Genomic DNA, 57,671 nt, shown 5'->3' with positions numbered 1-57,671 from the left:
AGGCAATTTTAACACCAACGAAAAGCGGTTATACAGCACAAATGATTTCAAAATACCGTCCGCGCACTCCGATTATCGCAACAACATCTGAACAATGTGTTATGCAGCAACTCGCACTCGTATGGGGCGTATATCCATTTTCCACTGCACCAAAACAAACGACAGATGAAGTAATTGAACAAGCATTATGTAACGCTAAAGAACAACAGCTTATCACTGCGCAAGATATCGTCATTGTAACAGCAGGTGTCCCTGTTAACGAACGTGGAACAACAAATCTGCTGAAAATTGAGGTTGTTAAATAAAGAAAAACTTGTATAAGTTAAAAAGCTGATAAACCACTCTTCTTTTTAGGGGAGATGAGAGCATCTGGCCGCGCATAGAAGCGGTCAGGGTCTTTTGCAAGACTTTAAAACAAAGAGAGAAAGCAAGAGCGGGTCATGTTGTATTTTTCATAACCGTGATTCCTATGACAAAAAATTAAAATGAATTTATATATAAATAGGTATTGCAATGCCCGCTATCAGAGTAAAAAAGGCAGATACACTATGTCATCTGCCCTTCTTTACTTTACCATAATTTAAAAGATATCTAACTATTTTTCAATGTCAGTATTGCAGCTACCGCATAATATAAAGCCTTCTCGTACTTTGCGGTTTCCACAATTGATAAATTAACAAGCGATCCACCACTAGCCGAAAAATATTCAATCGCTTCTACTGGAATTGCATCTTCCTTTACTTCAATATAACTCCCATCTTTCCATTGTCCCTTTTGGATATTCGCATACAAATCCCCATTAATTTCGCCAATTTCTTCATCATGCTCAGTCAGTAAGAGCCACTTTAACTTTTTTAAGCTTAATGTTTGTTCCAACTCACAAATCTTATTCCCTGCTAAGTCATGAAACGTATAAGAAAGTGGGATGCCTGCTCTTTGCTTTACAATCAGCATCTCTTCTCCCAGTTCGTTATACAAAACAAAGCGCTTTTCATTTAATGATTTCAAAATAAACGATATGGAAATCTTCCATAGTTTTTGTAGTTTTGTTTCATATTCTTCTCTTAATATCCCCATTGTATTTCCATCCATCGAAAAGTATGTAACTGTAATCACTAAAGATACTTCTCTTCGTACAACGAATCGATGTTGATGCAAGAGCGACGCTGCCCCTTCGATACAAATTGTTGTACCAATTTTCTTCGCCCTCTCTCTTTCTACAAAACTATAAATCATAAAAAGAAAGGCCATTATAATCATACTAATAAAGGTCATCGTATCTTTGTTCCATTGGAAATGTGGCGTTCGAACATAATCAAGGATAAACGCTATAATAGCAATTAAAAATATAAAAATAGAAAAAAGAAATAACCTTTTTCCATTCCGGGCATGGTGCTCATGGATCCCCATTTTTACCTCCTTATTTTTTACATATTTTTATTATTATCTCATTCCCAAACACTTTTTCCAAATGTATACATCCACTTTAATGTTTCACCATATAAGTAGCGGCTAGGCAAAATACAACATGACCTACTCTCGCTTTCTCCTTTTGTTTTAAATCTCGCACCTGGCAGGAACAGGCACTGACCGCTTCTATCCATGGCCAGATCCTCTCGCCCACCTAAAAAGAAAAGGTTTTTAAGTTTTTATTTTTCACAAAAATCCCCATATAAAACTACAAAAAAGCTATCTCGTAAGATAGCTTTCTAACCTTCTACATGCCGTACCTTCGTATAAATATCATTACTTACGGTACCAAACGATTTAATATTATTTTGAATGTTAGATAATAACACAACATACGTATTTCCATCTTTACTAAAACTATTTAAACAATTCCATCCTGGCATAACGCCATGATTTGAATAACTACCAGGGTCCACATACCAGCCGAAACCATAATCCTTTTTAAATGCTGTAAACATTTGATGATAACTTTCATTTGAAATAAGCTTTCCTGTAAATAAAGCTTGATCAAATAAATATAAATCATATGCAGTCGTATATATATCACCACAGCCAAATAATTGCGACATACTTGGTAAAGCTGGTGTTGTCATTTTATTATCTACAATTTTATAACCAGTAGATGGATATTTTCCTTGTTGAAACTTATCACCGAACCCTGAATGTTTCATACCGACTACTTCAAAGATATTCTTTTGAATATAATCTTCAAGGGATTGTCCACTCACTTTCTCAGCGATATACGCAAGCACAGAATAATTAGAATCGGAGTATTTCCATTTTAATCCAGGCGAGAATGTCAATTTTTGCTTTCCTATTCTTTTGATTAGTTCCTCATGGGTGATGTTCTCTGATCCCTCACTGTACTCCGGAATCCCTGATGTATGCGTAAGAAGATGTACTAATTTAATTTCTCCTCCCCTTGGAAAGTCAGGAATGTATTTTGCGACAGTATCTTCTATGTTTAATTTATTTTGTTCTTTCAATTGCATAATAGAAGTTGCGACGAAAGCTTTTGTAATTGAACCAATATAATAGGATGTCTCTGAATTATTAGCGACATTTTTTTCTTGATTGGCAAGTCCATACCCTTTGTTCAAAAGAACCTTTCCGTTTTTTACAACAACCGCTGTACCACTAAAGTTTTTACTCTTTACATACTCATCTAATTCGGCATTATTATTTATTTCTTGCGGAGGTTGCTCAGCTATCAATTCTTCTTTTGGTTTCTCTACAACTTCTTGCTTTACTTCTTGCTTTACTTCTTTTTTCACTTCTTTTTTTACTTCTTTTATTGCTTGTAGCGTTGCCTTTTCTTTATTATTAGAAGTAACTTTCGTATACCCCCAATATACAAGGGCAAACAACAGACTGAGAATAATCGTGCGTTTGATATATACAATCGGTCTGCGAGATTTCATAACAATAAAACCTGCCTTTTCACATAGTGGCTCATTTCACATCTTACTTTATCACGCTACCAGTATTTTACCAACGTTATGCGTAAAAAAATAAAAAAGAGCACCCAAAATGCAAGATAGCCGTTACATTCGTAATAAAAAATCCCTCATTTATCAATGAGAGATTTTTTTCATATTCCTTATACATGCTTCTTCATATCATCAGCAACAGACTCAACATTTGTCCCAACGATAACTTGTATGCTTGTATCACTTAATTTCATAACACCTTTTGCACCAGCACGTTTTAATGCTTGTTCATTTACTAAGTTTGCATCTTTGACTTGCAGACGAAGACGAGTGGCACAGTTGTCGATAACAGTTAAATTTTCTTTTCCGCCTAACGATGCTACATAAATTTCACCGATGGAGCCAGCTTCACCTGCTGCAATTGTTCCTTCTTCTAATAACTCATCATCTTCACGACCAGGCGTTTTTAAGTTTAATTTCTTAATTAAGAAATAGAATACAAAGAAGTAAATTGCTGCGTAAACTAAGCCTACACCTGCTAATAATACTGGTTTTGTTGCAATACCGAAGTTAATACCGTAGTCAATTGCACCAGCACTAAATGAGAAACCATCGTGAATACCAAGCTTTGTTGTTACAAACAAAGAAAGACCTGTCAATACAGCATGAATCCCATATAATACTGGTGATAAGAACATAAATGAGAATTCAATTGGTTCTGTAATACCAGTTAAAAATGAAGTTAATGCAAGACCAATTAACATACCCGTAACTGCTTTACGCTTTTCTGGTTTTGCTGCTGCGATCATCGCAAAACATGCTGCTGGTAAACCAAACATCATAATTGGGAAGAAGCCTGTCATAAACATACCTGCACTTGGATCTCCTGCAAAGAAACGAGCAATTTCGCCATTTACAACAGCTCCTGCTGAGTTTGTAAACTCACCAAATACAAACCAGAAGTACGTGTTCATTACATGGTGTAAACCAATTGGAATTAATAAACGGTTTAATAAACCGAAAAGTCCTGCACCAATCGCTCCTAAGTTAACGATACTATGTGCTACCGAATCGATACCGCTTTGAATTGTTGGCCAAATTTGTCCAAATACTAAACCTAACAGAAGCGTCACCACAGATGTAATAATTGGAACGAAACGTTTACCAGCAAAGAATCCTAACCATTCTGGTAATTTAATTTTATAGAATTTGTTATATAGTAATCCAGCAACGATACCAGCAATAATACCGCCTAAAATGGCCATGTTAATTTTTGGTGTTAACGTTGCCGCTTTGGAAATCTTTCCTAAAGTATCTGCTACTTTAGTTGGATCTACAGAACCAACTAAATCTTGAACACTTTTCAATTTATCGTTTAACTCTGCCGCTGAATACCCTTTACTTAAAGCATCAGTCGTATTTTTCAAAACAAGATAGCCAATCGCACCTGCAAGACCTGCGGCACCGCTGCCATCAATAGACAACCCAACAGCAACACCAATTGCAAAAATAAGTGCTAAATTATCAAAGATTGCTGCACCGGCTTGTGCCATAACAGGAATATTAAATACGTCAGGCTGCCCTAAGCGAAGTAATAGACCCGCTGCTGGTAATACTGCAATTGGGAGCATTAACGCTTTACCAATACGTTGTAAAAACTGCAACATCTGAATTCCCCCTATCTAAGATTATGAAATCGTTACCATTTGTAAACAAGTTTTAGAAAACGCTTTCTATTACAAAATCATAATAACATATAGTTGTATAGATGTGTAGTTATTATAATCGATTTTTTTATAAATTTATGTTCCTTTATTTAATTCTATTATATATATCCATTTTAATTTTCTGGCATATAAGTCTCTGCTATGCAGAATAAAAGATGACCGCTTCTATGCATAGCCAGACGCTCTCGACCGCCTAAAAAGAGGGTTTTCTATTCATTTCCTATATATATAAAGGAAATGAATAGAAGTTGCATTTTATCATTCCTCAATTTCATGTTATTATTTATTTCCACGCTTGTCGGGAAAGTTAAATTTAATAACTAATACAACTAGGGGTGTTTATTATGCAGTGTATCGAGACTAACAACTTACAACAATTATTAGATCAAGTTCAGCCCTATACGAAACAAGGTAAGCTTGCAACGTATATTCCTGAGTTAGGAAACGCAAATCCTGATGATTTAGGAATCGCCATTTATCATAAAGACGGCCATTACGTTCATGCCGGAAAATCCCAGACACTCTTTACACTCCAAAGTATTTCAAAAGTAATTACCCTTGCACTCGCACTTTTAGATTGCGGTGAAGAGTATGTATTTTCTAAAGTTGGCATGGAACCAACTGGTGATCCTTTTAATTCTATTATTAAGCTAGAGACAACAAGCCCATCTAAACCATTAAATCCAATGATTAATGCCGGGGCATTAGCTATTACAAGTATGATTGCAGGAAATTCTAATGAAGAAAAAATGGAACGTATCCTTCACTTTGTTCGTGATATAACAGATAATCCTTCCATTAATTACTCTTCTAAAGTTGCCATCTCTGAATTAGAAACGGCTTTTTTAAATCGTTCTCTTTGTTACTATATGAAACAAAACAACATTATTGATGGGGATATCGAAGAGTTAATGGACCTATACACACGTCAATGTGCAATCGAAGTAAGTTGCATCGACTTAGCTCGTATTGGACTCATTTTTGCAATGGATGGTTATGATCCATATTATAATAAACAAATTATCCCAAAACATATTACAAAAATTTGTAAAACATTTATGGTGACATGTGGTATGTACAACGAATCTGGAGAATTTGCAATTCGCGTTGGGATCCCAGCGAAAAGTGGTGTAGCTGGCGGAATCTTAGGCTGCGTCAAAGGTGAAATGGGTATTGGAATTTTCGGCCCTGCACTAGATGAAAACGGAAATAGCCTTGCTGGATTTAAAATATTAGAATTGCTTTCTGAACAAGAAGGCTGGAGTATTTTCTAAAAAGCGTCTAAAAAGGCGCTTTTTTCTTTATAATTGTGCATATTCTTTGTACAGGTTTGAATAGTATAGTACAACCTAATGTTTTATAACATGAAACTCCCATGCAAGGAATATCTTTAAACTAATCAGCTCTTACGGAAAGTATTCGGTGAACAAACTGGATAAAACGGAGGTACCCATGAAACTCATCCTTCAAACAGAAGATCAGGCAGTTCTTGAGAAGACCATCCTTCTTTTTGTATTAAGTATCGTTGAAAGTTTAAAATTAAAAGTTGTTTCCCTTGATGAAGCCTATCGATACATATTTAATCTAGATGTGCTGGAATTGTTAATGGATCGAAGTATTGATGATAAAGTACTAGAAATTATCCATTTTGGCATTGAATTAGAAGACATTCAAAATTTAATCCCCGAAGATTTAGAACAAAATATCGAAGAGTTAAAATGGCGCTGTATTCAAGTACTAAGTTACTATGAAATGTATGAAGAAATGGAACAATTATTTGAAGATATTCGGTAAGATGAAGCTTCCATTACATGTAGAAAAAGCACCTTTTTAGGTGCTTTTTAATGTTTTTTCAAACTATTTTTATACGTTTCAATATTCACTGGTAATTCTTCCTCTTCTAACGTATGTTCATTTACATCTTTATGAATATACGCACCTTTTGGAGGTTGATGATCGTGTCCTTTTTTCTTATGATCAAAGGATTTACCGCGTCCCATACTAACACCTTCCTTTACCTAAAGTCTATGTTAGTATAAATAAAAGGGCGTCGACATATGCAATAGTTTGTTGTATTTCCGAGGAAATGGTAGAAAATTGTTTTATTCGTTACTTAACGAGCAGTAGAATCGCTTTACTCTATACTTGCTGCTATGCAAAACACGCCATGACTCCTGCTCGCTTAATCCTTTTGTTTTTAAACCTCGCATGTGGCAGGAAAAGGCACTGACCGTTTCTATGCACGGCCAGATGCTCTCGTCCCTCCTAAAAAAGGGGTTTTATGTCGTTCTTTAACTTATATAGCTTTCACAAAAGCTGCTTAACTGCAATGATAATAAGCAAAGCTCCAGCAATGATAGTTGCCCATTTCCCTAGATATAGCGCTAAGTATTTTTTACCGATATACGAACAGAACCTAACACATAAGAAGCTAAAACAACCTGAAATTATAGCCGTTATCCACAAATTCAAATTTGTCACACCTGCATCAAAACCACCTGCAATGTTATTAATGGATAATGCAACGCCAAGTACAATTGCTTCTGAAAAGCCAATTATTTTAGACTCATCAAAATCAGCTGCTTCTGGATTACGTAAAATACGCATCAACACATTGCTTTGCTTTCTTTCTCCTTCCTCTTTACTAAGCAGCGGCTGACATAATACCAATACGCCAATACTTCCAAGTACGATAGCGCCTATCGTATTAGCGGCAGCACTTGAAATAAACAAGGAAAGCCAATTCCCGAAAAAACCTGCCAAGAGTGTAAAGAAAAAGCCAAAGAAAGCTATGATAAAATTGTTGAACCATGAGATATGAATCTTCCGAATTCCATAAGCAATGCCTACACCCGCATTATCTAAATTTGAAGCAATCCCAATAAAAAGAATGGAAAGCAAACTTGTTATATACACCAATAAGCACTCCTTTATTGCACTTTTTATTGCATCGTATGCAAATATTGAGCAATTGTGCCTGTCTGTTTCATATACTTTTAATAAAATCTCAACATTTCAGAAACAAAAAGGAGCGCCTAAAACTATGTCTACTCAAAATATAAACCATCAACTCGGTACGGTATTAAAAGAATTGTTACAAGAGCGTTCATTATCGATGCGGCAGTTTGGAACGCTAACCGCTATTGATCCTTCCACCATTTCACGAATTATTAATGGAAAGCAACAAGTGAAGAAAAAGCATCTTCAAAAATTTGCAGAATGTCTACAAATCCCTATACAGTTCTTATATGATGCAACGTATGCCAAACAGCCTCAACAAACTACTGAACCCCAGACTGAAATGTATACATCAATTGATGCCATTCAAAACACATTACAATCCTCCAACTTATTTGATTACAAGTACACAACAACTCGTGTAAAACAAGAGCTTGAAAATTACGAACGCTATGCACAAACAACAGAAGGCACACGCCTTATTCATGAAGGTTTCTCAACAAAATTGCAACAACTTGATAGTACAGGTCCTTTCATTGATCAATTAACAGATATGTATCATCAATTTTGCAAAGAAACGATTACATCGCAAGAACGAACAATTATCGGAAGTGCCTTGCTCTATTTCGTTTTATCAACAGATATTATTCCAGATTACGTATTTCCCATTGGATACTTAGATGATGCAATTGCAGTAGAATTAGCAAAGGAAAAATTAATTGAGATTAAAAACAAATCGGAGAAAGAAGAATAACTGATTCCACATAAAAAACAAAGAAAATCGGGGCAACATGCTCCGATTTTCTTTGTTTTTATTATAAACTATGTACTTCTTTTGTATTCGTTTCTTCAACCTGTTTCATTTTTTTATTCTTAGAAAAATGATAAAACAGTAAGCAAACTAACATAAACGGAATGCCACAATACAATGCCATACGTTGATCTGGAATAACAGCCATGCTCACAATTACGGCCATATTTAATACGAAAGAAAGAAGCGGCACAAACGGATACAACGGCGTTTTAAATTTCAGATCCTTAATATCCCCGCCTTGCTTTACGTACCTTCTTCTACCTAAAAGATTTGATAAAGCAATAGATGCCCAGACTAGTATTGCACCGAATCCTGCAATTGAAAGAAGCCATAAATAAACTGTATCTTCTGCATATATACCACATAATAAGGAAAGACAACCAACAATCGTACTTGTAATTAATGCATAAATTGGAACACCCTTTTTAGATAACTTCCCAAAAATCGGGCTAATCATCCCTTGGTTCGACATAGACCAAAGCATACGAGAAGTTGCATATAAGCCAGAATTTGCTACTGATAACACCGCTGTAATAATAACGAAGTTCATAATATCTGCAGCATATGGAATCCCAATTTTATCAAATACAACTACAAACGGACTTTCTACTAATCCTGCTTGTTGCCATGGGAATAAGCCAGCAAGTATAAACATCGAAAGTATAAAGAAAACGAATATACGCCAAACCGTGTTATTAATTGCTTTCGGAACGGTTTTCTCCGGATTTTCACTCTCTCCAGCCGCAATACCAACAATTTCAGTTCCCTGAAAGGAGAAATTGACGGCAATCATTGTAACTAGAATCGCTTTCAGTCCATTCGGGAACAGTCCCCCGTGATCCGTAAAGTTTGAAAGCATCGGTGCTGCTTCATTTCCTTTCATATGTAAAAAACCAAACATCGCTGCACCGCCTAAAATAATAAACGCAATAATCGTAATGACTTTAATACTTGCAAACCAAAACTCAACCTCTGCAAAACTCCGTGATGATAATGCATTAATAGCAAAAAGAAGTACTGCAAAAGCGACGCACCAAATCCAAGATGGAACATGTGGAAACCAGCGCTTCATTAAAATGCTCACTGCGATTAGTTCAATACCTATCGTAACAGACCAGTTTAGCCATGACATCCAACCGACTACATAACCTACCGCAGGCGAAATATTCTTTGTAGCATACATTTGATAAGATCCTGCATTCGGCATGGCAACTGCTAATTCGCCAAGGCAGAGCATCGTTAAATACATAACAAAGCCCCCAACAAGATACGCGACAAGTGCACCGCCTGGTCCGGCTTCATGAATTGTATAGCCAGATCCTAAGAAAAGCCCTGTACCAATAACCCCTCCAAGTGCAATCATAAATATGTGTCGACTTTTTAGCTCTCGCTTTAACTCCTGGTTTTGCTTTTCCATATGAATCCCCCCTACCCAAAGATGTAAACGCTTTAAAAATAATATAAAAAGAATAAAGTGCATTCTCATTATTAATATAGATTTGTAACAGGAGGGAGATGTTTCAAAAGAAAATCTCCCAATCCAATGAAATACCGATAACCCGATAGATAGTTGCTACGAAAATTTTTTTATCATTTACCATAATTGTTTAAAAGATTAACAGAAAACAGTACATTATCCAGAGGGACTTTATAAATCTATTTCATTTGGCAACACGTAAGTCGCTGCTATGCACAATACAACATAACCGCTACTTGCTTTCTCCCTTTGTTTCAAACCTCGCATGTGGCAGGAAAAGGCCCTGACCGCTTCTATACATGGCCAGATGCTCTCGCCCTCCCTTAAAAAAAAAGGAAGTTTTTATGTCGCTTTTTTTAATTTATATATATTAATCACTTCCTGTGATCAATAAATCGTCCCTAACTGCTATTAATAATGTTTCACTCGTGATAGCTTGTCCTTCTTCTACTTCTAGCAATTCCACATAGCCGCTAATTCCCACTTTAACTTCTACTTTTTGTTTATCCATTGTTTCAATTAAAGCCAATTTCTCCCACTCATAAACATAGGAGCTTTCATCAATAAATAATTTTGCAACTCTGCCATAACAAGGACTGTACACGTTTTCTACTACTGTTTTCATCTTTTAAACCTCTCTTCCTTATTAAGTGCGCTTGTAAACCTTTTAACCCACCTCCAAATTGCTAGAATTCAATTATTATTTATGCAAGATATGTACCAACCTAATTTCTGACTTGAGATTAAGAGTTCATACTGAAAAAACCTTCATTCTACGCAAAATCTTTCTTCTCTCTTAAAGGTTTTTAACCTTAAAAACGCAAATTTTTTTTGCATACTCGCAAAAATTTTATTAAAATTAAGAAAAATCAGTCTTCATAGGGTATAACAAGGAGAAGATGAAACATGTATACAGAAGAAATCAATTTCAAAAAATTAATTGAAATGAATATGCTATATGAGACTTTACTTAATGAAATTGATATTGGGATTCACATGATTAATGAAGAAGGCAAAACAATCATCTATAATCGCAAAATGATGGAAATTGAATCGATGGATCGTAAAGATGTACTATATAAAAATCTTTTAGAAGTATTTGCATTTGAAGAAAACCAGAATAGTACTCTTATCGAGGCGTTAACAGTTGGAAAAGCGAAGAAAAATATAAAACAAACTTATTTTAATAATAAAGGACAAGAGATTACAACGATTAATGATACCTTTCCTATAGTGAAGCATGGAAAAATCAAGGGCGCTATTGAAATAGTAAAGGAGATTCTTCCATTAAAACAAATTAGTAAAGGAAACGCCATTCGAGGGCATCATACTAAATTTACCTTCGATCATATAATAGGTCATTCTAGCGCCATTCAATCGGTTATTACAGAAGCAAAAAGAGTAACACGTACCTCTTCCTCTGTACTGATCGTGGGAGAAACAGGAACTGGAAAAGAACTATTTGCACAAAGTATTCATAATGAAAGCCATCGTGCTGGAAAGCCTTTTATTTCGCAAAATTGCGCGGCCATTCCCGAAACTTTAATGGAAAGCTTATTATTCGGTACAAATAAAGGAGCTTTTACAGGGGCAATCGATAAACCAGGTTTATTTGAGGAAGCACATGGAGGAACTTTATTATTAGATGAAATTAACTCATTAAGTCCATCACTGCAAGCTAAATTGTTGCGTGCCATCCAAGATAAAACAATCCGAAGAATCGGAGGAACACAAGAAAAAGAAGTAGACGTTCGTATCATAGCTACAATTAATGAAGATCCAATTGAAGCTATCACGCATAATCGTCTGCGAAAAGATTTATATTACAGATTAAGCGTCGTTACTTTATTTCTCCCACCTTTAAGACAGCGTAAAGAAGACATCTTACCGCTTCTTCATCGTTTTATTGAAAAATATAATATGCAGTTTGGCTTACAAGTACAAAGTGTAGATGACAGCGTAATAAATTTTTTCTATCAACACGACTGGCCCGGTAATATACGTGAGTTAGAGCACATCATTGAAGGCTCTATGAACTTAATTGAAGATGAGGACGTTATTACAACATCCCATATCCCAACCCGTTTTTATGAGCTAACAAAAAACGAAATTCCCATTCATCCGCCTCTAGCCAAACGGGAAAACAATCAATCGAAAACTTTAAAGAACACAATAAAAGAAATGGAAAAAGAATATATCATCGAAATTCTTAGCGAACATAATGGAAATATCTCGCAAGCCGCAAAATACTTAGGATTAAGTAGGCAAAATCTACAATATCGCTTAAAAAAGTATGGGTTGAATACGTAATCTTAGAGGTTTCTAGAAGCGCAAAAAAATAAACAAGAAAATTAGTTCATAATCTGAAACGAAAATAAAACAAAAACCACAAAGAATTATTTCTTTTGTGGTTTTTGTTTTATTTAACTTGCTATTTTATGTGTTAATTATAGCGCTATTTTATCTATTTTTACGATTTCCCCATAGTATCAGAACTACTTATCCGAAAAAACGTCTTTTATTTCCCCCTAAAAATCAACTTTCTCCAAATACAATCCACTTGCATCAGCAAGACAATTGATTTGATTTCGTTGTTTTTCCTCTAAAATTTGCGGTATTGCTTCAGCGTCTAACTGACCTAATCCAACTTCTATTAACGCTCCAACAATTTTTCTCACCATATTATGAAGAAATCCGTTTCCGCTTACTCTAATTTGAACGAAGCCATCCTTTTCCGTTACATCTAATGAATAGATTTCACGAACCATAGATTTTTTCTTCGACTTCGCATTAGAGAAAGCTGTAAAATCATGCGAACCGATAAAATATTGAGCTGCTTTTTTCATACTTTCAATATTTAACTTTTTCCCAACATGCATGCTGTATTTACGCATGAATGGATTCGTATGTTCTTCATTCCAAATCTTATATAAATACGTTTTCGCTTTCGAATTGTAACGGGCATGGAAACGCTCCGAAACTAATTCCACATCAGTAATACTAATATCATTTGGTAAGTATTGATTTAAATACTTTTTCACTTTAGGTTCCGTCAAATTCTCATCAATCTTAAAGTTAGCTACTTGATTAAGAGCATGTACACCCGCGTCTGTTCTGCTGCATCCAATGATTTCAATTTCTCTTCCTAACATTTCAGATAATACATTTTCTATTTTTCCTTGAATGGTATTTTCACTATTGCCAAGCCGCTGCCAGCCTTTATAGCGACTGCCATCATATTGAATTGTTAATTTGTAGTTGTTCATTGTTTTCTGCTACTAAGCCCATTCTGTTTTTAGTAACAGACTCACCGCCTTTCTTTTACCTGTACCTAAATATACACCTTCATGTGAAAAAATACCACGCTACAGAGCACCGTGGTAGATAATGAATACAAAAAGACCGATTTTACTCGGTCTCTTGTATACACGCTTAATTATTAAATTTAATCCCCAAAACTTAACCACAACTCCATCGCCGAATCTAGTTCATGATTTAATTCAAGTTTCCTACCATATAGCTGATTAAGCTCCTCATACTCGATACGATCGGCAGCCATGGCTATATCGAGCTGTCTTATTTCATCTTCAAGCCTTTCAATCTTTGCTAACGCCTTAGTCTTTACTGCTTCCTCTACTTCACTAAGCTTCGTACATCCTCTCTCATGCCAGTCCCGTAAAATGCCCTTCACATAAGCAAGCTTATGTGAAGGGCATTCTGGAGTGCTTTCAATACAAGTTCATCTGACAGGTCATCCATCCACGCATTCAGTTCATCCTTTGTATATGCTGACAAGCCGCCAAAGTTTTGTTCATAAAACGTGAATAAATTGCCGTTTCCATAATAGATATAAAGACGAGTGAGGAAATTTGGTAATTTGCTTTTATAAAAAATAACTACTATAATTTTATTTCTTTCGGGATGATTCTTGTAGTAGTAGTTTTTTTATTTTGTTTTTGTAATGATTTATTACTTGTAAGGGGCTATTCAATGTGAATCGAAAGAATTTGGCTATCATTTTTATGTGTCATTCTATTCAAAAATCCAAATTCGACCAATTAAATACAATAAAATTTAGTCAAAAATAATGAAAATTTAAGAATAATAAGGTAAACTAATCAATGGTTTTAGTTTAAAATCGGTTGACGTTGATGTATGTGGAGGAATAGCTTATGAACAACAATACAGTAAATGATTCAGTTGAAGAAGTTGATAAAAAACGAGTAAGATCAAGCAAACGTTTTACAAATTGGAAGTTTATCACAGCGGGTGGCATCGGTATAATTGCACTTCTCATTGGGGGAATGAGTTATTATCAGACAACTCGTTTCAATTCACAGGTTACGATTAATGACACAAAAGTCGGCGGTCTGACTGCTGATCAGGCAATACAGAAATTAAAAATATCTGGATTAGAAAACAAAGTCTATATCGGCCAACAACAAATTTTAGATGAAAAAAATACGCAAACGGAACTTACGGATAAAGATTTGCCTAAAGTTAAGAAACTATTAAAAAGCCAGTGGACATTTTTCCCTTCCTCAAAAGAAAAAAATTATTCGCTGCTACCGGAAAAGGCGGATCAGTATCGAAGCGAAACGATGAAAAAACTTGTAGAAGAAAAGCTCTTATCTATGAATAAAAATTTAAAAGCGCCTCAAGATGCTATGGCGAAGCTCGAACAGGGCAAAGTTGTTATCTCAAAAGGCATTGACGGAAAACAGTATGATGTTGCTAGTCTATTGAAGGATTACGACAAGCAGAAGTATAAAAGTGAAATCCATCTGAAGCCTGTATACATACAGCCTATTAAAGAAAACAATCCGGTTGTCAAAGAAGAGGAGAAAAGACTACAGGATCTCCTGCAACAGTCTGTTGATTATAAGGTACAAAATGAAGTGTACTCTTTAAAAGCTAAAGATCTAATTAAAAATGCCTCTATGTCAAAGGATATGAAAGTTACAATCGACGCGAGCGGCATTAAGAACAAGATTGCTGAAATTAATAATTCTAAATCAACATTAAATAAAGACTTCACATTTAAAACCCATTCTGGTTCGGTCATATCAGTAAAAGGACAAGGCTATGGCTGGGCACTAGATATTGAAAAAGAAACAAGGCAAGTCCAACAAGCCTTTGAAAAAGGCGAAAAATCGCTTTCCGCTTCTAATATTCACGGAAATGGCTGGAATAATGAAGGCATCGGTTATGAAACAACATCGAATAACGGCATTGGAGACACGTATGCGGAAGTGTCAATTGCAGAACAGCAAATTTGGATTTACAAAGATGGAAAATTGGCAGTCACAACGAATGTAGTGACAGGTAAACATAGCACGAGTGAAGATACATCACCGGGAGTGTGGTATATCCTCTATAAACGCTCACCGTACACACTCAAAGGCAGCGCAGTAGGTAAACCTGATTATTCCGTTAAAGTAGATTACTGGGCTCCATTCACAAACAGCGGACAAGGGTTCCACGATGCCGGCTGGCGGACAGACTGGGCAAATACTGCCTATTTAACGGGAGGTTCAGGCGGATGTGTCAATCTCTCTCCTAGTATTGCGAAAACCGTGTATGATAATCTCAGTACTTATGAACCGGTTGTCGTGTACTAGTAAATAACAGTCTCTCAAGTATTTTCTTTATAAAAATAAAGAAGCAGGAAATCCTAAGTGATTTTCTGCTTCTTTTTTATTATTTATGTTCCGTACTTCTCCTGTGCGGGGTGGAAGAACAGTTATATGCTTATATTCAACTACAACAAAAATCTACCTAATTTGACATATCAAACAATTTACTTCCCATATCTGCTATCAAATCTTTTAACTCAAGATTGTTGATCCATTCCTTTGGCAAAGCGGCTATGCCATAAGCTGCACCGAGAATGTTACCACAAATTGCTCCTGTAGAATCACTATCACCATCATGATTGACGGACATAATGAGAGCTTCTTTAACAGTAGATGTCTTTAACGCGCAATATAAAGCAATGGCTAATGCTTCTTCTGCAATCCAGCCTTCACCTAATTTTTGAATGGCTCGTTGGGGGTCTTCATCACCTTTGGTAAGCTCTATGGCCTTTTCTATTGCATTTAAAGTTTCCTCACAGCCTTTATGCGTTTTAAGTATATCAATTGCAGTCATTATACTTTCAATAACGCTTTTTCCATTTATAAGTTCCGCAATAATAACGGCAAGTGCTCCTGCTGCAAGATATCCTGTAGGATGCCCATGAGTGATTGCCGCAACTTCAGCTCCAGTTCGAAATGCATATTCCGGTTCTCTATGAAGAAACAAACCCACTGGTGCAATACGCATTACTCCTCCACAGCCTTTACTATTATTGATTGGCTGTTTCACTGTTCCCATTTTCCCACTTCCAAGAGCCATTAAGCAGCTATGTCCTGGTGCCCTTTTAGAGAACAATTCCTTATAATCTAAAATACTATTTCTTTCTTCATGTGGCTGTGGTTCCAACCAAAACTTATCATCATCAGTCGGCGTTTTTCCAGTCTGTGTATAGTACCAACGAAGGTAGGATTGATAAATGCCGCTCCCAGCAAAAGATCCAATGCCTCTCTCGCTACAACGCTGGTATGCCCATATCATTCCGTCTGCGGTAAATAAGGTCATCTGTGTATCATCAGATATAAGAGCTCTACCAGTCACTTTATCTGACTTTAACCCTGTTATTCCATGCTCCCCAAACTTGGATTTAATTTTATCTAGTGTCATAAACTCCACAGTATAACCAAGAGCATCACCGATAGCACCACCGAGCAAGGAAGCTATAAATAAATCTTTTATATTTCTCATAGTAACTCCTTTTCTAGTTTTTGAATTTCTCACTCATGTGATGGTCGAGAAGAAATTGATTCATTGTTCAAATAGGGAATTTAGCATATCTAGAGGAAAAAGCCAATCTTCTACATATAATAGATGATTAGCTTCTTTCTCTGTAAATATTTAAGTTCCTAACAGCCCTTTTAATTAAATTCATTGCACCGACAGAGCGCCAGTTTGATGGAAAAAACAGAAGGAATTATCCTTTTTTACTTCAACGAAAAGAGCAAAAAATTTATTTTAGTTAGCTACTTTTTCTAACAAGCTTCACAACATTCTCCACATGCGCCGTATGCGGGAACATATCAACTGGCTGTACATACTCCACTTCATAACTCTTCATTAATGTTTTCACATCGCGTGCTAATGATGACGGGTTACAAGACACATATACAACCTTTTCCGGTTTTACTTTTAAAATCGTTTCGAGTAATTTATCATCACAACCTGTACGCGGCGGGTCAACAACGATGACATCTGGACGCCAGCCTTCTTTTACCCATTTTGGTAGCCATTGTTCCGCTTTTCCAGCCTCGTACTTTGTATTTGTGAAACCGTGACGCTTCGCATTTTTCTTCGCATCTTCAATCGCTTCTGGGATCACATCCATACCCCGTACTTCTGCTGCATCTTTTGCAAGCCAAAGTCCGATTGTACCAACGCCGCAATAAGCATCTACGACTTTTTCTTTTCCTGTTAAAGCAGCTGCTTTTTTCGCCTCGTTATATAAAACAACTGTTTGCTCAGGATTTAACTGGAAGAATGCGCGTGCAGATAATTCAAATGATAAATCACCAAGCGTTTCTTGAATCACTTCTTTTCCAGCTAAGCGGAATGTTTTATCACCGAAGATAACAGATGTTTTACGACCATTAACGTTTTGCATAATCGATTTTACAGATGGCATTTGTTTTTGCATTTCTGTAATAAATTGCTCTTTATTTGGAAATTCGTCTTTTGTTGTAATTAATGTAACCTGTACTTCCCCTGTTTGAACAGCTGCACGTGTCACAATTGTACGTACAAGACCTTTTCCTTTACGTTCGTTATAAATTGAAATATTTAGCTTTTCTAAAATACGTTTGACAACTTTTGTAGCTTCGTTCGTTGCTTTATGTTGAATCATACAATGAGCAATATCAATTAAGCGGTGTGAGTTTTGCTCATATAGTCCCGCAATAACCTTTTCGTCTTTCCGCCCCACTTGTAATTGACTTTTATTACGATAATGCCATGGGTCTTCCATTCCAAGTGTTGGATGAATCACAGCTTCCATACTTCCATTCATATACTTCTCAAATGCCTGTACAACAATATCACGTTTTTGATTTAATTGTTCTTGGTAACCTAAATGCTGAAGCTGGCAACCACCGCATTTATCATATACAGGGCATGGCGGTTTTATACGATGCGGCGAAGCTTTACGAATTTTTTTCACTTTTGCTTCTGCAAAACCACGCCCAATTTTCGTTGTTTCTGCAACAACTTCTTCTCCTGGAAGCGCCCCTGGAATGAAGACAACTTGCCTTTTAAAGTAACCTACGCCTTCTCCGTTAATCCCAAGACGTTTAATTGTCAAAGGAAACGTTTGACCAACTTCTAACTTACTCTCATGTTGTTTTTGTATCATTGTTACACCTCTACTCTATACTTTTCCATAAATATAATGATGCATAGCTGCAATATGGTTCACACTCTTGTTTCATTCGTTCTAAAAATATGTCATCTGGCTTTTGTTCTAACTGAAATAACTGTTGAAGCGCACGTTGAATCCCGATATCTGCTTTTGGAAACATATTTTGACGTCCAAGAGCAAACAGTAAGAAGTTTTGTACAGTCCACGCTCCAATACCTCGTATTGGTAATAGCATTGCTGCAACTTCTTCGTCTGTTTTTCCCTCTAACTCTTCTAAGTTTAACTTACCATCCACAATATGTTTCGCAAGCCCAATCATATATTCTGCTTTCCGCTGACTAAATTTTTGATTTCTCAATTCTTCTACTGTAATATTCGCTACTTGTTCAGGTATCGGAAAAAAGAATACTCCTTTTCTTTCTGTGCCATATGTTTTCACAAATTGTTCTGTAAGTTTTGTCGCAAATTTCAAATGAACTTGTTGATGAATAATACAACGAAGAAGGCAAGCAAAATAATCGAACTCTAAAATAATTGGAGTATATGCAAATGTTTCAAAAAGCGGCCGTAATGATGTGTTTAAAAAATGATGCCCGATCTCATGAAAAGGTTGATTCCATTGAAAAATAGAAGAAATACGCTTCATAATTTCGTCTTGTTTATCGCTTTGACTAGAAATCCAAAATTGCGGCTTTTCGGTTGTCCCCTTCCCTTGTACACGGACAACAATTTGTTCTCCATCTATGGTAAGCGGAACATGAATTGTTTTATCTTCTAAATGAATTATATTTAACGGGTCAAAAGATAAACGTTTTAATACTTCTTCAAAACGATATGGATAGTCTAACGTAATTTGTTCGCTCCACATACATTCCTCATCCTTTTTACACATCATTATAGCATGAGAAAACCGCAAGCATACATGCTTACGGTTGATTGCTTTTTACTAAATCATCCAAGCTTTTAAAATGATACCCCTTCGCGCGCAAATCATCAATAATTTTCGCAAGTGCTTCTGTGTTATCCTTCGAAACAGAATGCAATAAAATAATCGCTCCAGGGTGAATCATATTCATTACGTTATTATGAGCATACTGCCATCCTCTTTGCTGATCCACTTTCCAATCGAGAAAAGCAAGTGACCAAAAGACATTATAATAGCCCATATCTTTTGCCAGTGCTAATGTACGTTCACTAAAAATTCCGCGCGGCGGCCGAACATATAGTACTTCTTTTTGTCCTGTTACCTTTTTAATTTCATCTGTTACAACTTGCAATTCTTCACGAAGCTTTGCGTCGTTTACCGTTGTAAAATCTGGATGAGTCTGTGAATGGTTTCCAACAATATGTCCTTCGTTTACCATTCGTTTTAATAAATCTTCTTGAGTTTTAATATAGTGTCCTGTCACAAAAAACGTTGCCGGTACTTTCTTTTCTTTTAACACATCGAGAATTTTTCCCGTAAAGCCATTTTCATATCCATTATCAAACGTTAAATAAATATCTTTTTTCTTTGTATCCCCTAAATAAAATCCTCCATTTTTCTGCAGTAGCCCTGTAAATTTCTGACCAGCATCCGGAGGAGTTTCATTCTTCGCACGTGGAATTCCCCAATGATTTGGTGTATTTACATAAGCAAGCACAGAAGCTGGAACAAGTACCATCATAATTGAAAAGAGAATGCCAATATATAACCAATTACGCTTCATTTATAAGCTCCTTTTCACATAGAATCGTACTTGTAGTTTCTGTGTCTCTAATTTGTTTCATGCCGAACACGTTTTTCCATTTATGCCAATACAAAGCAAGTAGCTGAATCAATATATCGACCATTCTTTGCAATATATCGGCGATTTTCATAATATATCGACCGTTTTTTTAAATTTATCGGCGGTTCGACACAAAATAAAGACTCTTCGACAACCTTCGGCATGCAGAACGCACAAAAAAGAGCTGACAAACGTCAGCTCCTCATTCTTATTTAAAAACTGGTCCTTTAAACGTTGCTAACTTCTCTAAAGATGATTTATCTACATCAGCATGTAAGCTATTACCATGAGAATCCATTGTTACAACTGCTTTAAATCCTTCTACACGTAAATGCCACATTGCTTCTGGAATACCGAATTGTAAGAAATCAACATCTTTTACTTCTTTAATGCACTCTGCGTAGTACTGCGCCGCACCGCCAATTGCATTTAAATATACACCGCCATGTTCATTTAGTGCTGCCAATGTTTTCGCACCCATACCGCCTTTACCAATAACAGCGCGAATACCAAATTTCTTCATAATATCGCCTTGGTACGGTTCTTCACGAATACTTGTTGTTGGTCCTGCCGCTTTAATGTTCCAATTGTCATTCTCATCTTTTACAACAACTGGTCCACAGTGATAAATAACTTGCCCATTTAAATCAACTGGACAGTCGTTATCCATTAAATGTTTATGAATTGCATCGCGGCCCGTATACATCATACCGTTAATCGTTACAACGTCACCAACGCGAAGCTCACGAATTTGTTCCTCTGTAATTGGAGCCTGTAAGACGATTTCACGTTGCGTATTTGCTTCTTCGTTTGTTTCCTCATGTTTTAGCGTATCTTCACCTTCTTGGTATAACCAATCAATAATTTCACCTGATTCTGGGTGAATCGTTACACCTAGGCGGCGATATGCCCAGCAGTTATACGCAACAGAAACATAGAAGCTAGCTGGAAGACGGTTATATACGCCAATTTTACAGCCAAGTAATGATGTTTCGCCGCCAAATCCCATCGTTCCAATACCAAGCTTATTCGCATTTTCCATAATATAATCTTCAAGTTGCTTCAATTCTGTAATTGGATTTTCATCATCTAACGCACGGAACAATTGGTTTTTCGCAAGCTCATAGCCTGACGTGCGATCTCCTCCGATACCGACGCCAATTACGCCAGCACTACATCCTTGACCTTGTGCTTGATATACCGCATGAAGAAGGCATTTACGGATTCCTTCTAAATCGCGACCAGCTCGTCCTAGCCCTTCAAGTTCACAAGGTAAGCTGTATTGAATATTTTTATTTTCACAGCCACCGCCTTTTAAAATAAGACGTGCATCGATATAATCTTTTTCCCATTGTTCAAACTTAATAACAGGTGTTCCTGGTCCTAAGTTATTTCCGCTGTTATCACCAAACAGAGAATCTACAGAGTTCGGACGAAGCTTCCCATCTTTCGTCGCCTGTTCAATCGCTTTGTAAATTGCTTCTTTAATGTGTAATTGGTTTACACCAACTGGTGTGTACACTTTAAAAGTTGGCATCCCTGTATCTTGGCAAATTGGCGAAATATTATCATCTGCCATTTTAATATTATTTGTAATTGTGCCAAGCGCCATCGCTGAACGAGTTCCTGCACTTTCTCGTTCTTTCGCTTGTTGAATCACACGTCGAACATCTTTCGGTAAATTTGTTGACGTTTCAACAATTAGTTTATACATGCTTTCTTGAAGCTTTTTCATAATTACTTCCCCCTCAATTGTGAACGCTACCAAAACGCATTTCAAAATTTCACAATATGATTATACTCTTTTTTTTCTATTCCTTCTATTTTCAATAGCGTCTTAATGGGATTATATTTTTTTGTATTTTCTTAAATATGCTTGTACATCATCATACGCCCCGCTTTCATTTGCATATTTAATGTAATTTTTAATTGTACGGAACCACTCTAACGTAGATGGCTTTGTTTCTACTATGGCATCTGTTAAATCCTTCATTGTAATGGTTCGCTCTATGCCAGTTGTCATAATTTCTTCTAAAACATTTTCTAAAGCTAGCTCCACTACATTCTCAATATCAGCACCAGAATAGAGTTCTGTTTCTTTCGCTAGCAAATCGTAATCTATTGTTGAAATCGGTTTTCCCGCCAACTTAATCTTAAAAATACTACTCCGTGCTTCTAAATCGGGCGGTGAAACAAAAATCATTTTGTCAAAGCGACCTGGTCTTTTAAATGCAGGATCAATATCCCACGGCATATTTGTCGCACCAATTAACAATAGTTTATCTGTATTCGTATCAATACCTTCGATTTCTGTTAACAATTGATCTATAACTGTTCTTAGTGTCGGATGCCCTGATGCTTTGCTCCGGTTAAACCCAAGCGCATCCATTTCATCTAGAAATAAAATACATGGCTTTTTAGAACGAGCATATCGGAAAATTTCCCGTACATTTTGTTCACTTACACCAACATATGGGTCAAGAATATCGGTAATGCTCATCGTCGCAAAATGCGCTCCACATTCTCCTGCAGTTGCTTTTGCAATATATGTTTTACCGCAGCCAGGAGGACCGTATAATAAAATACCGCCGCCTACTTTTTTCTTAAACCGTTCAAATAATCCCGGTGAAGTAAACGGTTTAATAATTTTCATTTGGATCGCTTTTTTCACATCATGCAAACCGCCGACATCTTTAAATGTAATCTGATCTTGTTCATGTTTTTGTTTGCTTCTCCCGCCTTGAAGCACGTTCATCGGAATCACATTTTCTTCCGCGTTTTCATTTACATAAGCTGTATGTAACTGTTTTTCTTTTTCCGGAGATGGCTCTACTACGTAATGCTCGTTTTTTTCAAAATGGCTAGCCTCTTCTGTTACATGTATTGCTTCTTTCGGATTTGTAAGCGCCTGTGATAAAGCTGCAAGTTCAGCAGCAACTTTATCCTTCCATTCTTGATCGCCATACTGAAGGGCTTTCGATAAAGCTTGCAGCGCATTCGCTATCTCGCCCTGTTCTTTAAACTCTACTCCTAACAAATACCAAATTAATCCATTCTCTTTATCTTGTTCTACCACTTGTTTTAACACATCTATTTTATTCATCATACGCTCTCCCGTCATGATCTTTTTATTTTTTTATATAACTTGTACATCGGTGTAGATAACCAACTCCATATACAAATGATAATATAAAATAAAAGTCCAGCTCTCAGTATAACGTCCGAATGTAACGTAGCTAATAAGAACATCGTTCCAAAACCTATTGCCCAAAAGATAAGCGGACCACCTATTTTATCGATGAGAACATTTGGAAAGAAAATTGGATGAATCAGCTCTTCTGCTTCTTCTAAAATTTCAAGTAAATCTTTATTATTTGGCGCCAACAAGAACGCTTGTCGGTAATATTTGTATGCTTCTCTATACCTTTTCCTTGATGCTGCATGGAGTCCTAACTTCACTAAAAAATTTACCTCGTTATCTGATACATAATAATTATCTTTTAAAGATTCCTCTATTTCTTGTTTCGTTCCTATTGCGAGTAATAAAATAAATTGATAATGGCGAACGGTAGGATGGTTCGGATTAACTTCTACTGCTTCTTGTATAAGTTGCTTAGCTTTTTCAATATGACCTGTTTTTAATAAAATAAATGCATATTTTGCCATCGCTTGCGCATCGGAAGGGTCTGAATACAGGACATTCAAAAAACTTTGCTCCGCTTTTTCAAGTTCATTCGTATTTGTATATATATGTCCAAGTGTATAGTACACTTCTTCTGGATTATAACCATGTTGCAAAGCTGATAAGCAAAGCTCTTTTGCTTCATCATATTGTTCTAAATCTGCATAGCAACATCCCAAAAAGTACAATCCTTCCGCATGCTGCGGATTATGAGAAAGCAATTTTTCCAATTTCTGCTGCGCTGTTTCAATATGACCAATCTCGTAATAATGCAACGCTTCTTGCCACAACATCGTTTCACTTTGTGAAGTTGACATGGAGCATCTCCCCTCCTGCTATCAATGCCGCTTGGGCAATGATACCAACTATTCCAATGATTAAACCTATCCGACGTAACGACTCTACATTTTCATTTACTAAATTATGAATTCGAAACCGTTCCCGCAGCGCATATACATACACACCTGTTACGACTACAGCAGCTATTCGAGAAGCAATCTTTAGCACATATATATCGCCAATTAGAGCCGCACAGATGAACATTGCTAATAAAGTCATTATTCCTATCATAAGAAGTATGTATATTTTCTTTTTGGACTCTTTTAACCAAATCGCATTGCAAGTTCCTAAAATCATAATCGGAATAATCCCAAAAATAAATCCAATAACAAAAAAGTTATAAATATTATACGTTTTTGTTTCTCTTGCTTGTTTTCCTTGTAATATAGGTTCCATCAAATGATATGACATATAATTCCTCCTTTTCCATATTCACATTATAAAGTATATTTTCATCCTATTTACAGTGAAAATAAAAAAGTCGACAACCTTTGTTGTCGACTTCTGATTACTCACTCTTTTTAAATTGCTCACACTTAAACTCAATATCATCTAACATTTCAAGAAGGCGATCTACATCTTCTAGTTCCACGTCTTCTGGTTCAATTGTATCAATAACCTCTATAAACATATTTAAACGTTCTTTCAAATATACTAATTGTGAATCCTTATCGTAAGTAGCATTTCCCATAGGTGCTCTCTCCTTTTTATTCGAGTTATCCTAATTTCCTATCTAGCATACTCATTTGTGTACTTGTTGAATCTTTATTTCATTATACAGCAAAAGCGATTATCGCGGTCATGAAATTTTAGTAAAATGGTTTATCCGGCCATTTAATGACAGTAAACTCCATCATCTTATGATGAAGAAAGAACAAAAAAGATAGACGAGGGATGAAAAAACTTCCCACTGCTGGAAGTTTCACTTTATTAAAAAGCAATCTTCTTCTATCATAGAGGATGGACAAATTGTTATTTCAATAGTCAAAGGAGTATTTCATAAATGGATACATCACAAAAAATGAAGCCGATTACTCCTTCTTATGATCCATGGGAAGCTTATATGGACCTTGAAGAGTATGGCAAATTATTATTAACAAACGTTGAATTTACAACGACAACATTATGCAATATGCGCTGCGAACATTGTGCTGTTGGTTATACATTACAGCCAAAAGATCCAAATCCACTTCCGCTTGATTTATTATTACAACGATTAGATGAAGTTCCACATCTACGTTCTTTAAGCATTACAGGCGGCGAACCGATGCTTTCCAAAAAATCTGTTGATAACTATGTAACACCGCTCTTAAAATATGCTCACGAACGAGGCGTTCGTACCCAAATTAACTCTAACCTAACTATAGATTTAGCCCGTTACGAACAAATTATTCCTTATCTCGATGTTTTACATATTTCTCATAACTGGGGAACGATTGATGATTTTGTTGAGGGCGGATTTGCGATGATGGAGCGCAAACCGTCATATGAACAACGTGCCAAATTATTTGAACGGATGATTTCAAATAGTAAAGCCTTATCAGAAGCAGGTGTTCTTGTTTCTGCTGAAACAATGCTCAATAAACGTACACTTCCGCATATTGAACATATTCACCGTCAAATCGTTGAAGAGATGGGCTGTAAACGTCATGAAGTACATCCAATGTATCCAAGTGATTTTGCTAGCAATCTTGAAATTTTAACGAAAGATGAAATTTTGAATGCCATTTCACACCTTCTTGATATTCGCGATGAAAATGTATGGATGCTATTTGGAACATTGCCATTCTATGCATGTAGCAACGACGAACGCGATTTAGAAATATTCAAAAAGCTGCATACAAGTAAAAATGTAACAGTACGTAATGACCCCGACGGTCGTTCTCGTTTAAATGTAAATATTTTTGACGGCAGTATTATCGTTACAGATTTCGGTGACGTTCCAATGCTTGGAAATGTTCAAACAAATACACTGCAAGAAGCTTATGAAAAATGGAGCTCCTCACAAACAGCAAAAGAATTAAGCTGTCATTGTCCAGCTGTAAAATGCCTTGGACCAAACATTCTTGTGAAAAATAGTTATTATCCAACAGAAAATTTCTTAACGAAACAAGCAAGCATCACGTTATAAGAAAAAACGTCAGCGTACTATCATGCTGACGTTTTTTGTATGAACCTTTACCTTGGATCAGGAGACGAAATAAACTTAAAGGAAAGATGATCTTGAATTGGTATGGATGCTCCAATTCCTTGTGATGTGATATTTTTAATCATCAATTTTCGCTGATTCCCTTTTAAGACAAGATATACTTCGCCAAATGTTACTTTTCCTTTTTCGTTAACTGCTGGCGTATACGCATATAAATATCCAAGTTGTTTCGAACTAATATTATATACTCGTTCATGCTGGGTTCCATAACCAATGATTGTTTTAAACGAAAGAGGTAAACGTACTTTTTCCATCGCTTTTAACAGCATCATCTTCTTCACATCTTCTGCATCCTTAATGTAAGAAGTAAGCCCACCTTCTACTAATTTTTGTGCTTCTTGTTTATAGCGAAGTGGATAAAATCCCTGTCCACCGCGATTATCATGAACATTCCGATTGACTTGCCTGTATTCCCAGTTCATTGTTGTTTCAATCGATTCATAATTTAAAGGCCATTGTCCTAAATAAATTTTCGCGCGATATCCAACTGCAAGTGGTGCATTTGAAATAGATGTTTCATTAAACATTCGAATTAAATCCGGATTTTCAATCTTTATCGGCGATGTCTCAAGCAACGTTTTTGCTAATTCACTCGGTTGTAAGCGCGGCAGGTCCTCTGTTGGATTTGGATACGTATTTTCTTTGGAAACGTTTAAAACAGATGGCGGAACTTTCACATTCAATTCTGTCTTCGCAAAACTACTACAAGGAAATAAAAAGATAAACGAGAACATAATGGTGATATAAATATTGCACACTCGTTTCATCCGTAAAGCTCCTTCCTAATGGGACTATACGGTTATATTCTTTTCCCTGCTCTCTATTGTTATCCAAACTTTTTATAATAAGTAGAAACCGATTCCCATAATGAGATAAGCGGCAAGTAATGTTAAACCTTCAAACCAGTTTGTATCGCCATCATTTGATATGGCAATTGTCAAAAATACAGCCGTAATCATTGCTACCAATTCTGGAATCGTGAATACAAGAGGCATATTTACCGCAAAGAACATAGAAATAATGACGAGTACAGGCGCAACAAACATGGCAATTTGTAATGTTGAACCAACTGCAATTTCAACAGCAATATTAACTTTATTTTTATAAGCCATAACTATAGCCGATGCATGCTCTGCTGCATTTCCGACAATCGCCACAATGATAATCCCGATAAATAATTCACTCCAGCCAAATGTCTTAGCAACTGTTTCAATTGTATGTACAAGTGCCTCTGATACATAGGCAACTGCTACTGTTGCAATCGCTAAAATAAGTAACGCTTTTCCTTTTGACCATTCCGGCTCTTCATCATGCTCTACTTCTTCTTCTTTATGCTGATATACGCCGCGGTGCGTAACAAGTTTGAAAAACAATGCCGCTAAATATAAAACAATCATAATAATAGCAATGCCGACGCTAAGTTGGAACGTTTTTTCTACGTTCATGTTCATTGAAAATATTTCTGGAATGACAAAAGCAACGACAACCGCAAAAATTAATAAAGACGAATTATGCCTCGCGTCATATACATTAAAGGTTTGACGTTTATACTTCAGACCACCTACAAAAAAGGAAAGTCCACCAACTAACAATAAATTCCCGAGAACAGAACCTGTTAGCGAAGCGAGTACTACTTCCGTTAACCCAGCTTGCAATGCAAAAATAGAAATAATAAGTTCAACTGCGTTACCAAATGTTGCGTTTAACAATCCGCCTATACGGGGGCCTGACACAACCGCCAAACTTTCCGTTGCTCTCCCCATAAAACCGGCCAGTGCAATAATTGTAACGCAATATACAGCAAACATAATTGTTTGTGGCCAATGCATTGTGTTACCAAGAACAGAAAGAGGCACACCGATTACCGCAACAATTAAAAAAATCTTATTGAACATCCTTTTCATCCTTCCATTTCTTTATCAATCAATCATTTTTTATTCTATCATTATTCTTCTTCTAATTTACCCAATTTTTATCATTATTACGTTTAAAAAAGAGCATTGAAGAAAAAAGTAAGAACGAGCAAAAAATATGAATGTTAAGTATGAGACACTCGAAAGGAGCATAAACAAATGCATCTAAAAGAAAAAATAGCAAATATTATCCAAAATCAACAAATTGGTGTCCTCGCAACCATTCGTGACAACAAACCGTATAGCTGCTTTATGATGTTTTTTCATGAAGATTTCGTATTGTACGCTGCAACAGATCGGCAATCAAAAAAAATAACAGATATCGAACAAAATGCAAATGTTCATGTTTTACTTGGTCGCGAGGGAAAACACTGGGAAGAAGAATATCTTGAAATAGAAGGCATTGCTTCTATTGAAGAAGACAGTACGTTAAAAAATAAATTTTGGACAAATAGTTTAAAACGTTGGTTGCTTGGTCCTGAAGATCCAAATTACGTGTTAATAAAAATCAATCCTGATACCATTTATTACATTGATAGTGCTGGTACAACACAACCAGAATTTTTACGTCTATAAAGTGAAACTTCCATCAGTGACGCTTTTCTCGCTGATGGAAAGCCCGCCCAATCGGGCTTTTACGGGCAGTTTTTCCCCGTGCTTCCCCACCCTTTACTGCCCACGAATAGCGGGATAACGAACAAAACAAGACTTCGTTAGATTTTAAATATAGTTTGAAGGATATGGTCAATAATAAGAAATAGAAAAAGCCTTGAGAAAGGAAATTCTCAAGGCCTTTTCTACTTTTTTAGTAACAAATACATAAAATAAGGAGCACCAATAAAAGCAACCATAATACCTGCAGGAATTCCACTTGGTTCTACAATATGCCGACCAATTGTATCTGCAAGTAATAATAGCCATCCACCGATCAGAATGGCTACAGGGACAAACATTTGATGTCTTGGCCCAACTAAAGATTTTGCAATGTGCGAGGCCATAAGCCCGATAAAGGCGATTCCCCCTGTAACTGAAACTGCAGCGGCAGCTAATGCAACGGCTGCTAGTAATAGGGAGCGGCGTTCTTTTTCAATTTCGATCCCAACGCCAATCGCTACAGGTTCGTTTAAGGCAAGAATGTTTAGACGGTTTACCTTATATAATGTGAACGGGATCAGTATAGCTAACCATGGAAGGATAGCTAATACAAAGACCCAATCATCTCCCCAAATATTTCCGGCAATCCATTTTGCGATAAAATCTACTTTGGTACGTTCAGCAGAGGAGATAATTACAATCATTGTTCCTGAGAGTGCGAATGAGAATCCAATCCCCGTTAATGTTAAATTTATCGGCTGAAGTCCCGTAGCTTTTTTATATGAAAAGACATAAATCAGGCAAACCGTAATAAAAGCCCCCATAAATCCAACAACTGGTAGTAAGTATACAAATGAACCTGCATCAATTGGAAAATACAAAAAGAAAATCGCAATCGCTACACCTGCTCCTGAATTAATACCGATAATTCCAGGTTCAGCTAAATCGTTTCGAGTAATCCCTTGTAATATAGCCCCTGATAAGGCAAGTGCCATGCCAGCTAATAGTGTAATTGTAATTCTAGGCAATCTAAGAGAGAATAAAACAAATTCTTCTTTAAATGTTCCTTGTCCAAATAATGTTGGAAGCAGCCTATCGTAGGAGAGTGAAGCAGCTCCTAATCCCATACTGACTGTGATTGTTGCGATAATAAGTATAAGTAAAGCCATTATAATGAGTCGTTGTTTTTTTAAAATTGATTGTTGAATCATGAAAATGTTCTTCCTCCTTTACGTACAATAAATAGGAAGAATGGTAGACCTACAATGGCAACAATGGCAACAAGTGGTGTTTCATATGGAGCATTCATTGTACGTCCGATTGTGTCAGCCAATAGCATAAAAGAAGCGCCAACAATGGCAGACATCGGGATAACAAAGCGATAGTCTGGCCCGACGATTGGTCGTACCATATGGGGCACCATTAAACCTACGAATGCCATGTTTCCAACAAGTGCAACAGAGGCACCTGCAAGCAAAATGATAACAATAAAAAGAACGGTTTTAATGACGATGATTTTTTGACCAAGTCCAATTGCAACTTCTTCGCTTAGACTTAGAATCGTCAATTTCTTTGAAAATAAAATGGCAATGAATATACTTACTGAAATAACTGGAATAATGATTTGTAACTGGCTCCATGTTGTTCCAATTACACCTCCTGCTGTCCACATAGATACGTCTTGCGAAATCTTGAAGTAAATCCCAATGCCTTCTGAAACCGCAACTAAGAATGCTGAAACTGCCGATCCAGCAAGGACGATTCGAAAGGGAGAAAGCCCTCCCTTTCGAATCAACCCAATGCCCAAAACCATAATTGCACCGATTGCTGCTCCAATAAAGCAGGCAATCATCATATAAAAATAATTTACAGAGGGTACAAAAGCAATGGTAATAGCAAGTGCAGCGTTAGCACCACCAGTTAGACCAAGTAGACCTGGATCAGCAAGTGGATTGCGGGTTAGTCCTTGCATAATTGCACCAGAAACAGCGAGACCAGCCCCAACAAAAATAGCTGCAACTTCACGTGGTAAGCGTAGTTCACGGATCAGGGAAGGCTTTTCTCCTTTAGCTGAAGAAGTAAGCGCTAACCATACATCCTTTACAGTTGTATCTGCCGCACCAAACAACATCGCGATTATAAAAATAAGGAAAAACGCAATGATTCCTAAAATAAATTTATACGTAAAGGAGGCTGAACGTAGCTTGTTTTTTGTCATTCGTTTCACATCTTTTCTTTTCATAGAATAAAGGAAGAGGAATTCTTAAAATAAGAATTCCTCATTGTTATATTATTGACCAAGAAAGCTTTTCTTGAAGAAGTCTAGTTGGAAATCTAATGTAAGTGGATCATTAAAGTAGAATTCCATCATGTTTACTTCGAATGCTCTATTATTTTTCACAGCTGGGATGTTTTTGTATGGTTCTGTTTCTTGGAATGAGTTATCAGTATCTTTATTTTTACTTACAATTAAGTAATCCCCAGCATACTCAGGTAGAACCTCAGTAGATAATGCATAATAACCTGGTTCTAATGCTTTTTCTTTTACTTTTTCAGGCATTTTTAATTTCATTTCTTGATAAAGAATTTCTGTTCCACGGCCCCAGTTCTCGCCGTATACATAAATTTGCTTGTTAAAGTTTTCAATAACAGAAACAGTTGCGTCTTCTCCAATTTTTGCTTTAATATCTTTCCCTGCTGCTTGTGCACGTTTCTTGAAATCGTCCACCCAAGTTTTTGCTTCTTTTTCTTTATTTAGTAATTTACCGATTTCTAAATGTTGAGTTAAGTAATCTACTTTTCCGTATGTGAATGTAACAGTTGGAGCAATTTTCTTTAACTTATCAACGTTTTTGATATTAGATAAACCAATAATTAAGTCTGGATTTAATTCAATAATTTTTTCGATATTTTCATCTGACACTTCAGCAACATCTTTTAATTTCTCTTGAAAACGTGGATTTTGTTTGGACCATGAATCTACCCCAACAAGATTTACACCTAAAGACATTACGTTACCTGCGAATGATGATAATACAACGACACGTTTGGGATTTGCAGGGACTTCAACTTTACCATTTTCAGATTGGTATGTAATTGTTTCTGATTTACTTCCCTTTGCACTTGAATCGTTTTTCTTATCTGTTGATCCTTTGCTACAAGCACTCATAACAAGTACAAATAGAACTGTAAGTGAAATGAATAATTTTTTCATTCTTCTTCTCCTTTTTATAAAATGAACGTAATATATAGCTTTCTAACAGGATGATATCTCACAATTCGTTCTACATTGGGCTTACAAATCTTGCTATCGAGATTTATTGCAATAAAAGTAATTGAATGATTTATAAGTCAATGAAACGTTATATTCCCTCCGATTTTGTTAATAGTTTACAAATTGAAAATGATTATCAATTTCAATCACTTAATAATATAATTTTATCTTTTTATATTGTCAATAGTAATTTGGATTGTAAATCTAATCGAAACAGGTTATATTTTATTGAGAATGATAATCAATATACATTAAAAACTGAGGAGTGAGCGCGAATGAATCAAGAGGAATTATTTGATGTAACTGTGATTGGGGGTGGACCTGCAGGGCTTTATTCAGCGTTTTATAGTGGATTAAGAGAAATGAAAACGAAGATTATTGAATTTCAGCCACAATTAGGTGGAAAGATACATGTCTATCCAGAAAAAATGATTTGGGATATTGGAGGATTGCCACCAGTTATGGGGGCTAAGTTAATTAATCAACTTGTAGAGCAAGGATTAACATTCCATCCAGAAGTAGTATTAAATGAAAAAGTAGAATCGATAACTCGCAATGAAGAGGGAATCTTTGTGTTAAAGACATCCTCTGGAGAAAGACATTTTTCAAAGACTGTTATTGTAGCAACAGGGAGCGGAATATTAAAGCCACAAAAATTAGCAATTGCAGGTGCTGAAAGATTCGAAGTATCGAATTTAAATTATACTGTAAAATCTTTAAAACATTTTCAGGATAAAACGGTCATTGTTTCAGGCGGAGGCAATTCTGCAATCGATTGGGCCAATGAACTGGAGCCGATCGCAAAAAAAGTGTATTTAACATATAGAAAAGATACTTTGTCTGGTCATGAAGCACAAGTGACACAACTTATGAATAGCTCTGCAACATGCTTCTTGCATACAACAATTACAAAGTTAATTGCAGGTGATAATCATAAAGCAATTGAGCGTGTGGAATTAACAAATCATGAAACAGGAGAAGTTTCATATTTACCAATTGATGAAGTCATTATTAATCATGGATACGAACGTGATATGACATTATTGAAGAATAGTGAACTAAATATTGAAATAATAGATGATTACTTTATTGCAGGTAATGCAAATAGTGAATCTTCCATAGAAGGGTTATATGCTGCGGGAGATATTTTAAAACACGAGGGTAAATTGCATTTAATCGCTGGTGCTTTTCAAGATGCTGGGAACGCCGTGAATAAAGCAAAACAATTTATTCAGCCGGATGCAAGTGAATATGGCATGGTTTCTTCCCATAATGATGTTTTTAAACAACGTAACCGGGAACTTATTAAGCAAATGATGAGATAAAATGCATTCGTGAAATAACGGATGCTTTTTTATATTTTCTTTGCGCACAAAAATAGATGGAACTGAGATTATGGTATGAGTTTGTTAGGTGTATTTGACTGAAAATAACGATGTTTAGGAAAGAAGAAATGTTTTCAATGTTTCTACAAGTGGAGTTAGGTTATATTGTAAAATACCTTCCTGAGGAAAGAAAAAATCAGCTTAACAATCATGCTGAAGTAAATGATGAGTTTTTATTAAGTAAGCAAGAAAACTATAAAAAAACTGGTATCTCTCGTATTACACCGTATCGTAAGAAACAACGCATTCTTACCTTACTTCTCTAATACATATATACTTAATATTTTGCGAGGTCCTGTTTTGTCGAAAAGTTCTTATCCAAAAAAAATTGAAAATGGTGGAACTTTCTAAAGATTCTGTTATATAATAGTACTAACTTAAATAAACTGTATTAAAACAGATTGGGAGGAGAAATAAAAATGATAAAGAGAGAAGAACGGAAAAATATGATTGAATTTATTGAAAAGAAAAAAGGAATTGAACGAGAAGAACTTATGTATATGACAGATGACGAAGTAGAACATATTTATAATGTGACGTACTTCTTATATGAAGAAATCACAGAGTAGCATATAAAAAAACCGCTATATACATTAGCGGTTTTTCTTATCTTTTTGTATTTTTACATATGTATAAACAATCAAAGCGATAATGATTGAAACAACACCAATCCAAAATCCGTATCGATGTAAATTGTACTCTACATCTCGCCACTTTTCTCCTAATTTCCACCCAAGTCCAATAAAAACGCTCACCCAAATGAACGCACCGCCATACGCATATAAACAAAACTTACCCCATTTTAAGCCCGACATTCCTGCAAAATAAGCAGTTAAATGTCTAACACCAGGTATAAAATAGCCAAACACTAATAAAAAAGGACCATACTTCTCAAATAAAATATGAGTCTTCTCGATTTGAGCTTCTTTAATCCCCACTTTAGAACCATATTTTTTCAATACAGGGAGTCCAAGTTTTAAACCAAGCATATAACTTAATGTAATCCCAATTATAGCCCCAGCCATGCCGCTCGTAAACGCCTCTGTTCCTGACATATATCCCCTTGAAATATTATATCCAACAAATGTAAGTAGAAATTCATCTGGTATTGGTAATCCAACGATTCCTCCAGCAAGCGCAATAATAATTCCATAATAACCGTAGTGTGCGATTAATTCACCAATATGTTGTTCCATTCGCACGACACATCCTATACGTTATCGTTATTCCACATTGTACCCTCTCCATCAATAAAGCAAACATGGTATACATATTCACTATACATTGTTTTTATGCCGAACTCTACATCCAATGTTACAACTTCATGTAGAATATTATAGTCTTATTATGTTATTAGGAAGAGTTAATGTTGTTTCAGAACTGAAAGGAAATTGAAAAAAAACTGAAACTTTATGCATGAAAATTCAATCCTACTCTAAAAATGAAAGGAAAATGAAATTTTTCAAAAGAAAATCTTTGCTAGAATAAAGAGCATCAATGCAAAAAAGTGTTGACATATAAAGGAATATACACTTTTTAAGATATAGTGGGGGAAAAACATGACACTAGAAAAACAATTAATAAAAAAAATATATTATGAAACATTTCTAATGGAAAATGACACACATCCGCCTCTCCAAGTACTGGGAGAAGCTTATTTAGCTGAACAAAAAAATGACTTTTCGGATGGATCTTATATTCGTTTTGCACAAGGTGAGTTTTATTATCACCATCAAGATTTTGAATCCGCTATTTTTAAATGGGAGAAAGTCAATAATGAATTAGAACCATGGGCACAGAAGAATATTGCAGATGCTTACTTCGAACTCAATCAATTATCAGCTGCCGAAACTGTGTATACGTCCATTACTACTGATAATAAAATACTTATGACCGAAATTTCATTGCAATTACTCTCTCTTTACATAGAACAAAACAAACTGGATTTAGCCTTCAAAGTTATTAAAGACGCTGTTTCTGTAAATCCTGATTATCCAAACGTTACAACCATTGCTCGTTCCTTTTATGAAGAACAGCAAGATTGGGATAGTGCGGTGGAACTTGCAATAAATGAAATGATTCGAACAGAGTCCTTCCAATGGTTTGAGATTTTAAAAGAATATATTGATAAAGGATTTACGAAAACCATTTCACCAGATTATTTCTATAAGGTACTAGTTACATTACACAATGTAGACCTAATCCAATTTACACAAATTGTTTCATCACTTTGGCACAGCTATAAGAATGAGCAAACTTATTTGCTTTGGCTTAAAACAATAAATGACTTTTTCTCACATATCGAAGTACATTCAACCGATGAATGGGACAACATTTCTTCTCTTTATGAAGAAACGTATTTTGAATTAATTCAAGGCCAGTATATGCTGAGACAATTACATGATATTGTTCCGAATATTTTAACGAATTGGTTAAAAATGGTCAATCCTTCTCGCTCTGTCTTTCCATCTGCAGCAGTATTGGCATGGGATGAGATTTTCCCTGCTAAAATAGATTCGGCAGACGTGCAACACGCAGAAAAACTATTGTTACATTCCACCAATTACACGGATGATTTAGACTATAGTTTACATCTTTTTGATTCTATTACACAGTGGGCACAAAAAAATGATTTAGAAATGGGACATCGATTTAGATGGTTGGTCTGTGAGCTTGCAGATTTAAGAACAAACCGTCTTTTAGTAACAGGAACTTCTGGAAACGGAAAATCTTCATTTATCAACTCTGTACTAGGAGAAAATATATTAGAAGATTCAAGCACAAATACAGTTATCTTTAAAGATGACGCTCATACAGAAATTAATGCAATAACAGATGCAACAATTTCAACGACTAATAATTTCTCAGATTTCCATAACATGATGTCTATGCACCGACAAACATATAGAGAAAAAACATGTATTGAATTTAAATTACCTTGCAAGTTTTTAAGTAAAAACAAACTAGCATTCGTTGTTACACCTGGCTTTAATAGAAACAACGATATTAGAAATGAAACATTCGGATATTTAAACTCAGTAGACAGTTTGTTATTCGTATTGAATGCAGATTCTCCTTTTACTGATAAAGAACGTGACATTTTATTAAACATTCAAGCGCATGCACCAGATTTACAAATTCATTTCTTATTAAATAAAATTGATAACATTTACAGCGAAGCTGAAGTAAAACGAGTTATACATGATACGCAAACAAGAATACACACATATTTCCCACATGCGAGGATTTTACCTTATTCATCGTTATATACAAACAGCCAACAGCTAAACGAGTTAACTGATTTTGTCAATTTTAACTTTGAGTATAAAAATCTTGAGCAAGAACGTACGAAAAAAATACTATTTTTCATTCGAAAAGCAATTCAATATCTTTTAGATAAACGAGTTGAGATGGAAAACAACTTAGTGGATTCTATTAGTTGGAATGAAGATATTTTAGTGAGACTAAATGGCTTTATTAATAATGTTACTGCTTTTGAAAAGGAAAAAATTCATTTTATTACAGATTCATATCGTACAATGAAACATAAAATTACGAACGATCTTACAGAGCATATTCCGAAGCTACTACAAAGCTGCTCTGATCTAATCAGTGAGGACAGCGATTTTAGACACATTGATATTGAATTAAATGCCGCGATGAATGAGAGAATTCGAAACTATTTAGAACAAACTGTATTACCTAACTTCGCTTCATCCATGCAGAATTGGATTGAAACTTCTAATAACGAGTTCCTTCAAAGTCAATCATACTTAGAAGAAATAAGTGAAGGACTTAACTCGTTATGTGGAGAAAATCGAATCCAGTTAGAATGCGACTTTAAAATACTTGATGATTGGCGCCGAGATACGGATAGAATGACGAATCGAATACAAATGGAAGAAGTAAATATCTTCCGCCGGTTTACGCCCGCGCAATTTTTACTAAAAAGTGCAGGAAAATTATTCGGAGCTCTTCCTAAAAATAAAACAATGCTGTATAACAAATACAAGCAGTATTTAGAAAATGAAGATTTTACTGATGTAACTACTTCTATTATAAACAAGTTTTTCTTACAGTTTGAGTTATTTGAAAATGCACTAGAGCGAGATATTACTATGTTCTTTAGAGATCCATTTAGTTCATTGAAACAAGCTGTAGAACACACGCATTTAGAAATACAAGAACAGCAAAACACACTGCATAAAATGAAATCAAATCCTGAAGTTTATCGTGATCCTGTAACACTCTTTGAACTAAGATTGCGTCAGTATGAAGTAGTCTTAAGTATAGATAAGAAGAATCCTGATGCAGAGTTAATGTTAGAAACAAACATGGAGTCGATTTTTTAATTGTAATAGATAAAACCACCAAAGCAGCCAATATCGGCTGCTTTGTTACTTCTTATATGTATGTAAAAAAATTAATCCTGTTGTATATCCCAAATCACATCATCAACCTTTGCTTCAATACGGATTCGCTGGATAAATTGCTTACGTTCGTTTTCATTACGAGCTAGTTTCTGTACATACCGCCGCTTACTCAACAAGTGTAGATAACGTTTGTCTGTATGAATGACATCTCGGCATTTTACATTTTCATATATAACCTTAAACCAATCATGTCCCTTTAACTTTTCCACATGACGAGCAAATCTTCTTTGTTTTCGCTTTTCTCTTCCTTCTATAGTTTCTAACGCTAACTCTACAAGTTCTTCTGCTAGAGCTTCTCCTATAACTCTTACAACTCCGATTGTTCCTCGAACGATAACTTTAGTAGCATCTACCGCTACTTCCCCGATTGCAACTGCTCCCCGTGCGATTCCAGCTAAAACATGACCGACAATCTCTTCCATAGCTGTCCTCCTTCTAATCTATAATCCGTACCCGGTTAAAAGGGTAGTATATAGAAACTAAACTTCCTAATACATCATCTTTATCAATGAATCCTAAACCATTGCGGCTATCACGACTAACTAATCGATTATCTCCCATTACAAAGATTTTGTTGTTCGGAATTTTCATCGGACCAAAATCCTCCGTTAAATTCATCATAAGTTGCTTTGCATGCTTCTTATTTTTTTCTAAATAAGGTTCCTTTTGCAATTGACTGTTGATATACAACTGATCGTTTTTCATTTCAATCGTATCCCCAGGTAAACCGATAATACGCTTCACATAATAATTATCCGTCTTCACTACAATTACATCACCATAATCATAACTATCAATTTGCTTTGCTAACTTATTTACAATGACTTTATCTCCTTCATGAAGTGTAGGCTGCATAGAAGCTCCTTGTACAGTCGTTGGAAAAAATACAAATACTTTCATGAAAAAAGCAATAACACATGCAATCGCAAATACTTCAATGAATTCCCGCAAACGACTTTTTTTCTTCATACGCCTCTCCCTTATTCCTCTATTACCTATATAACAAAATGTTCTTGTAAATAAATTCTATATTATCAGTAAATTACCTGGACAATTCACCTGAAAAATCTAACATTTTCCATATTAATTTATTTTAATTTTTTGGCATATAAGTTGTTGCTATGCAGAATACAACATGATCGCTACTTGCTTTCTCCCTTTGTTTTAAACATCGCATGTGGCAGGAAAAGGCCCTGACCGCTTCTATGCATGGCCAGATGCTCTCGTCCCCCCCTAAAAAGAAAGGGGGGGTTATGTCGTTTTTTTAACTTATATATAGAAATCACCGCTATGCATATTTATGTCTTTTCATCTGCATTTATTTTTTAACAACAAAAAAGAACCGCTCTCAAGCAGTTCTTCTTTCACATTCTATATACCAACATAAATGATACACATTTGTGCTCCCACATATGTTGCCCAAACTAAAAGAGGATTATATTTTACATTCCGTCCACCAATATCAGTAATTCCAATAATAAAGTCAGAAATGACAAATAGAAAACCACCAAGCGCTGGAATCCACCATATATCTTGATTCAAATAAGCAAGCGCAAATGCAAAACACGCCATTCCACCAACCCAAAGTCCGTATACAAGTGCACCTATTGTAAATAATCGATCCTGCTTATGATTTCGAATAAAAAAGAACCAACCAATAATTAAAAACAAGCCGTATCCCGCTAAACCAATATACAAGCCATTCCACGAAATACCCGTTTCTAAAAAGGCCGTAACATATAAGCAATGCGCAATAGCAAATGTCACCATTCCACCAATGAGACGCTGTCCAAATGGAATTAAGCCGGCCATAAACAAGTCACCAATTGTTGATAAAATCATACCAATTGCAACCCACTGACGATAAGGTGTTGCCGGGTCCTGTATCCACATCCATATCGCAGCTCCAGTTAATGAGAAAGTGAGGAGTAAACGAATGAATAAGGGTAACGGTTCATTTTCCTTTGTTTGTTCTGATTGTCTTATTGCATAAATGGTCCCGAACAAAAATAAAACTACTTGTCCTATTAACAGTACGTACATTTCATTCATATCTTTCTCCTTGATGAATTAATATTTCTGTTATTCGATATAAAATCATCATTTTCCTTTCTTTTATCTATAATTTTTATAAAAAATTGTTCCAAACTTTATCACGCTATTCACGGACACTGATAGAAATTTCGCTTTTCATATGAAAAAGAGGCTCTCCATGAACCTCTTCACATTGCGCTACTTTTTGCATGCGATGCGTTTCTTTCACTACGTGTACGATTCACGATAATAATTCCGGTCGCTACACATGCCAATCCAAACAATACGAAAGAATGAATTGCTTCGCCTAAAATCAAGCTTGATAAGATGACGCCAAATACAGGAATGAAAAACATGTACATCGATACTTTTCCGACTTTGTTATATTTCATCACTGTATTCCAAATACAAAATCCCGCTGCTGATAAGAATGATAAGTATAGCAGCATAAGTAACGTTTGCATATGGAATGTAAATGGCATCAATCCAACTTGTAAAATTCCGATAAACAATAAGCCTAAAGAACCGATAATCATCTGATATGCGGTCATATAGCCTACATCCATCGTTTTACTTCCTTCTTTCGCCAAAATGTTACCGTATGAGTACAACATTGCCGCACTTAATAATAACAGTTCACCAATGCCAAAGTGAAAATCCATGTTTCCTTTTGGAATGTTTACAAGAATGACGCCACAAAAACCAATTGATACACCAACGATTTTTCTCATATTTAAAGAATCATCTTTATATAGAAAATGCGCTAACACAATTTGAAAAAATGACGATGTTCCAGAAATAACTGCTCCTTCAATCCCAGTACTATAGCTCAAGCCGATATAAAAACAAACATATTGTAAAAACGTTTGAAACAAACCAATTTGAACAAGTTGCTTCGTTGTTCCTTTTTGAAAAGATACATTTCTCCCTAACGCTTTAAAGAAGAATAACAGCATCATTCCTGCTAAGAAAAAACGGTAACCTGCAAATAAAATTTGCTCGCCTACTTCATGAGGCTGAATGTCTAACTGGACATAACTTAATTTAATAAATGGAAACGCACTGCCCCATAGAAAAGTTGCACTTAATGCTGCAACAAATACACCGAGCGGATGTGTAAAAAATCTTTCTGCCTTCACTAGATGTCTTCCTTTCCGTGCTTTTTATGAACAATATTCATATATAACAAAGCGAAGTCAAAAAAACAAGTATTTTCACTTCTACTTATAAACTTACCTTCTTCACTTCTCCCCCAATCTTGAGGTGGGTACTTACTCCCCACAAATAGCGGAATAAGTAAAAAACTTTCCGTATAAGGAAACATATGTTACAATTTAGAATAGTAATAATAAAGTAAATAACTACACAGAGTGTGTTTTCTAGGAAATGCTGCTATCCGAATGGATGGCAGCTTTCGTCGTTTTATAAGGCTTTCGATGATGATTCTTTTTCTCAATGAAAGGAGTGAAACGAGATGAATTCACAAGGAAAAATATTTTTAAAACAAAAGAACGTTTCAACTTAACAAAATGCTGCTATCTAGATGGATGGCAGCTTTCGCCAATTTATAAGGCTGTCGATGATGATTCTTTTTCTCAATAGAAAGGAGCAAAAAATCTATGAATTCTGAAGTAAAAACATTATCAAGGCAACAAGGAACTAAGGCTTCTTCACCTTGGCTTGCAACATTTCAAAAACATTATGAACTCATTTTTGCAATTACATCCGGAGTTTTTATTTTGATAGGTTGGTTACTAACAAAGAATGGCATTACAACAACTGCAACCATATTTTACGTATTAGCTTATATAATTGGGGGTTATGCAAAAGCAAAAGAAGGTATTGAAGACACAATTGCCGAAAAAGAGCTGAACGTTGAAATGCTCATGCTTTTTGCAGCTATCGGTTCAGCAATTATCGGCTACTGGACAGAAGGGGCAATATTAATTTTTATCTTTGCTTTAAGCGGAGCTATGGAAGCTTACACGATGAGCAAAAGTCAAAAGGAAATTTCAGCACTGCTCGACTTACAACCTGAGGAAGCATTGCGCATTTCTCGAGGAGGAGAAGAGCGTGTTTCAATCGAACAGCTGCAAATCGGTGACATCATTTTAATTAAACCAGGTGAACGCATTCCTGCTGACGGTATTATTCACACCGGTGAAACAAATATTGACGAAGCGGCCATTTCAGGTGAACCAATTCCAAGTGAAAAAAAATCTGGTGACGAGGTATTCGCAGGAACTGTTAACTTACGCGGTGCCATCGAAGTAAAAATTACAAAACATAGTGATCAAACATTGTTCCAAAAAATTATTCGTCTCGTACAAAACGCACAAAGCGAAAAATCTCCTTCACAGCTTTTCATTGAAAAGTTTGAAGGAACCTATGTCAAAGGTGTACTTCTTGTTGTATCACTCATGATGTTCGTTCCTCATTATGCTCTTGGTTGGAGCTGGAATGAAACATTTTACCGTGCGATGATTCTACTCGTTGTCGCTTCGCCTTGTGCACTTGTTGCAGCTATTACACCTGCTACGTTATCAGCAATTTCAAACGGTGCACGGCATGGCATCTTATTTAAAGGCGGTGTTCATTTAGAAAGATTGGCTTCATTAAAAGCGATTGCCTTTGATAAAACGGGTACATTAACACAAGGAAAACCAACAGTAACAGATGTATATACTCGTGATGGAATATCCGAAAAAGAATTACTACACATTACAGCATCCATTGAAAGTCATTCTACACACCCTCTAGCTGAATCAATTGTGAAATATGCAAAATGGGCACATGACATTACATTAACAAAACCAGAAAACGTAGAAGATGTAACTGGATTCGGATTAAAAGGAACGTTGCAAAATAAAGCGTACCAAATTGGAAAAGCTGATTTTATTGGAGAAGAAACCGGGTCATTCTATAACGGTATTTGGGCGCAATTAGAACAAGAAGGAAAAACGGTTGTATATGTAAGCGATGAAAAAGGTATTCTTGGTCTTATTGCTTTAAAAGATACATTGCGCCAAGAAACAATTGCTGCAATTCATGAGCTTCAAACTCTTGGCGTCAAAGCAATTATGATTACAGGTGATAATGAACAAACAGCAAAAGCAATCGCTGCTGAAAGTAATATTAAAGAGTATTACGCATCTTGCTTACCAGAAACAAAGGTAGAAACAATAAAACAATTGAAAGAGAAATACGGTACAGTAGCAATGGTTGGTGACGGAATTAATGATGCTCCTGCATTAGCAACAGCAAGTATTGGAGTTGCTATGGGAGAAGGAACTGATGTTGCTTTAGAAACGGCTGACGTTGTCTTAATGAAAAATGAACTTTCCCGCTTAGCACAAGCAATTCGCTTATCAAAACGAATGAATCGCATTGTAAAGCAAAATGTTATCTTTTCATTGACTGTCATCATGCTGCTTATTTGTTCAAACTTCCTACAATTTTTAGCACTTCCATTAGGTGTCATCGGTCATGAAGGAAGTACTATTCTCGTTATTTTAAATGGATTACGATTATTAAAAGCAAATAATTAAAAGGGTTCCGATATGGAACCCCTTTTTTTAATGATAACTATTATGTCCGTTTGCACTGCTGCTCGTTTTATGTTTTGGCTGCGAGCTGCTGCGTTGTTTACGTTGATTTTTATCATTTTTGCTATTGCCAGTTTTATTTTGACCCATGAATAATCCCCCCTATTCCCTCTTAGTATGGAACAGAAGATTATTTTTGATTACGGGAATTATTGTCACCCGTTCGATAACAATTTAAAATCGCATTAACTTCTCCACCAAGTAAAATCACCCATGCGGTTAAATAAAACCATAATATTAAAATAATAATACCGCCGAGACTACCGTATGTATTAGAATAATTTCCAAAGTTATCGACATAGTATGCAAATGAATACGATACCACAATCCAGCCAATTGTAGCAAATAATGCCCCGGTCACCACTTCTCTTCTCTTTACATGACGATTTGGAGCGAATTTATACAAAAAACAAAACAAACCAAATAATACGAGAAAACTTAGCAGTAATCGAATAATACTCCAAACAAATGAAAATTCCTCCGATAAACCTAAAACTTTAAAAATCGCTGCTCCAATTAATTGACCGAATACAGGTAGAATTAAAGCAAAGACAATCATAAAAATCATTGCCAATGTTAATACAATTGATAATGCCCTTGTTGTAATAAATGAACGTGTTTCATTAATATCGTAGGCACGGTTGAATGCCTTCATCACCGCATTGACACCATTGGATGCAAACCATAACATGGCAAGTAAACCAAATGATAATAATCCACCATTTTGCTTATTTACTATTGTATGTACATTTACTTCAATCAAACTCATTGCATCTTCAGGAACATAATCTTTTAAAAAGGCTAATACATCTTCCGTCTGAATCGGAATATATCCCAGAAGTGTTATTAAAAAAACGAGCGCTGGAAAAAGGGAAAGCAAGAAAAAATAAGCGAGCTGTGCTGCTAAGCCCGCCACATCATCTCGCAATGTTCGATCATATAAATCTTTTCCAAATGTGAAAACATGATGAGTTCTTGCTTTTTGTAAAAATGTTTTCATCTTTTTTAAACGCTTTTCTTTTCTTCTTTATTTTGTTTTAACTCGATAAACGCTTCTGATTTCTTCTCTTCTGCAATAAATTCCTTCATACCGCCATCTTCTGCGGCAATCAGCTCTTCTTCTGATTTTAACTCTTCAGTTGGCACGATTCCTTGAATTTCAATTGTTTCTGGTTGTTCTTTTACATTGTTCTTCCTCTTACTAAAAATATCTTTCGTTTCTTTTAAAGTTTCAACAACAGCGGGCGTTAACTTTTTAATTTCTGCTACTTTTGCTTTTACAACATTAAAGTCAGCAAGTTCACGACCTTTATCTGTAACTGTTTGCACTTTTTCTTTTAGCTTTGCATTTTCACCAATTTCAATCATTTTTGTTTTCGCTTTTCCTGCTGTATACTTCACCTTTTCACGATTTTCCTTCTTTAACATAGAAACTGCCACACCTGCTGCTACACCGATTGCAATATTTCGTACAAGATTTCCCTTCTTCGCCATATTCCTTCACCCTTTCATCTATTTTGTTAGAAAGTTATCTCACTCTAACGAACAATAAAATCTCAAAGGAAAACACTTGAGATCACTCTCCATAAGAGCTTAATTGGTGTAACTAATCATCACTAAAGGCCACCGATGAAAGTTTCACATTATACTTTCTGAACTAACATCCTTATATTCCCTGCTCATGTCGAATGAACGCTAACAATTTTGCACATCCTTCTGTTACAAGGTCATATACTTCTTGAAAGTTCCCTGTAAAGTATGGATCCGGAACATCTGTCCAGCCACCGTCTGGAACAAAATCGGATAGTCTGCCAATATAACCGCCTGCTTTACCTAAAGCCTTTAAATCGTCTAAATTTTTATTGTCCATTGCAATAATATAATCAAACTTTGTTAAGTCTTCTTTTTCTACTTGACGAGCTTTAATTCCTTCAAAGGACACTGCATTTTCCATTAAAATTTTTTGTGTGCCATGATGAGGCGGATGGCCAATATGCCAATCCCCAGTTCCAGCCGAATCAACAGTAATTACTGTTTCTAATTTTTCTTTTTTGACAAGCTCACGAAAAATTGCTTCTGCCATCGGAGAACGACAAATGTTTCCTAGACAAACAAATAAAACTCGAACCATATTTGTTTCTTCCCTTCACGATGCATTTGTTATATTTAGTATAAACAATCAACAATTACTTATAAAGAAAATAAGTACCAATTTAACAAAAGTCCAACAGAAGTCCCCTTCTTCAAACAACTCGTAGAAGTGTTTAGGAGGGGGCATTCACTATGATTGCAAACTTCCATTAACGAAAATGATAAAAAAATGTTAAGATAAGTCTATGCTATTTTAAAGGGGGACACTTCCGTGGATTTATCCGTAAAAACGCAAGAGAACGTTGAATATATGGTAGAAGCAATTAAAGAAAAATTACGTATGGTAAACGCTGGTGCAATGAGAGCTTCAAACTTCAATGAAGACATGTATGAAGACTTACGTGACATTTATGAACACGTTATGAAACGCGACACATTCAGCATTAGCGAAATGCAAGCTATTACAGAAGAATTAGGCACACTAATCAAGAAATAACAAAAAGCGGCTACCAAAAACTCGGTAATCACCAATCTTTTGGTAGCCGCCTCTTTTTATATCCAAATTAAAATAATTTGTAACTACTCAGTTACTTTATGAAAAAAAGGCAGAAAAGCATTTTTTTAAATGGGCGAGAGGGACTGGCGATGCATAGGAGCGGTCAGTGCCTTTTCCTGCCACGTGCAAAGTTTGAAAACAAAAGTAGACAATAGGTGCAGGCCCCTGCCCTTGTTTGCATGACAGCAGTCTATATACAAAAAAATGAATTTATAAGTAATAGAGAGACACATCTTCACTAGAATCATACCCTTTTCTAAATTTCTAAAAGGTATAGCTGAGTAGTTACAATAACTTTTATCATTCGATAAAACATATCCCTATCCCACGAGCATTTCCTTTCATTTCCAACAATTTTATGACAACTTCCCACTTTCATTCGCACACGTTCTAAATACTGTACAATAATAGTAATCCCCTCATCAAAGACTTCACATCAAATCCAAAATTTCCACACTACAATTGCTAACTGTTTTTCTACTGGAGGTGCTTTTATATGAGCAATTGGTACAGTAAGACAAAAACTCAGACATTGCGTGAACTAGAAACAAATGAACAACAAGGTTTAAGCGAAGAAATAGCGAAAGCCCGATTAAAAAAATATGGAAAAAATGAACTCGTAATGAAGAAAAAAAGAACTTTGGGTCAACGTATTTTTTCCCAAATAAATGATATTCTCGTCTATGTCCTTTTAATTGCCGCTCTTATTTCTGCCTTTGTAGGCGAATGGGCTGATGCTAGCATTATTGCTGTTGTTGTCGTTTTAAATGCTGTAATTGGTATCATTCAAGAATCAAAAGCAGAGCAGGCTCTAGAAGCTTTAAAAAAGATGGCGACTCCAAAAGCAATTGTAAAACGAGATAATGAATTAAAAGAAATTCCATCAGAAAATGTCGTTCCGGGAGATATTGTTCTACTTGATGCAGGTCGCTATATTCCATGCGACTTACGGCTCATCGAAGCAGCAAATTTAAAAATTGAAGAGTCTGCTTTAACGGGCGAATCCGTTCCTGTGGATAAAGATGCAGCGTATAATCCTTCCAAGAAAAATTGCAAAAAGGTACCACTAGGTGATCAAAAGAATATGGCTTTTATGTCAACGCTTGTTACCTATGGTCGCGGTGTCGGAGTAGCTACCCAAACAGGAATGCATTCACAAATAGGAAAAATCGCCACTCTCTTGCATCAAGCTGATGATGATACAACACCTCTTCAAAAAAGCCTAGCGCAAGTTGGAAAATATTTAGGCTTTGTCTCTGTAGCAATATGTATCATCATGTTCTTTATTGGTTTTTTCCAAGGCCGTGATACGTTAGAAATGTTTATGACCGCGATTAGTTTAGCAGTTGCCGCGATTCCAGAAGGCTTGCCAGCTATCGTCTCTATTGTTCTCGCAATCGGTGTACAGCGGATGATTAAACAAAATGTCATCATCCGTAAACTCCCAGCTGTCGAGGCACTTGGCTCTGTTACGATTATTTGTTCAGATAAGACAGGTACATTAACGCAAAATAAAATGACAGTTACCAACTTTTATAGTGACTGTACATATGATGCATTAGAAAATTTAAACGTAAATAATGATGTTCAGCGCCTATTATTAGAAAACATGGTTTTATGTAACGATGCATCTTATAATTCTGAATCACAAACTGGAGATCCAACAGAAATTGCACTTCTTGTTGCGGGAGCTGCCTTTGATCTTCAAAAAGATGTTTTAGAGAAGAAGCATAAACGCCTAAGTGAATTTCCTTTTGACTCCAATCGCAAAATGATGTCAACGCTGCATGAATACGAAGACAACTACTTTAGCATGACAAAAGGGGCAATCGATAAACTCTTACCTAGATGCAAACATATTTTTAAAAATGGCACTGTTCAGCCATTAACCCAAAATGATAAAAATGAAATAGTAGCAGCGGCACAAGCGATGTCAAAAAAAGCGTTACGAGTACTTTCATTCGCTTTCAAGCAATACAATACCGAGCATATTAACATGTATGAAGCAGAAGAAAATCTTATCTTCATTGGTCTTGTAGGAATGATTGATCCACCTCGCATAGAAGTGAAGGCAGCTATTAAAGAATGCAAGAAAGCTGGTATTCGCACAGTTATGATTACAGGAGATCATAAAGATACAGCCTTTGCCATTGCAAAAGAGCTTGGAATTGCTGAAAAAGAATCCGAAGTAATAATTGGAACACAATTAGACAATCTTTCAGATACACAGCTCACAAACGAAATTAATCATTTAAACGTCTTTGCTCGCGTTTCTCCTGAACATAAAGTAAAAATTGTAAAAGCGTTACGTGCAAAAGAAAATATCGTCTCTATGACTGGGGATGGGGTAAATGATGCCCCGTCTTTAAAACAAGCAGATGTTGGCGTAGCAATGGGGATTACCGGAACAGATGTGGCGAAAGGTGCAGCAGATATGGTGTTAACCGACGATAATTTCTCTTCTATTGTCAAAGCAGTCGAAGAAGGAAGAAACATTTACCATAACATTAAAAAGTCTATTCTTTTCTTGCTTTCTTGTAACTTCGGAGAAATCATTGCACTCTTTTTAGCTATTTTACTCGGCTGGGCTACACCCCTTCGTCCTATTCATATTTTGTGGGTGAATTTAATTACAGATACACTTCCAGCATTATCACTCGGGGTTGATCCAGAAGATCCGGACGTTATGAAGGAAAAGCCGCGCCGTGTAAAAGAAAGCTTATTTAGCGGCAGTGTACCATTTCTCATTCTAAACGGGATTATCATTGGGCTCATCACGTTAATCGCCTTTATTGTTGGGGCAAAATTATATACAGGGGATACGGATCTTTTTCCTCTCTTTCCGGATCAAATTGGAGAAGATGCTTTATTACATGCGCAAACAATGGCTTTTGTCACACTAAGTTTTTCACAGCTCGTTCACTCTTTTAATTTGCGATCACGTACAAAATCAATCTTCTCTATCGGGATATTTACAAATAAATACTTAGTTTTCTCTCTTCTGATCGGCGTATGTATACAAGTATGTATTATCTCGATTCAACCTCTTTCCAGCATATTTGGTGTACATGCTTTAACAATAAACGATTGGGGCTTTGTTTTATTATTAAGTATCGTCCCGCTGCTAATAAATGAAGTAATAAAAATATTGAAAAGGCAGTGAGGAATTCCTCACTGCCTTTTCTATCCTTATCCTTGCATTTCCTTCTTAATTCTATCCGTTAATTCTGCCATACGCTTACGGCTTTCTTCACGCTCACGTTTATTTTGTTCTTCAATTTGTTGTGTTTCTTGAACACCTTTCGAAATAATATTCCAAGTCTCTTCAAGTGTTTCCATCTTAATACTTGAAGAACCCGCTAATTTCGCTACTTCTACACTTTGCGTTGCGATATTTTGTGCATTTCTCTTCAACAGTTCATTTGTGCGGCGGTCAAGTTCTGCCATTGAATCTGCAACAAGCTTTTGACGTTTTGCATTTACAGCTTGAATGATGCCATTTTTAAAAATAGGAATTGTCGTAATAAACGCTGTATTAATTTTCCCGATTAACTTGTTATTACCACGTTGAATCATGCGAATTTGCGGTGCTGTTAATAGCGCAACCATACGCGCTTTTTCTAAATCATCAATGCGCTGCTCTAAAATCTCTACAGAGTTCTTTAATGATTCCAGCTCGATTCCTGCAAGTTGATCATTGTTACGAACGCGCTCTTCATACATTGGAACTAATTCTGTTTGCAGACGCTCAAGTAACATTTCACCCGCAACAACATATTTCTCTAAATCTAAATAGTATTTTAAGTTTTGCTCATACAAGCCATCTAACGTACCAATTGAGCGCTTCATTTCATCTTGATATTTCGTGATTTCCACGTATACTTTATCCATTTCGCGTCCCATCGTTTGATACTTATTGAAGATTTGTTCAATCATTTGATTTCCTTTTTTAAATAAACGAGAGAAAAAACCGCTTTTTTCTTCAACGAAATCTTTACTATCAAACTTGTCCATAATTTTCCCAAGCTGTTTTAATAGCTCACCCGAATCTTCTACCTTAGATAATGTCATCGTATGCAAAATTTGATCTGCAAACCTTGAAATTTCTACAGATGGCTCTTTTCCTAGCTCAATTAGTTCCAATTGATCTTTTATATCTACACCATTATAAATGCGCTGCACTTCAGGATCTTGTCTTAATTGCAGGCGAAGATTTTGTGATGTTTGTTCATTCAATTCTGTTGTTGGCTCTAATACAATCGGATTCATATATGTATCTTCCTTTCTTTATAAAAATGGCCGGAATAGCCCTTTTAAAGTATTTGATAAATTTTTATAAGACGCAACGCCGTGAAACTCCACATCAAAGCTTACTTCTTCTAACCAATGGGAATCAAATGCGCCTGCTTCAATGTACTGCTCGATATCATTACGTCCTGTCGGATTAAAATGGAAAACATCAATACCAATTTGATTTAAAAAGAGCATTAATACCGCATCAGAACGCGTAAGTTCTCCACTTTTCTCATTGTTAAATATGACTATTTTCGGCACTTCTTGCGAATAATCAAATTTCTCAAGCTGCTCAAGTATGTTCGGTGGAATTTGTGAAAGCTGCGCAAACACATATAAAGCAATGTCTTGCTCTGTTTCATTCCCTATTTTTTTGCAAAGCCCGCTTTCACATGTATGAATCATTGCCTCTGCAATGCCATATTGCAAGCCTTCTGGTAAGCGCTTATGCGGCCACCAATGGCTTTGAATGATGTTCTGGGCATCAAGTTTTCCTGAACGGTTTAAAGCATCACGATAATGAAATTGAAAATTCGCTTTCTGTTCCTTTGTAAATGGAAATTGATTGATTAATAGACTATTTTCATATGATGTTAACGTTTTTAATCTTTGAAAATATTCTTTCTCATTTTTAGAGACACCGGACACTTTTGCAAATAACGACGGAATATAAATATGTTGATTTTCTACAAAGAATGTTGGTCTTATAAATGCTTTTTCTTTCGTAATGATAAACAGTTCATCATAGGTTGTCTTTAACGTCCGGGCAACTGGCGTATACGCCCTAAATTGCCACGGTTTATACAAGAGCGAATTATCATGATGAAGCACCTGCTCAATCTCTTTTGAGGCTTGATAAGCAACCGTTGCAACGCGCTCTCTCTTTTTATCTGGAAATGATTCTAATGCAATTCGGCCTGGATGCGAAATCACAAATGTTCGATTTTCTTCATCGATTGTTTCAAAACCATCTTTTCCTTCTGGATGATAATACAATACGTCACATCCGAGCATAATAAGGAAGTATAAAAAGTAAATTCGACTTTCCGATGCATCACCGTACCAGATAATTTGCGGCATTTGTACTTTATAATCCTTTTGTGAAAACCATTTTGAAACGTAATTTTCACTTAACTTAATCATATCAATTAAAAAACGGCGAAAACCTTCTGTTTTTAATGATTGATTATGTTGTTTTTCGTACAGCTTTAAAATTGAAATGAAAGTTGTATGTATGTAGTGTTGTATATCGGGATGATCTACTTCGGGCAATAAACGCTTTCCCGATAAATGAGCAACGAGACGATTTACAGTTAAACCGTTTGCTGCCTGTTGGTGCAGTGAAAAAACTTCTTGAATATCACGAAGCTTCTCTGAAGGAATGACTTTATTTAAATTTTGTTCATGAAGTACAGTGATCTTCTCATTTTGACTATACTCAAATAATTGATTATAGTACTCATCCGTATCATTTGGCACTCCAAGAATGCGACATCCTATGTAGCTAAAATGCAAATCATTCTCTGTCACTTCATAATGCGGCCGCTTTGCTAAACCGACTTCAAACTGTTTTAATGCTTCTTCCCCGCCGAGTAGCTGTGGGTGAAATGTAAAACGTGAAAACATACTTGTTCACCTCCAAACGAAACGTTTATAAAAAATGGGCGCCCGTATGACGAGCAAACCCATTTAGTCTATTAATCTTCTTTCTTAGTAGCTGCCACCTCTTCACGAGTTTGGCGAGATGTTTTCATATAATGTAAAATAAATGTCGCACCAAATGCAATAACTAAAATTATAAAGAATAACCAATGCGGCATTTCAATATGAAATACAGAAAGTAACATTTTCCCAGCAATAATTGCAATTAATATATATGCTGTCGTTTCTAGTTCTGGAATACGCTCTAGTAATCGTAAAAATACGCCGGCAATACCACGCATCATTAAAATTCCAAGCATTCCGCCAAGAAGTAAAATCCATACTTCATTTGAAACACCAAATGCCGCAAGAACGCTATCCACAGAGAACGCAATGTCCATTAACTCAACCATTACTACTGTTCCCCAGAACATGCCAAACATTCTAAATAGAATGCTGTCTTGCTTCATACCGTGACCTTCTTCATCTTCTTCATTTCCTTTAGATTTATCAATGAAGTGTTTCACAGAAAGCCATGCAAGATAAAGAGCACCAAGTACTTTTACCCACGCTAATTTAATTAAGTACATACCAATTCCGATGGCAATAAAACGAAATGCATACGCACCAATAAGTCCATAAAATAAAGCTTTTTTACGCTTTTCTTCTGGAAGATGTTTTACCATAACGGCTAGTACAAGCGCGTTATCAGCAGATAGCAAGCCTTCCAAAATAACAAGCGTACCAATTAATCCCCAAGATACTGGATCTTGTAATACTTTTACCCACATATCTAAATCAAAGAATTGGGCATACGTATCAAGAATTCCGTGTAAAATCTCCATACAGTTCTTGACTCCTATTCTGTTTTTAAATTTCTAAAAAGAGGAAAAGAAGGAAACGAAAGTCGCTTCCTTCTTATGCATCCAAGCCATACGCTCTTACAAGCGCACCTAGTCCACCTTGGAAGCCACTTCCGACAGCATTAAACTTCCACTGTCCATTATGACGGTATAATTCACAAAAGACAACCGCTGTTTCAATGGAGAAATCTTCCCCTAAATCATAGCGAAGCACTTCTTCATTTGTTTCTTCATTCGCTAAACGAACAAATGCGTTAGCAACTTGGCCAAAGTTTTGGCGGCGGCCCTCAGCATCATAAATGGTAACTGTAATCGCAATACGGTGTACATCAGCTGGGACTTTGCTTAGATCAACAACTAATTGTTCATCGTCACCTGCACCTTCTCCAGTTCGGTTATCACCTGTATGTGTAACAGAACCACAAGGAGATTGTAAATTGTTATAAAAGATAAAATCTGTTTCTTTCGTACATTTACCTTCTTGATTTAATAAAAAAGCAGATGCGTCTAAATCATAATCAGATCCGCCGTCATATTGTTTAATATCCCATCCAAGACCAATAATCGCTTTCGTAAGGCCTGGGCTTGTCTTACCTAAATCAATTTTTTGTCCTTTTTGTAACTGAATGACCATAGGGATTCACCTCTATTTACATAGATTATTTACTCTACATCTAAACCAAAGTTTTTACATAAAGCTGCCAATCCACCTTGGAATCCGCTTCCAATTGCATTAAACTTCCAATCATTGTTATGACGGTATAATTCACCGACTACAACTGCTGTTTCAATCGAGAAGTCTTCACCTAAGTCATAGCGAATTAGCTCTGTGTTCTTCTCTTCATCTAAAATGCGAACAAAGGAATTAGATACTTGTCCAAAGTTTTGACGACGACCTTCTCCATCATAAATTGTAATCGTGAAACAAATGCGTTCGATATGCGCAGGAACATTTTTTAAATCAACCTTGATTGTTTCATCGTCCCCTGCGCCTTCTCCTGTACGATTATCACCTAAATGCTGTACAGAACCATTTGCTCCAGTTGGATTGTTATAGAAAATGAAATCTTCCCCTCCGCCAACTTTACCATTGGCCCCAACTAAGAAAATACTTACATCTAAATCAAAATCAGCCTGTCCATCATATTTATTTGTATCCCAGCCAAGACCAACAATTACTTTTGAAAGACCTGGATTTGTTTTCGTTAAATCTACTTTTTGTCCTTTTTGTAATGAAATAACTGCCATATATAGCGCCTCCTTAAAAATTATTGATAACGCGTAACGATTTCACTTAAATTTTTATCTTGCGTTCCTTCTCCGACTGCCGAGAACTTCCATTCATTGTTATGACGGTACATTTCACCAGCAATTAAAGTTGTCTTTCCACCGTAGTTATCCGTTAAGTTATAACGTACTAACTCTTCGCGTGTTTGCGGATTTTGAATACGAATATACGCATTGTGAATCATTCCAAAGTCTTGGCGACGGTTCACGCAATCATAAATATTTACAACAAAAATTAGGCGGTTCACTCTAGATGGAACTTTTTGTAATTCAACAAAAATAGTTTCATCATCGCCTCCACCTTCACCTGTTAAATTATCACCCGAATGAGTAACACTTCCACAAGAAGATAATTTATTTCCAAAATAAATTAAATCATGTTTATGTAAAAATCGATCATTCTCAAGCATGATCACAGATGCATCACAGTCAATATTTGGCTTACTTCCAAACAGTGAAGATAATAATCCACCCGATTTTCCAATTGGATCCCATCCTAGGCCAACTTGTAATTTTGTTAACCCTGGTTGTCCTTTTGTTAAGTCGATCTTCTGTCCTTTTTCTAAAATAATAGGCATGAAGTCTCTTCCTTTCTACAAACCATTTTTCAGCTAGGAAAATATTGTATTCTTCCTTTATATTGTAGCATTTTTCATAGATTGAAAAAAAGAATAATTTTTTGATTATATGAAAACATCTATTTTATTTCTCTGCACCAATGTAAGAAGTAAACAATTCCAAAATTATCCCCTCCTAAAAACCTCATTCTTTTTAGGAGGGAATGAAAACATCTGGCCGCGTATAAAAACGGTTAGGGCCTTTTACGTGTCCACTAATATATCGGCGTTTTTCGCAATATATCGGCGGAAATGGTGAATTTATCGACGCTATTTGTAATATATCGGCGATTCGACACAATATAAAGACCCTTCGACGATATTTGACATATAAATCGTTCATGTGCTGGAACTAGGTCCTTCACTTACGCCAAATGATTAAGAATTCATTTCAATTGACCGATTTCCCTGTAATATCAACATTACGAATCTAGCTATTTTTTAATATGAGGATATAAGTTTTACAGAGTTTACTTTCGCATACACACTATTATACGCTGTGTTATCAGAAACTAGCTCATAGTATGTTCCACTTGAAGTTTGAATCGTATTCTTAATTGCAACTGTAATATTACGAGGTGCTACACTTGCTTGCGCGCCGCCTACACTTTTAAATAACACAGATCCTGCTTGCAGCATACCTAGCTGATATTTATTCAAATCTTTTCCGCCGTTCATGGCATCAAGTCTATTCATAAGAGAAGCAATTTGTTGTCCCCAATTCTCATCACTTGCATACATGACGTTCATACCTTGTGATTTATCTCCCAAATTCCCGCCATTATATGTCCAGCCATTTGGATTTAAATAGTTTTGATCGATATACGAAGCACAGAAGTTAATGCCTTCTTCCCATGTTTGAAATGCCGTTGCACCGTTATAAGGATCAGAATCTACCGCGCTAAAACCAAATAAATTTTTCTTATCCTGTGCAATACGACTTTTTCCCCAACCGGATTCCAAAATGGCATGAGATAATAAGTACCCTGCATTTAAATTATATTTTTGTGCTGCATTAACAAAATATTCTCCAGTTCCAATCAACGGGCTGTCTGCACTATATTTCATTAAAAAATTATCAATGTCTTTCGCTGTATAAGTAGATGTAACGCGAATCGGCACATATTCAAAATATTGATAACTATCTTGTCCACCGATTTGCGTTTTATCAAATGCCTCATAGCGACTACCTTCTTGTAAATGCTTCGGTGCATTGCCGATTTTATATGTCGTATACTCATCATTAGAATGATCATATACATAATGATAAAGACTTCCACTTTTTACTGTATAATATGACGTTGATTTATGAAGCATATTTGGAAATAAAGTAACATCATCTATATTGACATATCCTGTCGTACCATAAATTTTCACATGTACACGATCTCCATCCACTTTTACGAACTTTAGGTCAGCTCCCTCTCGTACATATGTTAACTTTTTACCAGTTGTAATATCATAAATATTAATCACACCATTTGCTCGTACAAAACCTTGTTTCATATCCACAACTTTACCATCGCTGACAATATAACCGTCTTCTTGCCTTGTTTGCAGCTCTTTTTCTGCTTCCACGCCATTCGATTTTTGAACTTTTCCTGTTTCTGTGACCACTTCATAAGAAGATGCTTGTTTTAGCTTTAAGAACTGTAAAGAAACATAACCTTCTACGCCGTTTACTCGAACTTTCGCCCAACCATTTTCCTTGCCTAGTACTGAAACTGACTCACCATTTTTCAAGCGCGCTACGATTGAAGTATTTGTTGAAGGACCTTGACGTACATTTAATAAAGATGTATTTACAATCCCTCTTTCTTCTGTTATTTGTCCATTATTTCCATTACTAGCATTTGAACTTTTACGAATTTGTACAAATTCTAGCGAAACATAGCCTTCTTTTCCTTTGTACATCATCTTCGCCCAGCCGTTTGCTGTTCCTAGTACCGTTATTTTCTCGCCTTGTTTTAAATCCCCGAGAATTTCACTGCTTTTGTTTGCTTCGCTTCTTACCCACAGACTTGCTGCTGTTACTATTCCTGTCTCTTGTGTACCTGTCACAATATTTTCCGCTGGCTTCTCTGCTGCTTTTCCTTCTAACTTCACAAACTTTAGCGAAACATACCCTTCTTTTCCTTTGTAGATAATCTTCGCCCAGCCGTTTGCTGTTCCTAGTACCGTTATTTTCTCGCCGTGGTTTAAATTCCCCAGAATTTCACTGCTTTTGTTTGCTTCGCTTCTTACCCACAGACTTACTGCTGTTACTGTTCCTGTCTCTTGTGTACCTGTCACAATATTTTCCGCTGGCTTCTCTGCTGCCTTATCTTCTAACTTCACAAACTTTAGCGAAACATAACCTTCTTTTCCTTTGTATGTAATCTTCGCCCAGCCGTTTGTTTTTCCTAGTACCGTTATTTTCTCGCCTTGTTTTAAATCCCCGAGAATTTCACTGCTTTTGTTTGCTTCGCTTCTTACCCACAGACTTGCTGCTGTTACTATTCCTGTCTCTTGTGTACCTGTCACAATATTTTCCGCTGGCTTCTCTGCTGCCTTATCTTCTAACTTCACAAACTTTAGCGAAACATAACCTTCTTTTCCTTTGTATGTAATCTTCGCCCAGCCGTTTGTTTTTCCTAGTACCGTTATTTTCTCGCCTTGTTTTAAATCCCCGAGAATTTCACTGCTTTTGTTTGCTTCGCTTCTTACCCACAGACTTGCTGCTGTT

At 36.0% G+C, this 57,671-nt stretch carries 51 protein-coding genes and 2 pseudogenes (1 of these 53 running past the window's edge); 15 read left to right on the top strand and 38 right to left on the bottom strand.

Annotation, left to right across the window (positions count from 1 at the left end):
* Nucleotides 1–299 (top strand): annotated as a pseudogene (pyk, locus tag BM350_RS21350) (pyruvate kinase) (its annotated part extends 1,111 nt beyond the left edge of the window); the annotation flags it as partial.
* 292 nt (nt 300–591) lie between these two features.
* Here pyk and BM350_RS21345 read toward each other — a convergent pair.
* The 3 genes from BM350_RS21345 to nagE all read right to left on the bottom strand — a co-directional run bounded on the left by BM350_RS21345 (nt 592) and on the right by nagE (nt 4,567).
* Nucleotides 592–1,410, bottom strand: coding sequence for a sugar ABC transporter ATP-binding protein (locus BM350_RS21345; protein WP_090916931.1), 819 nt, complete (start codon nt 1,408–1,410; stop codon nt 592–594).
* Nucleotides 1,411–1,709: 299 nt separating this feature from the next.
* Nucleotides 1,710–2,891, bottom strand: coding sequence for a serine hydrolase domain-containing protein (locus tag BM350_RS21340; RefSeq protein ID WP_090916929.1), 1,182 nt, complete (start codon nt 2,889–2,891; stop codon nt 1,710–1,712).
* 179 nt (nt 2,892–3,070) lie between these two features.
* Entirely contained in the window at nt 3,071–4,567 is a 1,497-nt protein-coding gene (gene nagE, locus BM350_RS21335; RefSeq protein ID WP_090916927.1) for an N-acetylglucosamine-specific PTS transporter subunit IIBC, read from the bottom strand.
* 404 nt (nt 4,568–4,971) lie between these two features.
* Between nagE and glsA the strand changes: the two genes are divergently transcribed.
* Together glsA and BM350_RS21325 are read left to right on the top strand one after the other, a co-directional pair.
* A complete protein-coding gene (gene glsA / locus BM350_RS21330; protein ID WP_090916926.1) occupies nt 4,972–5,901 on the top strand; it encodes a glutaminase A in 930 nt (309 codons plus the stop codon).
* Between the two features lie 178 nt (nt 5,902–6,079).
* Nucleotides 6,080–6,421 (top strand): DUF3969 family protein, encoded by a 342-nt coding sequence (locus tag BM350_RS21325; protein ID WP_090916925.1) that lies wholly within the window; start codon nt 6,080–6,082, stop codon nt 6,419–6,421.
* Nucleotides 6,422–6,468: 47 nt separating this feature from the next.
* On the opposite strand, the gene BM350_RS27080 is transcribed toward BM350_RS21325, so the two are convergent.
* On the bottom strand, nt 6,469–6,627 hold the full coding sequence (locus BM350_RS27080; RefSeq protein ID WP_020061179.1) for a hypothetical protein: 159 nt from the start codon (nt 6,625–6,627) through the stop codon (nt 6,469–6,471).
* A 307-nt stretch (nt 6,628–6,934) separates the two neighbouring features.
* Nucleotides 6,935–7,543, bottom strand: coding sequence for a sporulation membrane protein YtaF (gene ytaF / locus BM350_RS21315; protein ID WP_090916924.1), 609 nt, complete (start codon nt 7,541–7,543; stop codon nt 6,935–6,937).
* 127 nt (nt 7,544–7,670) lie between these two features.
* Here ytaF and BM350_RS21310 point away from each other — a divergent pair, with 127 nt between their 5' ends.
* Complete coding sequence (locus tag BM350_RS21310) at nt 7,671–8,339, top strand: DUF1232 domain-containing protein (RefSeq protein WP_090916922.1); 669 nt, start codon at nt 7,671–7,673, stop codon at nt 8,337–8,339.
* A 61-nt stretch (nt 8,340–8,400) separates the two neighbouring features.
* On the opposite strand, the gene BM350_RS21305 is transcribed toward BM350_RS21310, so the two are convergent.
* A complete protein-coding gene (locus BM350_RS21305; protein WP_090916920.1) occupies nt 8,401–9,816 on the bottom strand; it encodes an amino acid permease in 1,416 nt (471 codons plus the stop codon).
* 430 nt (nt 9,817–10,246) lie between these two features.
* A complete protein-coding gene (locus tag BM350_RS21300) occupies nt 10,247–10,501 on the bottom strand; it encodes a biotin/lipoyl-containing protein (RefSeq protein ID WP_090916918.1) in 255 nt (84 codons plus the stop codon).
* 281 nt (nt 10,502–10,782) lie between these two features.
* Here BM350_RS21300 and BM350_RS21295 point away from each other — a divergent pair, with 281 nt between their 5' ends.
* Complete coding sequence (locus BM350_RS21295) at nt 10,783–12,186, top strand: sigma-54 interaction domain-containing protein (RefSeq protein WP_090916917.1); 1,404 nt, start codon at nt 10,783–10,785, stop codon at nt 12,184–12,186.
* 218 nt (nt 12,187–12,404) lie between these two features.
* Here BM350_RS21295 and truA read toward each other — a convergent pair whose 3' ends face one another.
* Both truA and BM350_RS21285 read right to left on the bottom strand, forming a co-directional pair.
* On the bottom strand, nt 12,405–13,142 hold the full coding sequence (gene truA / locus BM350_RS21290) for a tRNA pseudouridine(38-40) synthase TruA (protein ID WP_090916915.1): 738 nt from the start codon (nt 13,140–13,142) through the stop codon (nt 12,405–12,407).
* Between the two features lie 179 nt (nt 13,143–13,321).
* Nucleotides 13,322–13,707 (bottom strand): annotated as a pseudogene (locus BM350_RS21285) (DnaD domain protein); the annotation flags it as partial.
* A gap of 341 nt (nt 13,708–14,048) precedes the next feature.
* Between BM350_RS21285 and BM350_RS21280 the strand changes: the two are divergent.
* Nucleotides 14,049–15,497, top strand: coding sequence for a L,D-transpeptidase family protein (locus BM350_RS21280; RefSeq protein WP_090916913.1), 1,449 nt, complete (start codon nt 14,049–14,051; stop codon nt 15,495–15,497).
* Between the two features lie 157 nt (nt 15,498–15,654).
* On the opposite strand, the gene BM350_RS21275 is transcribed toward BM350_RS21280, so the two are convergent.
* From BM350_RS21275 to BM350_RS21235, 9 genes are all read right to left on the bottom strand, one after another.
* The gene (locus BM350_RS21275) at nt 15,655–16,698 is read right to left on the bottom strand and encodes an ADP-ribosylglycohydrolase family protein (protein ID WP_090916911.1); all 1,044 of its coding nucleotides are present in this window, start codon (nt 16,696–16,698) and stop codon (nt 15,655–15,657) included.
* A 271-nt stretch (nt 16,699–16,969) separates the two neighbouring features.
* Nucleotides 16,970–18,355, bottom strand: a complete 1,386-nt coding sequence (gene rlmD, locus BM350_RS21270; protein WP_090916909.1) for a 23S rRNA (uracil(1939)-C(5))-methyltransferase RlmD — start codon at nt 18,353–18,355, stop codon at nt 16,970–16,972.
* Between the two features lie 10 nt (nt 18,356–18,365).
* The gene (locus BM350_RS21265; RefSeq protein WP_090916907.1) at nt 18,366–19,229 is read right to left on the bottom strand and encodes a DNA-3-methyladenine glycosylase family protein; all 864 of its coding nucleotides are present in this window, start codon (nt 19,227–19,229) and stop codon (nt 18,366–18,368) included.
* A 58-nt stretch (nt 19,230–19,287) separates the two neighbouring features.
* Nucleotides 19,288–20,070: a delta-lactam-biosynthetic de-N-acetylase gene (gene pdaA, locus BM350_RS21260; protein ID WP_090916905.1), complete on the bottom strand. Its 783-nt coding sequence runs from the start codon at nt 20,068–20,070 to the stop codon at nt 19,288–19,290.
* A 268-nt stretch (nt 20,071–20,338) separates the two neighbouring features.
* Complete coding sequence (locus tag BM350_RS21255) at nt 20,339–21,865, bottom strand: fumarate hydratase (RefSeq protein ID WP_090916903.1); 1,527 nt, start codon at nt 21,863–21,865, stop codon at nt 20,339–20,341.
* A gap of 111 nt (nt 21,866–21,976) precedes the next feature.
* Nucleotides 21,977–23,236 carry an ATP-binding protein gene (locus BM350_RS21250; protein ID WP_348272214.1) on the bottom strand — a complete coding sequence of 420 codons (1,260 nt, stop codon included), beginning with the start codon at nt 23,234–23,236 and terminating at the stop codon, nt 21,977–21,979.
* Between the two features lie 11 nt (nt 23,237–23,247).
* On the bottom strand, nt 23,248–24,129 hold the full coding sequence (locus BM350_RS21245; protein ID WP_090916899.1) for a tetratricopeptide repeat protein: 882 nt from the start codon (nt 24,127–24,129) through the stop codon (nt 23,248–23,250).
* Complete coding sequence (locus BM350_RS21240; protein ID WP_090916898.1) at nt 24,110–24,562, bottom strand: hypothetical protein; 453 nt, start codon at nt 24,560–24,562, stop codon at nt 24,110–24,112. Before BM350_RS21240 ends, BM350_RS21245 begins: the two co-directional genes overlap by 20 nt.
* 97 nt (nt 24,563–24,659) lie before the next feature.
* Nucleotides 24,660–24,842, bottom strand: a complete 183-nt coding sequence (locus BM350_RS21235) for an SE1561 family protein (protein ID WP_020061169.1) — start codon at nt 24,840–24,842, stop codon at nt 24,660–24,662.
* A gap of 312 nt (nt 24,843–25,154) precedes the next feature.
* Between BM350_RS21235 and yfkAB the strand changes: the two genes are divergently transcribed.
* Entirely contained in the window at nt 25,155–26,282 is a 1,128-nt protein-coding gene (yfkAB, locus tag BM350_RS21230; RefSeq protein ID WP_090916896.1) for a radical SAM/CxCxxxxC motif protein YfkAB, read from the top strand.
* Nucleotides 26,283–26,329: 47 nt separating this feature from the next.
* On the opposite strand, the gene BM350_RS21225 is transcribed toward yfkAB, so the two are convergent.
* Both BM350_RS21225 and cax read right to left on the bottom strand, forming a co-directional pair.
* Nucleotides 26,330–27,127 (bottom strand): YfkD famly protein, encoded by a 798-nt coding sequence (locus BM350_RS21225; RefSeq protein ID WP_090916895.1) that lies wholly within the window; start codon nt 27,125–27,127, stop codon nt 26,330–26,332.
* Between the two features lie 72 nt (nt 27,128–27,199).
* Complete coding sequence (gene cax / locus BM350_RS21220) at nt 27,200–28,255, bottom strand: calcium/proton exchanger (RefSeq protein WP_139207693.1); 1,056 nt, start codon at nt 28,253–28,255, stop codon at nt 27,200–27,202.
* Between the two features lie 177 nt (nt 28,256–28,432).
* Between cax and BM350_RS21215 the strand changes: the two genes are divergently transcribed.
* Nucleotides 28,433–28,849: a pyridoxamine 5'-phosphate oxidase family protein gene (locus BM350_RS21215; protein ID WP_090916891.1), complete on the top strand. Its 417-nt coding sequence runs from the start codon at nt 28,433–28,435 to the stop codon at nt 28,847–28,849.
* A 221-nt stretch (nt 28,850–29,070) separates the two neighbouring features.
* Here BM350_RS21215 and BM350_RS21210 read toward each other — a convergent pair whose 3' ends face one another.
* From BM350_RS21210 to BM350_RS21200, 3 genes are read right to left on the bottom strand one after another with little or no spacing between them, the layout of a single operon-like run.
* Entirely contained in the window at nt 29,071–30,075 is a 1,005-nt protein-coding gene (locus tag BM350_RS21210) for a FecCD family ABC transporter permease (RefSeq protein WP_090917005.1), read from the bottom strand.
* A complete protein-coding gene (locus BM350_RS21205) occupies nt 30,075–31,109 on the bottom strand; it encodes a FecCD family ABC transporter permease (RefSeq protein WP_090916889.1) in 1,035 nt (344 codons plus the stop codon). The genes BM350_RS21210 and BM350_RS21205 overlap by 1 nt, the downstream gene beginning before the upstream one ends.
* A gap of 48 nt (nt 31,110–31,157) precedes the next feature.
* Complete coding sequence (locus BM350_RS21200) at nt 31,158–32,081, bottom strand: iron-hydroxamate ABC transporter substrate-binding protein (protein WP_090916887.1); 924 nt, start codon at nt 32,079–32,081, stop codon at nt 31,158–31,160.
* Nucleotides 32,082–32,416: 335 nt separating this feature from the next.
* On the opposite strand from BM350_RS21200, the gene BM350_RS21190 reads away from it, so the two are divergent.
* The 3 genes from BM350_RS21190 to BM350_RS21180 all read left to right on the top strand — a co-directional run bounded on the left by BM350_RS21190 (nt 32,417) and on the right by BM350_RS21180 (nt 34,095).
* A complete protein-coding gene (locus BM350_RS21190; RefSeq protein WP_090916886.1) occupies nt 32,417–33,466 on the top strand; it encodes an NAD(P)/FAD-dependent oxidoreductase in 1,050 nt (349 codons plus the stop codon).
* Nucleotides 33,467–33,594: 128 nt separating this feature from the next.
* The gene (locus tag BM350_RS21185; RefSeq protein ID WP_090916884.1) at nt 33,595–33,792 is read left to right on the top strand and encodes a hypothetical protein; all 198 of its coding nucleotides are present in this window, start codon (nt 33,595–33,597) and stop codon (nt 33,790–33,792) included.
* A 156-nt stretch (nt 33,793–33,948) separates the two neighbouring features.
* Entirely contained in the window at nt 33,949–34,095 is a 147-nt protein-coding gene (locus tag BM350_RS21180; RefSeq protein ID WP_139207695.1) for a BH0509 family protein, read from the top strand.
* Between the two features lie 24 nt (nt 34,096–34,119).
* Here BM350_RS21180 and BM350_RS21175 read toward each other — a convergent pair whose 3' ends face one another.
* Nucleotides 34,120–34,722, bottom strand: a complete 603-nt coding sequence (locus BM350_RS21175; RefSeq protein WP_090916880.1) for a DedA family protein — start codon at nt 34,720–34,722, stop codon at nt 34,120–34,122.
* Between the two features lie 363 nt (nt 34,723–35,085).
* On the opposite strand from BM350_RS21175, the gene BM350_RS21170 reads away from it, so the two are divergent.
* Nucleotides 35,086–37,878, top strand: a complete 2,793-nt coding sequence (locus BM350_RS21170; RefSeq protein ID WP_090916878.1) for a dynamin family protein — start codon at nt 35,086–35,088, stop codon at nt 37,876–37,878.
* Between the two features lie 71 nt (nt 37,879–37,949).
* Here BM350_RS21170 and BM350_RS21165 read toward each other — a convergent pair whose 3' ends face one another.
* The 4 genes from BM350_RS21165 to BM350_RS21150 form a co-directional block, all read right to left on the bottom strand.
* Nucleotides 37,950–38,381 (bottom strand): hypothetical protein, encoded by a 432-nt coding sequence (locus BM350_RS21165; RefSeq protein ID WP_090916876.1) that lies wholly within the window; start codon nt 38,379–38,381, stop codon nt 37,950–37,952.
* A gap of 13 nt (nt 38,382–38,394) precedes the next feature.
* Nucleotides 38,395–38,928: a signal peptidase I gene (gene lepB / locus BM350_RS21160; protein ID WP_090916874.1), complete on the bottom strand. Its 534-nt coding sequence runs from the start codon at nt 38,926–38,928 to the stop codon at nt 38,395–38,397.
* 402 nt (nt 38,929–39,330) lie between these two features.
* Nucleotides 39,331–40,011 (bottom strand): lysoplasmalogenase, encoded by a 681-nt coding sequence (locus BM350_RS21155; protein WP_090916872.1) that lies wholly within the window; start codon nt 40,009–40,011, stop codon nt 39,331–39,333.
* 170 nt (nt 40,012–40,181) lie between these two features.
* The gene (locus tag BM350_RS21150; protein WP_090916870.1) at nt 40,182–41,132 is read right to left on the bottom strand and encodes a DMT family transporter; all 951 of its coding nucleotides are present in this window, start codon (nt 41,130–41,132) and stop codon (nt 40,182–40,184) included.
* 480 nt (nt 41,133–41,612) lie between these two features.
* Between BM350_RS21150 and BM350_RS21145 the strand changes: the two genes are divergently transcribed.
* Complete coding sequence (locus tag BM350_RS21145) at nt 41,613–43,541, top strand: heavy metal translocating P-type ATPase (RefSeq protein ID WP_090916868.1); 1,929 nt, start codon at nt 41,613–41,615, stop codon at nt 43,539–43,541.
* Nucleotides 43,542–43,728: 187 nt separating this feature from the next.
* On the opposite strand, the gene BM350_RS21140 is transcribed toward BM350_RS21145, so the two are convergent.
* The 3 genes from BM350_RS21140 to BM350_RS21130 form a co-directional block, all read right to left on the bottom strand.
* Complete coding sequence (locus BM350_RS21140; protein WP_090916866.1) at nt 43,729–44,598, bottom strand: YihY/virulence factor BrkB family protein; 870 nt, start codon at nt 44,596–44,598, stop codon at nt 43,729–43,731.
* A 5-nt stretch (nt 44,599–44,603) separates the two neighbouring features.
* Nucleotides 44,604–45,092 (bottom strand): DUF4075 domain-containing protein, encoded by a 489-nt coding sequence (locus BM350_RS21135; protein WP_090916864.1) that lies wholly within the window; start codon nt 45,090–45,092, stop codon nt 44,604–44,606.
* Between the two features lie 172 nt (nt 45,093–45,264).
* Complete coding sequence (locus BM350_RS21130) at nt 45,265–45,729, bottom strand: low molecular weight protein-tyrosine-phosphatase (RefSeq protein WP_090916862.1); 465 nt, start codon at nt 45,727–45,729, stop codon at nt 45,265–45,267.
* A 231-nt stretch (nt 45,730–45,960) separates the two neighbouring features.
* Between BM350_RS21130 and BM350_RS21125 the strand changes: the two genes are divergently transcribed.
* Together BM350_RS21125 and BM350_RS21120 are read left to right on the top strand one after the other, a co-directional pair.
* On the top strand, nt 45,961–46,185 hold the full coding sequence (locus BM350_RS21125) for a DUF1128 domain-containing protein (protein WP_020061147.1): 225 nt from the start codon (nt 45,961–45,963) through the stop codon (nt 46,183–46,185).
* 556 nt (nt 46,186–46,741) lie between these two features.
* Nucleotides 46,742–49,408 carry a cation-translocating P-type ATPase gene (locus BM350_RS21120; protein ID WP_090916860.1) on the top strand — a complete coding sequence of 889 codons (2,667 nt, stop codon included), beginning with the start codon at nt 46,742–46,744 and terminating at the stop codon, nt 49,406–49,408.
* A 26-nt stretch (nt 49,409–49,434) separates the two neighbouring features.
* Here the strand turns inward: BM350_RS21120 and BM350_RS21115 are convergent, their stop codons facing one another.
* The 7 genes from BM350_RS21115 to BM350_RS21085 all read right to left on the bottom strand — a co-directional run.
* Complete coding sequence (locus BM350_RS21115) at nt 49,435–50,514, bottom strand: toxic anion resistance protein (RefSeq protein ID WP_090916858.1); 1,080 nt, start codon at nt 50,512–50,514, stop codon at nt 49,435–49,437.
* Nucleotides 50,515–50,532: 18 nt separating this feature from the next.
* A complete protein-coding gene (locus BM350_RS21110; RefSeq protein WP_090916856.1) occupies nt 50,533–52,164 on the bottom strand; it encodes a YceG family protein in 1,632 nt (543 codons plus the stop codon).
* A gap of 71 nt (nt 52,165–52,235) precedes the next feature.
* Nucleotides 52,236–53,024: a TerC family protein gene (locus tag BM350_RS21105; protein ID WP_090916854.1), complete on the bottom strand. Its 789-nt coding sequence runs from the start codon at nt 53,022–53,024 to the stop codon at nt 52,236–52,238.
* Between the two features lie 73 nt (nt 53,025–53,097).
* Nucleotides 53,098–53,676: a TerD family protein gene (locus BM350_RS21100; protein WP_090916852.1), complete on the bottom strand. Its 579-nt coding sequence runs from the start codon at nt 53,674–53,676 to the stop codon at nt 53,098–53,100.
* Nucleotides 53,677–53,705: 29 nt separating this feature from the next.
* Nucleotides 53,706–54,290, bottom strand: a complete 585-nt coding sequence (locus BM350_RS21095; protein WP_090916850.1) for a TerD family protein — start codon at nt 54,288–54,290, stop codon at nt 53,706–53,708.
* A gap of 20 nt (nt 54,291–54,310) precedes the next feature.
* On the bottom strand, nt 54,311–54,907 hold the full coding sequence (locus BM350_RS21090; RefSeq protein WP_090916849.1) for a TerD family protein: 597 nt from the start codon (nt 54,905–54,907) through the stop codon (nt 54,311–54,313).
* A gap of 480 nt (nt 54,908–55,387) precedes the next feature.
* On the bottom strand, nt 55,388–57,671 hold a 2,284-nt coding region (locus tag BM350_RS21085), incomplete at its 5' end, for an SH3 domain-containing protein (protein ID WP_139232931.1).

The sequence above is a fragment of the Bacillus sp. 103mf genome, assembly GCF_900116295.1.
GTDB lineage: Bacteria > Bacillota > Bacilli > Bacillales > Bacillaceae_G > Bacillus_A > Bacillus_A bruguierae.
The sequence above is the reverse complement of the archived record's forward strand: the minus strand, read 5'-3'. Positions and strand labels throughout refer to the sequence as shown.

Excerpts from the sequence above, each read along its gene's own strand:
- BM350_RS21145 (WP_090916868.1), top strand. The coding sequence starts at position 41,613 with ATGAATTCTGAAGTAAAAACATTATCAAGGCAACAAGGAACTAAGGCT.
- cax (WP_139207693.1), bottom strand. The coding sequence starts at position 28,255 with ATGTTCAATAAGATTTTTTTAATTGTTGCGGTAATCGGTGTGCCTCTT.
- BM350_RS21325 (WP_090916925.1), top strand. The coding sequence starts at position 6,080 with ATGAAACTCATCCTTCAAACAGAAGATCAGGCAGTTCTTGAGAAGACC.
- BM350_RS21205 (WP_090916889.1), bottom strand. The coding sequence starts at position 31,109 with ATGAAAAGAAAAGATGTGAAACGAATGACAAAAAACAAGCTACGTTCA.
- BM350_RS21170 (WP_090916878.1), top strand. The coding sequence starts at position 35,086 with ATGACACTAGAAAAACAATTAATAAAAAAAATATATTATGAAACATTT.
- BM350_RS21095 (WP_090916850.1), bottom strand. The coding sequence starts at position 54,290 with ATGGCAGTTATTTCATTACAAAAAGGACAAAAAGTAGATTTAACGAAA.
- BM350_RS21140 (WP_090916866.1), bottom strand. The coding sequence starts at position 44,598 with ATGAAAACATTTTTACAAAAAGCAAGAACTCATCATGTTTTCACATTT.
- BM350_RS21275 (WP_090916911.1), bottom strand. The coding sequence starts at position 16,698 with ATGAGAAATATAAAAGATTTATTTATAGCTTCCTTGCTCGGTGGTGCT.
- BM350_RS27080 (WP_020061179.1), bottom strand. The coding sequence starts at position 6,627 with ATGGGACGCGGTAAATCCTTTGATCATAAGAAAAAAGGACACGATCAT.
- BM350_RS21115 (WP_090916858.1), bottom strand. The coding sequence starts at position 50,514 with ATGAATCCGATTGTATTAGAGCCAACAACAGAATTGAATGAACAAACA.
- BM350_RS21155 (WP_090916872.1), bottom strand. The coding sequence starts at position 40,011 with ATGAATGAAATGTACGTACTGTTAATAGGACAAGTAGTTTTATTTTTG.
- BM350_RS21265 (WP_090916907.1), bottom strand. The coding sequence starts at position 19,229 with ATGTGGAGCGAACAAATTACGTTAGACTATCCATATCGTTTTGAAGAA.
- BM350_RS21185 (WP_090916884.1), top strand. The coding sequence starts at position 33,595 with ATGTTTTCAATGTTTCTACAAGTGGAGTTAGGTTATATTGTAAAATAC.
- BM350_RS21120 (WP_090916860.1), top strand. The coding sequence starts at position 46,742 with ATGAGCAATTGGTACAGTAAGACAAAAACTCAGACATTGCGTGAACTA.
- BM350_RS21300 (WP_090916918.1), bottom strand. The coding sequence starts at position 10,501 with ATGAAAACAGTAGTAGAAAACGTGTACAGTCCTTGTTATGGCAGAGTT.
- BM350_RS21345 (WP_090916931.1), bottom strand. The coding sequence starts at position 1,410 with ATGGGGATCCATGAGCACCATGCCCGGAATGGAAAAAGGTTATTTCTT.
- yfkAB (WP_090916896.1), top strand. The coding sequence starts at position 25,155 with ATGGATACATCACAAAAAATGAAGCCGATTACTCCTTCTTATGATCCA.
- truA (WP_090916915.1), bottom strand. The coding sequence starts at position 13,142 with ATGAACAACTACAAATTAACAATTCAATATGATGGCAGTCGCTATAAA.
- glsA (WP_090916926.1), top strand. The coding sequence starts at position 4,972 with ATGCAGTGTATCGAGACTAACAACTTACAACAATTATTAGATCAAGTT.
- BM350_RS21165 (WP_090916876.1), bottom strand. The coding sequence starts at position 38,381 with ATGGAAGAGATTGTCGGTCATGTTTTAGCTGGAATCGCACGGGGAGCA.
- BM350_RS21135 (WP_090916864.1), bottom strand. The coding sequence starts at position 45,092 with ATGGCGAAGAAGGGAAATCTTGTACGAAATATTGCAATCGGTGTAGCA.
- pdaA (WP_090916905.1), bottom strand. The coding sequence starts at position 20,070 with ATGAAGCGTAATTGGTTATATATTGGCATTCTCTTTTCAATTATGATG.
- rlmD (WP_090916909.1), bottom strand. The coding sequence starts at position 18,355 with ATGATACAAAAACAACATGAGAGTAAGTTAGAAGTTGGTCAAACGTTT.
- nagE (WP_090916927.1), bottom strand. The coding sequence starts at position 4,567 with ATGTTGCAGTTTTTACAACGTATTGGTAAAGCGTTAATGCTCCCAATT.
- BM350_RS21225 (WP_090916895.1), bottom strand. The coding sequence starts at position 27,127 with ATGAAACGAGTGTGCAATATTTATATCACCATTATGTTCTCGTTTATC.
- BM350_RS21245 (WP_090916899.1), bottom strand. The coding sequence starts at position 24,129 with ATGTCAACTTCACAAAGTGAAACGATGTTGTGGCAAGAAGCGTTGCAT.
- BM350_RS21175 (WP_090916880.1), bottom strand. The coding sequence starts at position 34,722 with ATGGAACAACATATTGGTGAATTAATCGCACACTACGGTTATTATGGA.
- BM350_RS21200 (WP_090916887.1), bottom strand. The coding sequence starts at position 32,081 with ATGAAAAAATTATTCATTTCACTTACAGTTCTATTTGTACTTGTTATG.
- lepB (WP_090916874.1), bottom strand. The coding sequence starts at position 38,928 with ATGAAGAAAAAAAGTCGTTTGCGGGAATTCATTGAAGTATTTGCGATT.
- BM350_RS21340 (WP_090916929.1), bottom strand. The coding sequence starts at position 2,891 with ATGAAATCTCGCAGACCGATTGTATATATCAAACGCACGATTATTCTC.
- BM350_RS21295 (WP_090916917.1), top strand. The coding sequence starts at position 10,783 with ATGTATACAGAAGAAATCAATTTCAAAAAATTAATTGAAATGAATATG.
- BM350_RS21110 (WP_090916856.1), bottom strand. The coding sequence starts at position 52,164 with ATGTTTTCACGTTTTACATTTCACCCACAGCTACTCGGCGGGGAAGAA.
- BM350_RS21310 (WP_090916922.1), top strand. The coding sequence starts at position 7,671 with ATGTCTACTCAAAATATAAACCATCAACTCGGTACGGTATTAAAAGAA.
- BM350_RS21250 (WP_348272214.1), bottom strand. The coding sequence starts at position 23,236 with ATGATGAATAAAATAGATGTGTTAAAACAAGTGGTAGAACAAGATAAA.
- BM350_RS21255 (WP_090916903.1), bottom strand. The coding sequence starts at position 21,865 with ATGAAAAAGCTTCAAGAAAGCATGTATAAACTAATTGTTGAAACGTCA.
- BM350_RS21130 (WP_090916862.1), bottom strand. The coding sequence starts at position 45,729 with ATGGTTCGAGTTTTATTTGTTTGTCTAGGAAACATTTGTCGTTCTCCG.
- BM350_RS21280 (WP_090916913.1), top strand. The coding sequence starts at position 14,049 with ATGAACAACAATACAGTAAATGATTCAGTTGAAGAAGTTGATAAAAAA.
- BM350_RS21215 (WP_090916891.1), top strand. The coding sequence starts at position 28,433 with ATGCATCTAAAAGAAAAAATAGCAAATATTATCCAAAATCAACAAATT.
- BM350_RS21240 (WP_090916898.1), bottom strand. The coding sequence starts at position 24,562 with ATGTCATATCATTTGATGGAACCTATATTACAAGGAAAACAAGCAAGA.
- BM350_RS21305 (WP_090916920.1), bottom strand. The coding sequence starts at position 9,816 with ATGGAAAAGCAAAACCAGGAGTTAAAGCGAGAGCTAAAAAGTCGACAC.
- BM350_RS21190 (WP_090916886.1), top strand. The coding sequence starts at position 32,417 with ATGAATCAAGAGGAATTATTTGATGTAACTGTGATTGGGGGTGGACCT.
- BM350_RS21090 (WP_090916849.1), bottom strand. The coding sequence starts at position 54,907 with ATGCCTATTATTTTAGAAAAAGGACAGAAGATCGACTTAACAAAAGGA.
- BM350_RS21235 (WP_020061169.1), bottom strand. The coding sequence starts at position 24,842 with ATGGGAAATGCTACTTACGATAAGGATTCACAATTAGTATATTTGAAA.
- BM350_RS21100 (WP_090916852.1), bottom strand. The coding sequence starts at position 53,676 with ATGGTCATTCAGTTACAAAAAGGACAAAAAATTGATTTAGGTAAGACA.
- BM350_RS21105 (WP_090916854.1), bottom strand. The coding sequence starts at position 53,024 with ATGGAGATTTTACACGGAATTCTTGATACGTATGCCCAATTCTTTGAT.